The sequence below is a fragment of the Clostridium sp. UBA1056 genome, assembly GCA_002316385.1.
GTDB lineage: Bacteria > Bacillota > Clostridia > Clostridiales > Clostridiaceae > Clostridium_J.
The window spans coordinates 115,343-173,013 of the sequence record DCDL01000024.1 but is presented as its reverse complement, the minus strand read 5'-3'; the positions used below and the strand labels follow the sequence as shown (position 1 = coordinate 173,013).

Sequence of the window (57,671 nt, the reverse complement as noted above, 5' to 3'; positions counted from 1 at the left end):
CAGTGTGGTATTTAGGATTACTGCTTCTAATCCATTATCTTTTAGCATTTTAATATATTGAGATTGCTGCTTCTCATCGTTAACATAAATAACCTTCTTATCATGCTTTTCTTTGTTATTTTCTAGATATTGCTTTAAGGTTACATGTTCTCCATTAGTTGTTTTAAAAACTATTATGTCTTTAACCTTCTCATAGAACTTCTCATCTCTTAAGCAGCCATATTTAATGAAGATATTTATATCCTTCCAAAATCCATTGTACTCATCTCTATGATTTTTAAATAAAGATGTAAGCTTATCTGCAACTTTATTTACAATATGTCTAGAAACCTTAGCTACATTACTATCCTTTTGTAAAAAGCTTCTTGATACATTTAAAGGAATATCCTCACAATCAATAACACCTTTTAATAGTAGTAAAAATTCTGGAATAACTTCTTTAATATTATCTGCAACGAATACTTGCTTGTTATAAAGCTTTACTTCACCTTCTGCAGCTTCAAATTCGTGTTTTAATTTAGGAAAGTATAATATCCCTTTTAAGTTAAATGGATAATCTACATTCATATGAATCCAAAATAGTGGATCATTATATTCATTGAAGACTTTTCTATAGAATTCTTTATATTCTTCATCCGTACAATCCTTTGGAGCTTTCATCCATAGTGGCTTTGTATCATTTAAAGGAGATTTTTCTATATTCTCTTCTGCATCTTTCTCCTCTTTCTTTTCATTTTCATCTATTAGATAAATCTCTACAGGGAAGAAATTACAATGTTTCTTAATTATTTCTCTTAATTTATAATAATCCAAAAACTCATTACTATCTTCACTTATATGAAGAGTAACAGTAGTTCCTCTTGAACTTCTTTCAGAAGGTTCAATTTCATATTCTGTACCGCCATCACAAGTCCATTTAACGGCTTCTGCGCCCTCTTTATAGGATAGAGTATCAATTTCAACCTTTTCAGACACCATAAAGGCTGAATAAAACCCTAGGCCAAAATGACCAATTATTCCTTTACCCTCATCTATTTTATCTTTATATTTAGATAAAAACTCTTCTGCTCCTGAGAAAGCTACTTGATTAATATATTTTTTTACTTCCTCAGCAGTCATTCCTATACCATTATCAATAAATTTTATAGTTTTTTCATCTTTGTTTAAGGATACAGCGACTTCGTACTTATTCTCTTCTATATTAGCTTCTCCAAAGGTTACTAATCTCTCTAGCTTATTAATGGCATCACATCCATTACTGATAAGTTCCCTTACAAATATATCCTTATCTGAATATAGCCATTTTTTTATAATCGGCATTATGTTTTCAGTGTGAATTGAAATGTTTCCATTCTCCTTAAGCATATATATCTCCTCCAAATACAAAATGTTAAATATTAAAGTATTAATAATTTATTGTCATAGTTAAATTTAAATAGTTTTATTTTAATATAAAAATTATTATACTTGCCCGTACAAAATATTCTATACCCAAATCTATATAAAATAAAGGATATATTGTAAATTTTTTGTGAAATATTACTTTATTCTGCTTGAGTTAATAATCTTTTCATTAGATCTCTTAGTTTTCTTTCTTCTACTTCATCGTTACCAATTATAACAATTACCTTTATATCATTATCGGATTGATCCCATTTATATGCCTTTGCATCTATAATAGCTTCCTCTGGAATAAACTCCTCCATATCTAAAGCCATTTCTTCTGCTAAACTAAGATATTCATCAAAAAGGTCATCCTCTTCCATTTCACTTAGGTTAAAATCCTCATACTCCTCTTCTATAATCTCATTTAAAGTTGAAACTGGCACGCTTAAGCAAAAGGCATGAACATCTTCTCTTTTAGTTCCCTTTGTCATGTCTTTAATAACTTTAAAATCTGACTTACTTTCTATTATTTCTTTCATCTCATCATTATGAATTACATTATCACCAAATAGTACGTACATTTTTATCAGCTCCTGTTAATTTATTCTTAATTTTAATCCATACTAGCTTCATAACATTCCTATAGCTTATAAATAGAAATTATTAATATAACTAGTTGTGATATAAGTTAAATTAAACTTCAGAGATATCTATAAACATCTCTGAAGTTTAACAATTAATATTCAAATCATTATATCACATATATAAATTTAAATTAACAGTTAAGTAATAGTTCTATATAAAATTCTATAGTTTTTCTATATTCTCTAGATTAAAAAACTCTATTTTTTGTAGACATATATCAATTAAAATTTAAAACAATGCTTTATTTTATTCTTGGTAATATTTCTTTTTTGAAGAAACTCTTTGCTGTTAATCCTGATACACTATAGACTTCTCCATTATCAATTTTTACAGATACAGCATCAGAACAGTGACCTAAACAAAATACTGCCTTTAATTCTACTTTGTCAGATAGATCATATTCTTCAATACTCTGTTGAAATGCATTTATAACATTATAAGAACCCTTTACATGACAGGCACTACCTATACAAACACTCACGTTTATCACAGCTCTTACTCCCCTCTATTGTAATTCACATGTAATAACTTATGAACTTTTCCATTTAATAATCCTGAATAAAGTGATATCATTACTGGATTTTCTTCTGAGCGTTTAAGGCTACTCATCTTATCTGCTGCATATAATCCTGCTCCACGTTTTTGTTTTCCTTCTGACATGGTAAATGGTTGACCAGCTCCACCTACACATCCACCTGGGCAAGCCATTACTTCAATAAAGTCATAATGTACTTCTTTTGATTTTATCTTTTTTACAAGGTCATCAGCATTCTTAAGACCACTAACTATAGCAATCTTTAATTCCTTATCATTTACAGTTACACTAGTTTCCTTTACTCCTGACATTCCTCTTACTCCATTAAAAGCTATAGAACGCAATGTAGATACAGATTTGTCATCTAGAACTCTTCTTAAAACTGCCTCTGTAACTCCACCAGTAACACCAAATATAACTCCAGCACCACTGCTAACACCAAAAGGCATGTCTACAGCTTCTGGCTCTATCTCTGAAAATACAATTCCAGATTCTTTTATCATAGATATAAGCTCTTGAGTAGTTATAACATAGTCTACATCTTTTATTCCTTCAACTTCAAACTCATCCCTATTAGCTTCAAATTTCTTAGCTGTACAAGGCATTATAGCAACACTTACTATTCTTTTATTAGAATGTTTATAGTGCTCCTTTAAGACAGCACCAAACATCTGCATAGGAGATTTACATGAAGAAACATTACTCATTAGTTCTGGATAATTTCTTTCTACATAATTAACCCAAGCTGGACAGCATGAAGTAAATAGAGGGAGCTTTTCATTATTCTCTAATCTTGAAAGGAATTCCCCTGTCTCTTCTAATACTGTAAGATCGGCTCCAGTGGATGTGTCAAATACTTCGTCAAAGCCCATTCTCTTTAAAGCCCCAACAATTTTGCCCATTACATTTTCGCCATCTTTTTGTCCAAGCTCTTCACTAATTCCTACTCTTACAGCTGGAGCTATTTGAACCACTACTTTAGTGTTTTTATCACTTAATTCTTTCCATAACTTTTGTGTATCATTTTTTACTACTATGGCACCTGTAGGACATACTGCTGCACATTGACCACAACCTACACAGTTTGATTCTCCAATTGGTTTATCAAATACTGCGCCTACAGTCATTTCTGCTCCTCTTTTTAAGAAGTCAATAGCACCTACATTTTGAACTTCATTACACATTCTAACACAGTCACCACATAGGATACATTTACTCTTATCTCTTACTATGCATAAAGAGGATTTATCTAATTCACTTTTTTCTGCTGTATTATTAAATCTTATATCTTTAATTCCAAAACGTTGAGCTAGGTCCTGTAACTTACAGTGTGTATTTTTCTCACAGGTAGTACAATCTCTACAGTGATTTGAAAGTAATAATTCTAATATATTTTTTCTATATTTTCTTAATCTAGGAGTATTAGTGTATACTTCCATACCAGCCTTTGGTGGAGTAGAGCATGCAGCTTCAATACCTCCCCACTTATTTTCCACCATACACATACGGCAAGCTCCATATACAGAAAGCTCTGAGTAATAACAGAAAGTAGGTAAATCTATGCCTGCTTTTCTAATAAGCTCTAAAATATTTTTCTCTCCCTTTATTTCTACCGGGATATTATCTATAATCATAAATTGTTCATTCATTCTATTAATCCTCCTTTATAGCTTTAAAGGCACAAGCTTCAACACAGGCACCACATTTAATGCATTTGTTCTTATCAATTACAAAAGGCTCCTTTATCTTACCTGAAATTGCACCTACTGGACAAATTCTTGAACATTTTGAACAACCTTTGCAAAGATCTGCTTCTATAAAGATAGTTTTTAATTTTTGACATGTCTTCGTTGGACATTTTTTATCAATAATATGAGCTTCATACTCACTACGGAAATTATTAATAGTACTTACTACTGGGAAAGCTGCTGTCTTTCCTAATCCACATAAAGCAGTAGAAGATATAGTATCTGCAAGTTCTAGTAATAAATCAATATCTTCAATCTCACCTTTACCAGCCACAATTCTTTCTAAAATTTCAAGCATTCTCTTAGTACCTTCACGGCATGGTATACACTTACCACAAGACTCATTTTGAGTAAAGTTCATAAAGAATCTAGCCACTTCTACCATACAAGTATTTTCGTCCATAACAACAAGTCCACCAGAACCGATCATAGCTCCTGCCTTTTTTAAGGAATCAAAATCTAATGGTAAATCTAAATGCTCTTTTGTTAAACATCCACCTGAAGGACCTCCTATTTGAACAGCTTTAAATTCTCTTCTGTCTCTTATTCCTCCACCAATATCAAATATTATTTCTCTTAAAGTTGTACCCATTGGAACTTCTATAAGTCCTGTATTTTCAATATTTCCTGTTAAAGCAAAGGCTTTTGTTCCATTGTTCTTTTCTGGTCCAATTGCTTTATACCATTCAGAGCCCTTTTCAATTACTATAGGTACATTGGCAAAGGTCTCTACATTATTGAGTACTGTTGGTTTACCAAATAAACCTTGTTCTACAGTTCTAGGTGGCTTAACTCTAGGCATACCTCTTTTACCTTCAATAGAAGCAGTAAGGGCGCTTCCCTCTCCACATACAAAGGCTCCTGCTCCTTTATTGATTTTAATATTCATATTAAAGCCTGTACCAAGGATATTCTCACCTAGTATTCCATGCTTTTTAGCTTCTTCTATAGCATTTTTTAACCTACTTACAGCAAGAGGATATTCTGCACGCACATATATGTATCCTTCCTGTGCTCCACAAGCTACTGCTGCAATCATCATTCCTTCTATAACTCTATGTGGGTCTCCCTCCATTATACTTCTATCCATGAAAGCACCTGGGTCTCCCTCATCTCCATTACATACAATATACTTTTCACCTTCAGGTTGACGTTTTACTTGAGACCATTTACGCCCTGTTGGGAATCCACCGCCTCCACGACCTCTTAAGTTGGATTCATCAATTTCTTTTATAATTTCATCTGCTGTCATATCAAATAAGCTTTTTTCTAAAGCAGAATATCCACCTATAGCAAAGTATTCTTCTATAGATGTAGAATCAATATGACCACAATGCTCTAATGCTAATCTTGTTTGTTTTTTATAGAAAGGTATTTCCTCTTGGGTTTTATAAGCTTTATCATCCTTTTTATAAGCTAACCTTTCTACACATTCACCAGAAAGAATTGTTTTATTTATTATTTCTTCACAATCCTGCGGCTTAACCTTTATGTATAAGTATCCCCATGGTTCTATTCTTACAAGAGGCCCCATTTCACAGAATCCGTGACAACCACTTTTTTTAATTCCTACAGATTTATCATGAGGTTCTTTCTCTAATCTAACCTCACATTTTATATCCTTTTCCTTCATTATTCTTACAAACTCATCATATATATCTAATGCACCACCCGCTATGCAACCAGTACCTGAACATACAAGAATTTTTACTTTTTCATTTTGAAAACTCTCTTTATAGGTATTTCTTATATTAATTAAATCATGTCTATTAAGAAGCATACTATTTGTCCTCCTTAAGCATTTTTAGAAGTTCCACTGCCTTTTCCGGAGTCATAGCTCCATGAACCTTGTCATTAACTGTTATTGCTGGTGCTAACCCACAAGCCCCAAGACATGAAACCGTTTCCACTGTAAACATTAAATCATCTGTAGTAACCTTATTTTCTGAAAGATTTAATTGGCTTTGCAGCTTTTCTAATATTGGTATAGATTTTCTTACATGACATGCTGTTCCGTCACATATTTTTATTACATATTTTCCTTTTGGTTCCAAGGAAAAATTCTCATAAAATGTAGCTACACTATAAATCTTAGCTTCACTCACCTCTAACTTCTTAGCGAAATATGGAAATATTTCCTCTGGAAGGTATCTATAGATTTCTTGAGTATCTTGTAATATGGCAATTATATTAGTAGAACTATATCCATGATTTTCTAATATAGTATCTAACTGAGCATAATCAAATGATGTATTCATTATTTTCCCCCCTGTAACGGTTGTTAAATTATTATCACAAATACATTCTATACTGAATTTTCAAATATTTCAATATAAATTATTAATAATTTTTTATAATTTATTTCTATAAATCATATTACTTATATTAACTGTATTAGTTGTATAAAATATTATTCTAATTCTTTTCTATGCCTTGAACTCCATATATATTTCTATCCTTCAATCTTTTTAAAAAATTTATTACTTCATCATAATCTTTCTAAAAGGTAATAAAAAATAGATGTATTTAATATTATTTATACATTAAAAACATCTACTTTAAGAGTTTACATCTATATCAAGATAAAGTTTATGCAAAAAACTTTTTAGATTCTGTCAAAAATATAACTAGCGCCAATAGATCTGCTGAACCTCCAGGACTTATATTTTCACCTATGCATTGTTTTTCGAAGTCATAAGCTGCCTCAGTTCCTTCTTTTGTATTGAAGCCACCTAAATTTAAAATTTCATTAGCACATCTTTGAACTTCATGAAGTTTTTCTATGTTTTGTCTATGTACAACGGTACTATCTTCTACTTTACTTATTAACTTAAGCAATATTTGAGAATATAAATTATTACCTTTAAGCTTAGAATTATCATACTCGGGTAATATTTCATGGAAAATGTTTGAAAAACCTTCCTTAGCTTCTCCTCTAATTCCAATAAAACCATATTTCAAGTATAGCTTCTCTCCATGAGTTAATTCTTTCTTTTTATCTAAATCCTTAAAGTCATCTAATATATTTTCACACATATCCTTTAATATAATTTCAATTTTCTCAAAGGTTAGTTTTTCATAAAGTGCTTTACCTATGGCAGCAGCTACTACTCCTATTAAAAATATCATACCCTTATGGGTGTTTACTCTTTTAGTAACCTTAAACATCTCCTCTTCGCACTTTATTCCAATGACTCTTATGGCTTTAAAAATATTTTTAGGACTTTCATAACTGTATCCTGTAGATGCCATTTCCTTTATAAAAGGAGCTATGACAAAGCTACTATCTAAAAATGTATAATAATCCATATCTTTATGTGATCCCTGGGTAACAGGTGATACTAATCCAAAGGAAGGCATAGTAGATACCTCTGTAATCATTGCTTTAAGTGCCAGTTGAGATATTTCATAGGTTAATTTATTTCTCTTCTCTATATAACCTGTATATTCTTCATACTTTTTAGTAAAATATTCTTTTATATCCTCAATACTATGTTTTTGACTTCTAGAGCATATTCTAGCTTCTTCTTCACATAAAAAGCATTTTCTAGGCTTTAGACCTATATTATTTCTAGATACTCCATGTAATACTGGCATCATATCGTTGCTGTCATTCATGTAATATACATCTAAATCCACACATCTCCCTAATATATGGTTTTCTTCCATATATATAAGTTTCTTTTTTACTTCAATATGATTAATATCGAATATAAAATGTCCTATGACACCTTCTTTATTCTTATATACTTCTTTATAGATTATATTTTTATTGTAAAATAAATATATATCTTCACATATTATCTTAGCAATATTATCTGTAATATAATTTGACTTTTTTATACCTGGATAATTTACTCTTACAGTGGCAAGAGTAGTTCCTCCCTCAATATCTTTAAGAAGTTTTTCTTGATGAAGTACCCTTTTTTCTCTCTGATTCAAAAATTCATTTATTTCTATATCATTTATATCATTCATATTAATGTAAGGATAGGAACTATTATCCTATCACCTTCCCCTTCCTTACTAAGATAAATTTAATTTCATAAAGCTAACTTTATACCATTAAATTGTATTCTCACATTATAAACTATACTTAATATTTTACTTCTAATGAGGTAAGTCTCTAACTTTAAGTTTTTCTATAATCTCTTTTCCTGATCTAGTCTTTAGAAATTCATAAGTAGTTTCTGGTACTAATTCTCTTACTTCTTCTATTTTATCTTCTTTGAGTAATTCTCTTGCTCTAGATGCACTTATAGCTTTATTATCTATTTTACATCTTTCTATAACTTCAACTTCTACACCATATTTAGGCAATACCGCTTTTAAAGTTTCATTGTAAGTATTAGTAACATTACAATAAGGTTCGCTACCTACATATCTTTTAGTTATATTTAATATCCTACAAAAGTATTTTCCAAATATATTTCCATCGATTTTAGTATATTCCTTCAAAATATCATCATCTTTTCTTAAGAAATAATTTGGAAATGTAGCTGACGATATAATATAATCTCCACCCGGTATTACAGTTACATTTTCAAGATCTTTAACGCCTTCCTTTATAAGCTGAAATCTAACTTTGAATGGGAATGATGACTTATCCTCTTCTACTACAAATATTATTACATTATCATTTTCCTTAGCTGCTTTCTCAACTATGTATTTATGACCTAATGTAAATGGATTACAATTCATAATTAGAGCTGCATAATGCTCGTTTTTATTTATATTATAATTTTTCTTTACCTTATCCAGCTCACTATTAATATTTTTATTTCCTGTCTCAAGTAAACTTACCTTGTCTGTATCAACTATGACCTTATATCCAAGTCCTTCAAAGAGGAAATTATTGGATGGCTTAGTAAAAATAAAATTATGATATATTCCTTCTTCAAAAAGTTTATTAGTTATATCTGTAATAAGGATGTTAGATATTCCTTGACCTTGATAGTCTTCACTTACAGCAAAGCATTTAACTATATTATTCTTTTTAGAACAAGTAGCTATTATATCACCATTTTCCTCTATGATTAAAGTATAATCTACATCTTCATATTTAAGGTCAAATCTCTTTAAAAATTCCTTAACTCTATTTGCTTCTATTTTAGATTTAAGATTTATTTTCTGAGTACTATAATACATTTTTTCACCTCATTTTATAAATTATATATACTATTGACTTTATAGGTTAAAATATCTTCTTACAAAAGATATTATTAATAATGCAATAATTACTATGATTACTGATAATATAGTATCAAATCCACTTCTAAACTCATACTTCTTTTTACCTTTAGCCATTTCTTCAGCTTCAATAAACATTCCTTCTGCATGAGCTTCTTGTAGAATTTCTTTATTGGTTTTTCTATTTTTCTTTTTCCCCATATTTTTCACTCCATTATAAGTTAATGACCATTTTATTTAATGCCTAGTCCTATAGTAATTTCTTATATTTTAAGTTGAAGATAAACTAGTAACTTTATCCTACATAGTTTCAACTTAGTTTCATTAAAATATTAATCTTCGCTAAAGTTAAATTACATTTAATACTTACATTGTATCATAATATAAAAAGAGTGTTGACATCAACACTCCTTTTATATTTATTTTCAAAACTGATTTTAGAAGAATATTCCAAAGGCTATACTTGCTAATATCAACATTATTCCTCCACCAAGACGAGAAGAAATTTGTGCAAAGGACATCAAATCCATACGATTTGCTGCTGTAAGAACTGCAACGTCTCCTGATCCTCCACGATTTGCCATACATAATCCAGCTGTAATTGATGTTTCTATTGGATAGAATCCTACTAACCAACCTACAAGTGCTGATCCAAGGATTGCACCTAAAACTATTAAAGTTGCTATAATAACATTAGCAAAGCTAAATGCCGCTATAAGCTCTCCAAGATCTGTCATAGCTATACCAACTCCAACCATTACTACTAGTAGGAATTGTTTAGAGAAGAATCCTTGAAGCTTCTTAGCCCCTTCTTTTAATTCTAATGGAATTATATTAGCCACGTTAGTTATGGCTACCAAAATAACCATCCAAGCAAATCTATGAATATCAATTTTCACATTAATTCCCATTAACGTGAATTCTGGTATAACTAAAGTTTTTGATAAGATATTTCCAAATACATAGAATGTACATGCAAGAATTAATCCTGCTGCAACTTCTTTAGCTGTAACTTTTACTATTCTTGTTTCTTCTAATTTAGATATATCTTCTGCCTTTTTTATTAATTCACCATGTCCGTTAAATTTAGCTCCAGCTTTAGTTTCGCCAAATTTGTTTAATATAGAAGCAGCTATGATAGCTATGATATTAGCTATTGTAAGAATTGAAAGAGCAAATGATAACCATGCTCCCGGATCTCCCCCAGTAACACTTGAATAGATTTCACTCATAGGAATTGCTCCTGCTCCAGTACCACCACCCATTATTGGTAATACATACTTAGTAGCTATCTCTGATACTGGAATTCCAAATATAACTCCACCTAAAGCTCCGAGACAGAAAGCTGCAAGTACTCCTCCTAGTATCGCTGGAATGTACCCAAGGAAAGCTTTCATAAGTAATTTTCTATTAACTGATAATATTGATCCTGTTATAAGTACTGCTATAAATAAGTCTAAAAAGTCTGCTGTATCCATAAATATTTTTACAGTTTCAACGCTAGCTTCTGGTATTATTCCCCAGTAAACTAATGCTGCTGAGCCGAGGAAAGCAAGGATAGGACCTCCTCCAACATATTCTTTCCATATTGGAATTCTGTCTCCAATCATTGCAAACAGTATACCTACTGAGTATAATAATGCAAAGGCACCTACAGAGTTTTTAGGTAAGTATCCTTTAATTGCTGCAAAGAACACTATTACTGCAACTCCTGCAAAAATGTACCAGGGCATACCGTATACTTTAAACGGACCTTTTTTTTCTCCAATAAGATTTTCTGGCATAATTAATCCTCCTAAAATTAAATTTTATAATTTCATTACTAAGCTTCACTATATTTTAGTAAAGCTTAGTAGGGTTAATAAATTATGTGCTTAAAGATTTTCTCAAAGATAATATTTCAGCTTACTTTTTAAGCTTTTTAACTACATCTATAATACTTCCATCTCTATATTCTATTACTGCTACTACTTCATCTGTAAACTCTAGTTCTTTTGGAGTTCCTATTAGCTTAACAGCAATCCTTCTCAACTCTTCCATAGTTATTAATGGAAGACCTGTCTTTTTAAACTTTTCTATTAGATCTTGTCTTCTTGGATTTACAGTAATACCATGGTCTGTAACAACTACATCTACTGTACTTCCTGGAGTAACAACAGTAGTTACTTTATTAATTATAGTTGCAATTCTTCCTCTTGTAAGAGGTGCAACTATAATGGATATTTCTGCATTAGCTGCTGTATCACTATGTCCACCTGATGCAGCTCTAATAACACCATCAGAACCTGATATAACATTAACATTAAAATCAGTATCTATTTCTAAAGCACTTAGGATAACAAAGTCTAATTTGTTAACTGCTGCTGATTTATTAAATGGATTAGCATAAAAGTCAGCACTAACTTCTATGTGTTTCTCATTTTTTCCAATAGATTCTGCAGCTTTTAAGTCAAAGCATTGAACATCAAATAAAGTATCACAAAGTTCTTCTTCTAAAAGATCCACCATAGGTCCTGTAATTCCACCTAAAGCATAGCTTAATTTAATATCTCTCTTCTTTAATTCTTCTTTAACGAAACGTGTAACTGCTAAAGATGCTCCACCACTACCAGTTTGCATTGAGAATCCATCTACAAATCTTCCAGATGCAAGCATTACATCTAATACTCTTTTTGCCATTAAAAGCTCTTTTGGATTTGATGTAAATCTAGTTGCTCCAGACATTATTCCTTTTGGATCACCTATTTCATCAACTACAACTACATAGTCAACTTGAGTTTGAGGTATACTTTGTGGGAAGTTCGGATAATCAACTAAAGTATCTGTAACTACAACTACTTTATTAGCATAAGCAGCATCTACCTTTGCATAACCTAAAGATCCGCATATAGATTTTCCTTTTACTCCATTGGCATTACCCATACAGTCAGCAGATGGAGCTGCAATAAATGCTACATCTATTTTTAAATCTCCCTCTACAATTGCTCTAGCTCTCCCACCATGAGAACGAATAACCGCTGGATTATTTCCAAGTATTCCTTCTGATATTGCTGCAGCAAGTTTTCCTCTAAGTCCACTACTTTCAATTCTGCTTACAACACCATTTTCTATATGAGCTACAAGGTCATCATGAGCACTAGTTAAAGAACTTGATGCCACTCTTAAGTTTTTAACACCCATTTCTGCTAATGTATTTACTACCATCATTAAAAGCTTATCTCCAGCTCTAAAGTGATGATGGAAAGAGATTGTCATTCCATCTTTAATTTCACATTTTTCTATAGCAACTTTTAAAGATTCTACAACTTTAGTTCTTCTTACTTGCTCTTTTAAATTTTCACTGTCACTTTTAACCATAGTTCCCTCTGGCTGATTAGCAAATGGGGCTTCATAAACTTTCCTATTTTCATATCCTGGAATAGTACTTAATATTTCCTTACTTACTCTATTACTCATTATCTTCACCTCCAATTAAAACTCCTGCTGCTTTAGCAAGTTCTAGAACTCTCTGAGCTCTTTCTATAATTGGTTTATCTATCATTTTACCGTCTACAGTAAATACCCCTTTATTTTCTCTCAATGCTTCTGCTGTAGCATCTACTATCTTTTTAGCTTTAACAATTTCCTTTTCACTTGGAGTATAAACACTGTGTATAAGTTCAACTTGTCTTGGATGAATTAGTGATTTACCACCATATCCCATTCTCTTGATAAGATTTGCTTCTTTTAAGAATCCTTCATCGTTATTTACATCAGAATAAACTGTATCTAATACTTCAAGACCACACGCTCTACCGGCCATAGCAATTATTCCTCTTGCTACATAGAGCTCATCTCCCTCTGGAGTTCTTGTAGTTTTCATACTAGTTACAAAATCCTCACCACTTAAAGCCATACCTATTAATCTTTTAGTAGGAGATTTTGCTATATCAAAGGCATGCATAACCCCCAGAGCTGATTCAATAGCTACCATTATCTTAGTGGAGCCAACTTCTCTTCCACAGGCTTTTTCTATTTTTTCTACTTCTCTATCTACAGTCATAACATCATCGACAGTTTCTGTTTTAGGAATCCTAACAACCTCAACTCCACCTGTTACTACTGCTTTTAAATCTTCTTGCCAAAACTCTGTATCTAGGCCATTAATACGAACTACCGTCTCTATGCCTAACTCTTTATAATAATCTCCAAAACTTTCTAGCATATTGTGTACTAAAAATCTTGCAGCATCTTTTTCTGTTATTGCAATAGCATCTTCTAAATCAAACATTATTGAATCAGGTTTGTATATGTGTACATCTCTTATAATTCCTGGGTTGTTTCCAGGAACAAATAACATTGAACGTCTTAGCTCCATCTTAATCTCCCCTTACATCCATTTATATTCCTTATTTTCAGCTGCTCTATGAACTGCAGTCTGTACTCTACTTTTAATTACAGGGTTGATTGCACCTTTATCATTAGCAAATATCTTTGCATTTTTTACCCCTAAAGAGTTAAGAGTCTCATTAATAACTGCTTCTATTTCCTCTCCAAATTGTGCTTTAACAGTACTTTCTAGAGTAATTTCTATTCCAGCAGTTGAAGGTTCAATTATAATTTGAATATCACTGGACTCCAATGTACCAGCGCTAGCTACTGTTTTAAGTTCCATATTCACGCCTCCTGATTAAAAATATTAATGCATTTTGTATTCCTTTTCATATTATCAACACATTTTGTATACATCTTTATTATAGTGTATACAATTAATTTATGAAAATCAATAGAAATCTAAATATTTTTTTAATTTTTTCATAATTTTATGATCTAGATAATTTTTCTTATAAAATAAAAAGAATTATTAATACAACTTAGTATTAACAATTCTTTTTACTTTACATATTTTAATTATTTAGACATCTATCTAAATAATTTACTTAGCTACAGCACTTTGGAAGGATTTTTTAGCACACCTAACATGAGCTCTTGCTCTTTCTTCAGCAAGCTCCTCATTTCCTACTTCTATAGCATCTACAATTTCTATATGCTCCTTAAGTGCCTCTAGCTTTCTTTCCTTAGTCATTAAACTAACCTTTCTTAGGCTTTGTAAGTACTCATATATATATTCCATTTGTGCTATTAATCTTTTATTGTGGCAAGCATCTAAAATTATCCTATTAAATCTACTATGAACTTCTACATATTCTTTTTCTTCATTATTCTCAATAAGGCTTTTCATATCTTCTATTATTTCTTTCAACTCTCTTATCTCAATTCTAGAAATATGTAAGCATGCTCCTCTTACAACAAGGCCTTCTAATACTTCACGTATATCATAAATTTCTATGGCATCCTCAATACAAATCCCCTTAACCACAGTTCCTTTTCTAGGAATATTTATAGCTAATCCTTCACTTTCCAACTGTCTTAGTGCTTCTCTAACTGGAGTTCTACTGACTCCCATAGCTGTAGCTATATTATTCTCCACCAACCTATCACCTGGTTTTATATCTCCTGTGAATATAGCTGTTCTAAGTTCTTGAAGAACTACTTCTCTTATAGATTTACCTTTACCATCGTCTAAATTCTTTAAAACACTACTCATAAATATCTACATCCTTAATAAAATAATTTATCAGTTATAATTCCTACTCTTTATTTTAATATCATTAAAAATAAAGTAATTACATTTTAATTATGTAAAATAATAATTAAAATCATTAATCATATACATAAATATTGCACACCTTTAACTCTTTGTCAAATTTTATTATAACCCAAATAATTTTGTCTATAAAATTTAATTGTGATTATTACTTACGTAGAAAATAAACTAAATATCATAAGGATGGTTTATGTTAATTTGATATTTTTGAATTAAAGCAAATTGCGGCAGATGATAATTTTCATGTAAAAATTTAATGAATTTAATTTATTGAAGCTTACATATGATCATTTTTATAAACGGAAAGGGCTAAGTATATTATACTTAACCCTTCTTTTATACTTATGGTAATTATAATTATTTTATATCTGTGTAATTGTTCTTACACTTCATAAATACATAATTTATAGTACTTCTATCTTTATATATATGACCACATTCTTAACAAATTAATTTTCCTGTAACTATAACATATCTATATACTTTACCACATCTAGTATATATAAACAAACCTTCTTTATCAGAATTTATTTCATTAGATGGAGTCATAATACTCAAAGATACAAAAATCGTACATACTGAAATTAATATACTAGAATTATCTACTTTTTATCTTTCGAAACATTAGATTTAGGCTTATGATCATCCGTTTGCTTTTGTTGATTATATTTGTTTACTTGTCTTTGCTTTAAAAGATGATTTAATTCTTCCTCTGATATATCTCCAAAATTCTTAAATTCATAACCATTTTCTTTAAAGTATTTAATTATAGACGGTAATGCTTTAGGAGTAGTACAGTTTGAACTACCATCATGCATTAGCACTATAGCAGTATTAGGATCTATATACGTTTTTTTAAGCTCTTTTTGAAAGGTAGCTAGAAGTTTTTTTACAGGAACATTGGTTGACAAAGCATCCTCAATAGATATGTTCCAATCTACATAATATAATCCTTCATCACATAATTCATTTCTTATAGCTTTTATTGTGCCTTTATCAGCTACGGTAGTGCTAGAGCCTCCAGGCATTCTCATGAATTTTGAAGGTTCATGCCCAATAACATCAGTAATAGCCTTAAAAGCTTTGTTGTAGTCCGACAAATATTCATCCTTACTCGAATATATACATTTCTTATGGTTATAGGTATGTACGCATATTTCATGGCCTTGTTCTTGAACTTGCTTTAATATATCTGGATTTTGTTCAACTAGTTCACCTATAACAAAAAATGTAGCCTTAACATTTTCTTTTTCTAAAACCTTTAGTATTTCTATGGTATTATTAGTAGGACCATCATCGAAAGTTAAATAAACTACTTTTTTTACATCTTCCTTGGAATCAGCTTTCTTCTCATCTTCAGCTAAAGCTAGATTGAAGGTGCAAAATACAAAGATAAGTATAAGTACAACCATAGAAGAATATTTTAATTTCTTCATATTAATCCTCCTCAATATAAATCGTTAAATGCTTTTAATCATATTTTCTCATATTAGATAGAGATATATACTATTATTTTTTAGGCTAAATTAACAAAAACTACTTGTATATAAAATACAAGTAGTTTAAAAAAATTTTTTTAGCAATTTTTTATTTATCCCATTTTATGCATTGATATTGTTATATTTTCCTTCTTTATAAAGTTAGTATATAACTATTTTTATATAAATAGAGCTCTAATTTTCAGTTAGATATTAAACCTTATCTTAATTTAAGTTTACTTAATACAATTAGCTTTAGTAATAATCTTAATATTATCACACATTTCTTTTAGATAATCATAATTAGCTATATCATAGTCGATTTCTTTTGGATTCAATGGGCTACCAAAATAAACCTCTGGATGACATTGAGTTGAATAATCTTTTCTTTTAGTAAACGAAGCTACATGAAGTTGATTAAACTTCATATCTTCAATCATCCATTTTACATTATGTAGTCTTACCCCACCTGGAAGTATCTCTATTTTACCTTTAGCATATTCCATAAGTTGCATCAAAAGTTTAGCCCCATCTTCTATAGTATTTTTTTGTCCCTTAGTAAGGATTCTTCTTACACCTAAGTCAACTAAAATATCTAAAACTGCAAAAGGATCTTTAACTACATCAAAGGCACGATGGAATACTGCTTCTCTATCTCCAATAATATCCATAAATCTCTTACATAGTTCTATATCAATTGTGCCATCTTCTTTTAATGCTCCAAAAACTATCCCATCAGCACCGGCTTTTACAGCTGCTTTAATATCCCTTTCCATAGTTTTAATTTCATATTCAGAATAGCAGAATCCAGCACATCTTGGCCTAATCATTACCATGACAGGAATATCTACTAAAGCTTTAGCCTCCTCAATAGTTCCTATAGATGGTGTTATACCACCTAAAAACATATTAGAATTTAACTCTACTCTATGTGCTCCTACTTTTTTAGCTATTATAACGTCCTCTAAGGAACCACAACATACCTCTACTAACACCTTTTCTTTCATTATTAATTACCTCCTAATACCTTTTAATTTGTAATCTACTTATAAACCTAAATTTACATATTAAAATATATAACCTCCTTAGGTAAACTTAATATTAGAAATATGCTTATCTATTTTAGCTTAAACTTTACAATACTTTCTCCAACTATTTTGTTATTGTCATTAACTGTAGCAATTGGGAATATGTCCCTTATTCTATCTATTGTATCCTTATTTTTATAATCTATTTGTTCTAAAATTGATGCTACAATTAAAGGCCATTCATCCTCTGAACCATCAATTATCTTAATTGAAAAACCAAGTCTTTCTTCTTTTAAGCCAAAGCAATATACACCTTTAGCTCCACCCTTTGCCACAATATTATCATCCATTAAAAGTAGGGAACATATTAGATTAGTTCCTGAAACCATCTCATAATTTTCATTAATTAATTTAGTAATTTTTATAACAGCATTTCTTGTTAACTCATCTTCAATGGTGTCAGGACATGCCATAGTCATATACGCCTTAGCTAAATTTTTCATAGGCATACCAAATACAGGAACTCCACAACCATCTGTACCAATCTTTATATCTTCTCTTGGATATCCAGAAATCATTGAAATGTGAGAAAGTATTTCCTGTTGAGCTGGACTATTAATGTTCCAATAGTCTTTTTTATCACATTCCATGTCAGTACATAAAGTTAAAATTCCCATGTGTTTCCCTGAGCAGTTATGATAGATTCGTCTCTTTTCTCCACCTTGTCTTAATATTTCTTCTTTAGCACTCGTTGCTAATGGATATGTAGGTAGACATATTAACTCCTCTTCCTCTACCTTAACTTTTTTCATTATAGATTCTAGTACATTAACATGAAAAGGTTCTGCCCTATGAGATCCCGCCATAACTGTGATCTCCTTATTGCTAAGGTTATATTTTTTCTCGAGACCTCTCTTTATTAATGGAATCACTTGTATTGGTTTTGCTGATGACCTCATATAAGTTACAAAATTTGGATCACCTATAGAGTAAATAACTTGTCCGTATTCATCTACACAGCAAATATATCCTCTATGCACACATTCTAAAATATCTCCCCTATATTCTTCAACTAAAATATCGCCCATGATAACACCCCTTCTATTTATTATTCCTTATATTATAGTAAAAGTATAATATATATTTAAATTAAATACACATGAGATCAGTATTTGTCTCATGTGTATATTTTACAATTATTTCTGATTTTATGACATAGATTTCTTTTAATTTGCTTCTTTAATTTCTATACATTCCTTGCTATGAATAATATTTTTCTCCCATACACCCCTGCGATACATTATATATCCAAAGATACATATTATAAGATTACTAAAACTCATAGAAAACCATATACCTACTGATCCTACATTAGTAAAGTTTTTAAATATAAGTATCATTGGAAGTCTTACAAACCAAAGTCTTCCCACTTCCATCTCCATGGAATATCTAGTATGACCTGAACCTTGAAATATTCCCTGCAGTACGCTAAATATTCCCATAAGTGGCATAGACCATGCTATATATTGAAGATATGTTATTCCCTCTGAAATTACCATCATGTCATCCTTTGATTGCATAAAGAAGTTTATAATTTCTTTATCAAATACTAATAAAACAATCAAACCTAAAGCTGAGAAACCAATAGTAAGTTTTATGGCCTTCGAAAAAGCCTCCTTGGTCCTTTCAAGTTGGTTACATCCTAAATTTTGCCCTACAATAGATGTAAGGGCTGCTCCAATCCCCATGGCCGGTTGACTCACAAGAGAAGTAATTCTATTTACCATAGCAAAGGCTGCTAGGGTAGCTGTCCCATAGGATACTATAAAGCCATTTAGAACCATAAATCCTAAAGCAGAACCAGATTGACCAATAGATGATGGTAGCGCCACGGATACTACCTTTTTAATTATATCTCCATCAAATCTAAACTTTTTAAAGGAAGGTTTTACTTTAGATGATTTTCTCATTAACACATAAATTCCAGCTATAGCTAATACTGCCTTTGCCAATAAAGTTGCTATGGCAGCTCCTGCAATTCCCATATTAAATGTAAATATAAATAATGGATCTAAAACCATATTAAGCACTGCACTAATTGCACTAAGTATAGTTGGCAGTACCGTATTTCCTTCTGCATTCATTATAGAATTAAAGTTAAAAAATAAGAACATAAACGGCATGTCTAAGAAAGTAATCTTTAAATATATTACACTGTTTCTCGCTAGTTCCCCTGTTCCACCCATTAACCTTACAATAGAAGGAGATAATAGATACCCTACTATTGTAAAGACAATAGCCGATAAAAAGGATAACACTATGAGTTGACTTGCATATTTGTTAGCTTCCTCATATTTATCCGCTCCTATAAATTGAGAAATAATAGATGTACCTGCAATGGATAAGCCTGTTCCTATAGATATAAACAAAAAATTTACTGGCCAAACAAATCCTGTAGCTGCAAATTCTACAGATCCAATTTTACTTACCCATAATCCATCTACTAAATTATATAACGTCTGAATTAAATTGTTTATCATAATAGGAAATGCCAATACCCCTATTACCTTATATAAATTCCCATTTAAAATAAAATTTCTTCTATTTTTAATCATGTCTCCTCCTAAATTATCATAAAAATTTATTATTTTACCACAATATATATTATATACCATATATACTATAAATTTCTATACAAAATTTAGGATATCGAAATATATTTTTCTCGAAATAAAACAGTGTATATGATCTTAAAATTAATTATCATATACACTGTTTTATTTCAGATATTAAATTATACCAATTTAATAGATTAATTACATATTATAAAATAAATTTTGTGAAGGATACTCTGGATCGCAAGTAACATCGATTCCTAACTTTCTAAATATTTGTTCGTCCCCAGTACTAAGAATAGTAGTAGAATGAGCTTGACAGCCTTTAAGCTTTGTAAGCTTTTCTAAAGCTACTTGGGCCATTGGATTTGTAGCTGCACAAATACTAAGGGCAATTAATATTTCTTCTGAATTTAAAGAAGTATTATTGCTTCCTAGTGCATTGGTTTTTAAACTCTTAATAGGCTCTAGTACTACTGGTGATATTAAATGAATATCATCAGATATATTAGCTAAGTGCTTAACTGCGTTTAGAATAGCTGCTGAAGATGCATCCATAAGCTCTGAACTTCTTCCTGTTAAAATAGTCCCATTCTCAAGTTCTAGTGCCACTACAGGACAAGCGTCATTTTTATCTGCATCAAGCTTAAGCTTACTAGAATATTCTCTAGCAGGAATAACTACTTTTCTATCTTCAGGTTTAAGATTTAAGCTCTCCATAATTATTTTAATTCTTTGGAACACCTCTGCATCTACATATCCTTTTTTATATTCAACACTGGTTTTAAAGTATCTTCTAATTATCTCTTGTATAGAAGCTTCTTTAACAACTTCATCATCCGTAATTCCAAATCCAACTCTATTAACTCCCATATCTGTTGGTGATTTATATACAGATTCTTTTCCTGTTATCTTCTCAATAATTCTCTTTATAACTGGAAACATCTCAACATCTCTATTATAGTTTACAGCAACCTCATTATAGGCATCAAAATGGAAGGAATCTATCATATTTACATCTTTAAGATCTACTGTAGCTGCTTCATAGGCAATATTTAAAGGATGTTTTAAAGGTACATTCCATACAGGGAAGGTTTCAAATTTAGAATATCCAACGGCATTTCCCCTTTTATTTTCGTGATATAGCTGATTAAGACAAGTAGCTAACTTTCCACTTCCTGGGCCTGGTGCCGTAACTACTACTATAGGCTTAGTTGTCTCTATATATGGATTTTTCCCATATCCCTCATCACTTACAATGGTATCAACCTCTGTAGGATATCCTTTAATAGCTTCATGCTTGTAAACTTTAATTCCTCTACGCTCTAATTTATTTATAAAAATATTAGTAGCTGGTTGACCGCTATATCTGGTTATAACTACACTATTTACCTCTAAATCATATCCTCTAAGATCATCAATTAATCTTAGCACATCCATATCATATGTAATCCCAAAGTCGCCTCTTATTTTATTTCTTTCAATATCACCGGCATATACACAAATAATTATCTCTGCTTTTTCTCTAAGTTTATGAAGTAACTTTATTTTAGCATTCTCATCAAATCCTGGTAAAACCCTTTTAGCATGCATATCAAATAAAAGCTTTCCTCCAAATTCTAGATAAAGTTTATCATAATTATTAACTCTCTCTAAAATATATTTTGATTGTTCTTCAAGATATTTTTCATGATCAAATCCAATTTTCATCTTAACACCTCATCCTAATAATAAACATACATTTTATTATTACATATTTTCCTCTTTAGTAAAACCTCAATTAAAGATTTTTAATTTTTTTTGTTAATTCTAACTTTAATATTTGAATCTGTATATTGATTTTATATTTCAGTCTATGCCTTTAAAATTTCTTCCTCTAATTCTTTCATTAATTCATTCACTGTAACTATTTCTTTAATCCTATGAGCATTATCTCCACAGAATACTAAAGCCCTATCCATATTTCCCTTAACACCATTTATCAGTGCTTCACTAATGCAATACGGAGTTTCTTTTGGGTTACAATGAGATATGCACCTATAGCACTTTTCCACCTTTAATTTCCCCTTAAAGGTTTCCTCTACAAAAGAATTACATAGAGCTCTTCCTGGTAATCCAACAGGACTATCAACTATAACTATATCTTCTTCTTTTGAATTAACATAAGCCTCCTTAAAACTTTCTGATGCATCACATTCTGCTGTTGCCACAAATCTAGTAGCCATTTGAACTCCATCTGCACCTAACTCTAGGTATTTAGCTATATCTTTTCCATCAAATATTCCTCCAGCCACTACTACTGGAATATGCTTATTATATTTTTCCCCATAAACCTTAGCTTCATTAATTATATCTACTATTTCTTTATCAAAGTCTTCTTCACTAATATTTATATTTTCTTTTTTAAATCCTAAATGTCCTCCTGCTCTAGGCCCTTCTATTATAACCATATCAGGAGCAACTTTATCATGTCTATCCCAAAGCTTTAAAATTACTTTGGCTGATTTTAAAGAAGAAACTATAGGTGCAATCTTTACTGAAAACCCTTCAATCAATTTAGGTAAATCCTTTGGTATCCCAGCTCCGGAAATTATAAGATCTGCTCCACCTTCTATGGCAGCTTTAACATGCTCTTTATAGTTATTCATAGCAACCATTATATTAACACCAATAACTCCTCCTCTAGTTGATTCCTTAGCTAATGAAATTTGCTTTTTTAATGCTCTAATATTTGCTACTAAATTATTGCTTTCAAAATCATCTTCATCATATCCTACTTGAGCTGCTGATATAACTCCAATTCCCCCTGCATTAGTTACTGCAGATGCAAGTTTTGATCTAGAAACTCCTATCCCCATTCCACCTTGGATTATAGGCATAGGCACTACTATATTTCCTATTTTTAAGCCTTTTATATTCATAAAAACACTACCTTTCAAGTTCAATATACTTTGCTTTGATTTTCAAATATTTTGATTATCAAAATATATTTTTATTATAAGGCATTTTAATATTGTACGCAATAAATTTTCTTATTGAAATTTTATAATTAACTTATCATTCATAAATAATGACTTAAATGACTTATAAGTCTTAATAACTCTTATGCATTAAATTTATTTAAAATCCTAAATTGCACCAAGAAACGTTAATAAATTTTATTTATTAGAACTTATATTCTATGATAAAAACTATCAAATGCTTCACTTTGTCATACATAAAAGTTCCCTAAAAAACAGATTTTTAATCATCTATTTTCTAGGGTAATCTTTATTTTGCATATACTTTTATAACATATCACTTTAATTACATTTTAGCTTTTTTTCTAACTGAATAAGTATATCCCTATAAGTTTTTTCTATAAAATTATTCATTTCTTCTTCATTAAGATATATGAAATTCTCTTTAGTTTCTTCATTTTCACCTAAATAATATTCATTTATATAGGTGACTTGTTTCATTAAAGCTCCATCAGGAAAATACTCTAAATAATCAGGTACCTGGTTTATGTGTTTAAAAACAGTATGGAAAATAAAATTGGGATTCTTCTCTAAGTATAAAAAGTCTAATCCATACCAATCTTTTTTTATTGTCCAAATAAAGCTTGCATCTTCATTCAATTTCTTATTATACAAAGCATTTTTCTTTTTTTCACTAAAAAGCTTAGACCATTCTATATCTGTAAGTAAATGTACATAATATCCTAGTAAATAAGCGTATTTTGAATAATCCATTGATTTTATAACTGCTTTATTAAACTGTTCACTCCTCATTGAATTATTCTTTATATACTTATAAAAAAATTTCTCTGCATCTATGTTATTTTCTTTATCAAGCCAATGGGTAATTGTTTTTGGCGGATTAAAACTACTCCAATCATCATTAGGAACTCCTGAGTCTGGCCCCACATTACCCAGAATAAAGGCTGTAGAATCCAAACTATCCATATTCTTTAATATATTTTCTGCAATTCTAAGATGAGCTATCCAAGTTGCCATTGAAATCCTCCTTATAGTCATATACTAGCATTTATTGTTCTAATACCTCTTGCTGCTTTAATGTAGATCCTTGTGACTTTTTAGCTATAGCCATCATAAGACCTAATGCTATTGATAGGAAAGCTGATGCTATTACTCTATACTGTGGTGGCATTAAAAATACAATAGTATGACATGGTATCCAGAAAAATGGTATTGTTTTCAACATACTAAATCCTATAAGAGTATTAAAATCTACTTCCATAATTAAGTGATTTATAGTTACTTTTTTCACACCTTTGCATTTAGCATCAATATATACATCACTGAATTTATGGAATAAAAACATGAATGGTGCAAAGGTGATGTTCATTATTGCACTTGTTAAAAATGCATGTCCTAACTTCGAACCTTTAAAAGGTAGTCTACCTATACTCTGTGCAGCTAATACCCCCTCTGAATATAATGTAAATGCTAAAGTTATCATCATTCCAATGACTCCCCATATAGCTGCCTTAAAAACTAGCCCTTTATTTTTTTGCCACTGACCATTTAAAACTCTAGTTCCTAGCATATCTCCCATGGTAGCTAAAATAAAGAACTTAAGAAAGCCACTGATATAAGGATAAGCTTCAGTTATAGACATAAATACCTCTCTAGTGGCTGGCATAATTAAAACTGCAGCCCATAATAGCAATAATCCTCCCCATAAGTAATCCCCTAATTTCATTAAATCCTTCTCTCCCTTTCTACTATATCTTTTTTAATTTACTATTTCATAAACATTATAACGTTTTCATAGCCTTTTATCTATAGAAATTTTTCACTTTTCGGAATTTTTTCTCAATCTAAATCTAAAAATAAAACTCAAATTAGAATTGAAGAATGTTTCTACGATTACCAGGTTGTAGTAATAAATATTGACTATTTTTATTTATTAGAACTTATATAAAAAAGCAAATCTAGCTATATATAACTGGATTTGCTTTAAATTATTTTTTAAAATTATTTTATGTATTTGACAGGTTCATTATAGCTTACACCAAAAGTATCTACTGAAATGGATTTAATTTTTACATCCTTCTTCGGTTTATCTTTACTGTCAGTTTCCACTTGTGCTATAGAATCTACCACATCCATACCCTCTATAACCTTACCAAAGGCTGCATAATCTCCATCTAAATGAGGGGAATCTTCACGCATAATAAAAAACTGAGAACCAGCAGAGTTCTTATTATTACTTGATCTGGCCATTGATATTACTCCTTTAGTATGTAAAAGCGTATTTTCAAATCCATTATTTGTAAACTCGCCATATATAGAATAGTCAGGTCCTCCCATTCCAGTGCCTTCAGGATCTCCACCTTGAATCATAAAATCTGACATTACTCTATGAAAAATTAATCCATCATAAAATTTGCTATTTGCAAGACTAATAAAATTTCTAACGGTATTTGGAGCTATTTCAGGATAAAGTTCTAGCTTGATAATTTTACCATCATCCATTTCTATTGTAGCAACTGGATTTTTATCATCTGTCTTTTTTTCCGTTTCTTTCGAAAGATATATTTCTTTATTATTACTATTACCTTGAGGGTTAGTATCATCTTTCTTAGAAGCACTACATCCAATTAATGCCATGGAAGTTATGGCTATAATAAGTAAAGTTCCTATTATCCTTTTTCTCATGTAAATTATCTCCTTTTATACTTATATATTTCTACTAATTAAGTTTATCATTGTATGTTTAAAAATAAAACCTATAATTGGTTAATTTTTAATTAAAATTAGCTATTAAAATACAATAGCTCTAAGAATTTTACTCTTAGAGCTCCTTATCTTTATTCGCAAGTTTTTTTAGATATTCTTTAAATTGACTCCTCCAAGATTCATATAAGCTGTTATCTATTTTTTGTAGATAATAAAAAAATTCACCTATACTATTCCTCTTTAATATTCCTTTCATCAGGTGCCTTGGAAAAGGCATATACCTATCGAAATTATCCTTTGGGTCTATAACTTTAATAGAAAAGTCCTCTTGAACATAAAGATCCTTGCAGCGTATATCTAATTTCTTATATCCAAGTTCTTTAAAATTATTTATTAAATCTACTAGACTTATTACTAATTTTTGATTTAGAGGGTTATGATTTAGATATTTATCTAATCTTACACCATCTACAAACTCTCTTATAATAAAATAGTCTCCATAGTCAAAAACCTTAGGAAATGGAGCACAATGCATGGATGCTTTAAGAATTTCATACTCAGTTTTACATACTTCTTCATCATTAAATATTTTTATGATTTTATGAGTATCAATTCTATATACAACCCCATTATTACCTTTTCCTAAAAAATCAGAAGATCGTATAATATTCTCCACTTCATTACTTAAGTAAATTGCGTTTGTAAAATGTCTAGACATAAATCCTCCTAGATAGAACTTTATTAAATTATATGCATCAAATATACCTTATATTAACTTTATGCTCTACCTTTTATCTCTTTTAATCTTTTTATCACTATTCTTTCTAGATGAAAGTGATTTCTGAGCTGGTTTAGAGCTTTTTACTGAGGAGGTATTACTTTTTTTATAGCCTTTTACTACAGTAGCTACATCCTCTATATTTCCATGTGATAATGTCTTTTCAGTAAGTTTAAAGTTTAGTTTTTTGCTATAATTTTTTAACTGAGATATCTCATTTGGAGAAACTATAGATATAACTGTGCCACTTTTATCTCCACGAGCCGTTCTACCACTCCTATGAACATAGGTGTTTATATCTTCTGGTAAGTCTACATTGAATATATGAGTAACATCATCTATATCAAGTCCTCTTGCTGATAAATCAGAAGATATCAATAAATTTATACGTTGAGACTTAAAATCTAGCATGGTTTTTTGTCGCTGATTTTTAACAAAACTACCATGTATACCATCTACTTTTAATCCATGATATTTCAATTTTGAAGCTAATATCTCTATTTCATCAGTTTTATTAATAAAAGCGATAGCTTTTTTAGGTTTTATGCTTGCCATTAATTTTCTAAGAATAAGTACCTTATCTCTTTTATCACAAACTATATATAGATTATTTATATTAGTATTTATAGTTGAATCATTATTACACTTTACTATTTCAGGAGACTTCATTAAACTTTTTCCTATATTTAAAGCCTCCTCTGTTAAAGTAGCAGAAGTCATAACCAATTGTCTATCTCTAAGTGTAGTTCTTATAACATCATTAACCACAGCTAAATTATTTTTATCAAGAAGCTTATCACATTCATCAATGACTACGGTTTTAACTGTATGAGCACTTATCTTTTTCATTTTTATGAGCTCCAAAATTCTTCCAGGGGAACCTATTACAAATTGAGGTTTATCCTTTAATTTTTCAACTTGTCTCTTTATATTTACGTCTCCCATAATAACTGTAGATCTAATATTCAAGGTTGATTTATCTGCTAGAGTATTTAAAACTTCATTCACTTGAACAGCTAATTCATGGGTAGGAACTAATACTATAAATTGATTTTCTCTTTTGTCATAATTAATTCTTTGAATTAATGGTAGTAGATAAGCCAAGGTTTTGCCACTACCTGTTTCACTTTGCATTATTACATCTTTATTTTCTGCTATCTTAGAAATTGATAGTTCTTGTATTTTAGTTGGTCTAATTATCTTCAATGCGTCTAAAGCATTAATTATTTCTGTATTTATATTAAATTCTAAAAAATTTTCCATTCTTTCATCTCCTGTTTTTTATTTAAAGTTTCTAGAATAATTTTCCTTAACGAGAACAAAGGTTTGATATTCTTCATTCTTTATGGTATAATTATCTAGATTGAGAGGTGTTTTCATGATTGACATTAAAAGTAGTAAACAATTAGAAATTTATGAGTTTATTAAAAATCAAGTTAATGCTAAAGGCTATCCACCTTCAGTTAGAGAAATTTGTGAAGCTGTAAACTTAAGTTCAACATCTACAGTTCATGGACATCTTACTAGACTTGAGAAAAAAGGTTTAATAAGACGTGACCCAACTAAACCAAGAGCAATAGAATTATTACAGGAAAATCACAATAAAAAAGAGATGGTTGATATTCCTATTATAGGTAAAGTTACAGCTGGTATTCCTATACTTGCTCAAGAGAGTATAGAAGATTATCTAACTATTCCCCTTGATTTTGTAAATAGTACTAATGAATTATTCATACTAAAAGTTCAAGGTGATAGTATGATAGAAGCTGGAATACATGATAATGATTTAGCTATAATAGAAAAAACTTCCGTTGCAGCTAACGGCGACATTATAGTGGCTTTAATAGAAAATGAAGCTACTATAAAAAGATTTTTTAAAGAAAATGGTCATGTTAGACTACAACCAGAAAACTCTACTATGGAGCCAATAATTGTAGATAACTGCAAAATCTTAGGTAAACTTTCAGGAATCTATAGAAAATATTAAGAAGCTATAATAGCTTCTTAATTTTTTTGCATAATTAAACATATAATTAAGATAATATCCTAGATAAAGCCATCAAAACTCCGACCTTACCATGATCAAAAGTCAATCCACCTTGAAGATAAGCTATATAAGGTTCTCTTATTGGAGCATCAGCAGAAAGCTCTATGGATGAACCCTGTATAAATGCACCTGCAGCCATAATTACTTCATCCTCATAACCAGGCATAGCCCAAGGCTCACACTCTACAAAGGAATCTATTGGAGACCCTGCTTGAATTCCCTTACAAAATTGAATTAATTTATCCTTATCATTGAATTTAATAGCTTGTATAATATCGCTTCTCTTAGTATCATACTTAGGTAATACATCAAAACCTAAAAGTTCCATTACTCTTGAGCAAAATATAGCTGTCTTCACAGCTTCTATAGCTACATGAGGAGCTAAGAATAATCCTTGATATAAACTTCTCATTACACCAAAGGTAGAACCACACTCTCCACCGATTCCTGGAATGGTTAATCTATAGGCAGCTTGAGTTACAAAAGCTTCTTTTCCCGCTATATACCCTCCTGTTGGGGCAATTCCTCCACCAATGTTTTTAATTAGTGATCCCGCTATAAGATCAGCTCCAACATCTGTTGGCTCAATAGTATCTATGAACTCACCATAGCAGTTATCAACAAAACAAACTACCTCTGGCTTAATTTCTTTCGCTGCTTTTATTATTTCACCTATTTCATCTACTAGCAATGCATTTCTCCATCCATAGCCTGTAGATCTTTGAATATGTACCATTTTTATACTTGTATCTTCTTTTAAAAGCTTTTGCATCTCTTCAACATTAACTTTACCTGCATCAGTTAATTCTAGTTGTTTATAGTTTACCCCATATTCCTTTAAAGATCCTATATTCACATCCTTAGTTATTCCTATAATATTATGTAATGTATCATAAGGAGAACCACATACGCTAAGCATTGTATTACCTGGACGTAAGTTTCCAAATAAAGCACATCCAATAGCATGAGTTCCATTTACAAAGTGTGGACGTACTAATGCAGCTTCCGTATTAAACACCCTAGCAAAAACTTTATCTAAAGTATCTCTACCAACATCTCCGTATCCATATCCACTAGAATTAGTAAAATGCATATCACTAACTCTCTCATCCTGTAGCGCATTTAATACTTTTAGTTGATTATATTCACGAATATCGTCCATAATTGAAAATTGCTCTTGAATATCCTTTAATGCTTGCTCAGATACCTTAAAAACCTCTTCATTTATTTTAAAATTATTTATTAAAAACTCTTTAGTTTTTTCTATCATAAAAATCGCTCCTTAAACATAAAATGACATTCTAATACTAACATAGCTATGAATATTAAGCAAATAAATCCTTAACATTCATAGCTATTATAATGCTTTATATAATATTTAAAATTCCTTTAGCCTTTATACTTTTTCTCTTTAAAGTCATTAATAATAAACTTTGCAACTTCATCATCATTAGAGAAATTATCTTTATCTATCCACTTAACTCTTGGGTCTTTTCTAAACCATGTAAGTTGACGCTTAGCATAATTCCTACTAAACTGTTTTATGTTTTCTATAGCTTTTTCTTTAGAAACCTCACCATGAAGATATTGTAATAATTCTTTATAACCTATCCCCTTCATAGATTGCATTTCTGTAGTATAGCCTTCTTTTTCTAATTCTTCCACTTCTTCTAAAAGCCCAGATTCTATCATCAAGTCAACACGATGATTAATTCTCTCATAAAGCTTTTCCCTATTCATATTTAATACATAGTAATAAACATTATATGGTATATTAAAAATCTCATCATTTTTCGCCGCATCAGATATAGGAACTCCTGTTACCTTATATACCTCTAAAGCTCTAATCACTCTTTTAAGATCATTAGGGTATAGCTTCTTATAGCTTATCTCATCAACATCTTTTAGCATATTATGAACATAATCTACACCTTTTTTTAAAGCCAACTCCTCTAATTCTTTGCGGTAATTTTCATCTTTATCGGTTTCTGCAAAGCTATAATTATAAATAAGAGAATTAATATAAAGGCCAGTTCCACCTACTAACATTGGAAGATGATTTGCATTACTTATTTCTTCAATGCTTTTCTTTGCTAAGTTACTAAATTCAGCTACACTAAAGCTTTCACTAGGATCTAAAAAGTCTATTAGATGATGCTTAACACCATCCATATCCTCTGATGATATTTTAGCAGACCCAATATCCATCTTTTTATATATTTGCATTGAATCAGCAGATATTATCTCACCATTAAGCTCTTTGGCAATGCCAATTGAAATCTTTGTTTTACCAATGCCTGTAGGTCCTGCTAATATAAATAAATCTTTCATAGCTTTAACCCCTTTATACTAAATTCTTTTGAAACTTTTCTCTATTTCCTTTAATGAGTATTTAATTATAGTAGGTCTACCATGAGGACAAGTAAATGGCTCATCTATATATCTTAACTCTTCAAGGAGTGATAAAATCTCTAAATCGGATAACTTATCATTAGCTTTTACAGCTGCTTTGCAAGCAATGGATGCTATTTTATCATATTTTACATCTATAGCTAAACCACTACCCATAGATTTTATATTATCTATCATATCATGGAATAAATTATTTATATGAGGTTTACCTAAAAATAAAGGAACTTCCCTTACCAATACGTCATTTTCTCCAAAACTTTCAACTGCAAATCCAGCCTTTATAAATATATCCTCATTATCCTTATAAATAGCATATTCATCAAAGGTTAATGGAATAATTGCGGGCACAGCTAAAATCTGACTTACAACATTAAGATTACCTATATTCTTTCTATACTTTTCAAATAATATTTTTTCATGAGCTGCATGCTGATCAATCAAATATAGTTCATCTAAATACTCACCAATTACATAACTATTAAAACACTGTCCTATAAGTTTAATTTGAGGAAATTTAGGTAAATTTAATATTTCCTTACTAGAGTAACTATTGGAATCCTTAGGCTCAACTTCATTTTCTATGGAAATTTCTCTTATATATGAAGAAGAACTCTCAGTATAATTTGGATCTCTATTAAAAATAAAATCATTATTACATTTTGAATTATTATCTTTATTTATATAATTGTTCTCATTTAAATATCCCATTTGAGTTACTTCTGAAGAATCATAGTTTTTATATGATTTATTCTCATGGACTGTAGAAATATCTTCTATTTCTTCTGGTATAATAAAACTCTTTTTTAAGCTTTCTTTTAATGCATTATGAACTCCATCAAATATAGTCTTAAATAGAACTCTTTCCTCTAAAAATTTAACTTCGTTCTTTGTAGGATGCACATTTGGATCTATAAACTCTGGGAATATATCAATATATATAACAAAGAAAGGGAATTTATTTACCATTATAAATGATTTAAATGCATTCTCTACTGCTGCGGTTATCAGAGAGCTTTTAATAAGTCTTTTATTCACAAATATACTTTGCCTATTTCTACTACCTCTACTAATGCTTTCTTTGCCAATGAATCCATATACAGATAAAATATCACTATGATTTTCTATCGGTATTACATTTTCATATACATCTTTTCCATATAATATTCTAAGAGTCTTATCGAGTTCATCTTCATTGAATGTTCTAAGAGTTTGCTTTCCATCGTTAATTAATGTTATTGAAGTTTTGTAATTTCCTAGAGCTAGTTTTAATACCAAATCATTTATTATGGATTTTTCTCTTTGAGGTGACTTTAAGAATTTTTGTCTTGCTGGAGTGTTGAAAAATAAATCTCTTACTTCAATTTCTGTTCCTAAATTACATCCTATATCCTTTTCATAGATGACCTTTCCACCTTCAATATATATCTCTCTACCATAATCAAAATCCTGCATTCTTGACTTTAGTCTAACTTTTGAAACAGCAGCTATACTAGGAAGAGCTTCTCCTCGAAATCCAAAGGATTGAATATCATAAATATCTTCTAATGAACTTATCTTACTAGTACCATGAGGCAGAAAAGCTTTTTCTATGTCTTCCGGATGAATACCATTTCCGTCATCTGTAATTCTTATAAGTTTATTACCACTATCTTCTATTTCTATGGTTATGTTTTTACTATTAGCATCAAGACTATTTTCCACTAGTTCCTTAACTACTGAACTAGCTCTTTCAACAACCTCTCCTGCTGCAATTTTATTGGCAGTGTTCTCAGATAATAAATCGATTCTTCTCATAATACACCTACCTTAAATAATTATTTTATCTGGTGTCTAGCCACTGTAACACTCTCATTCACTATAAAAGTGAGAGATAACAGTGGCATGATCCTAGATAAGTTTAACTTTATATATTCTTAGCTTTCTTTATAATATCATATAGTTTATTAAATCCATCCATTGGTGTAAGATTAAGTACATCTATGGATTTAATTTCTTCAATTAAATTTTGCATAGTAATATCTTCAAAATTCATTTGATGAGTTATACAAACTTCTTTTTCTATTTCTTCTATCTTCTCTATAGGTAAAACTACCTTTTTCTCTTCCTCTTTAATTATATCTTTGGGTGCTCCATCTTCTAAAGTCTCTAAAATCTCCCTTGCTCTAGAGATTACTTCTGAAGGAAGACCTGCTAATTTAGCAACCTCTATTCCATAAGATTCATCTGCTCCACCCTTTATAATCTTACGCAAAAATATAATATTATTATCCACTTTTTTTGCTGAAATAGAGTAATTTCTTACTCCTGGAATTTCACCTTCTAGTTTAGTTAATTCATGATAGTGAGTAGCAAATAAAGTTTTACATTTTATATTTGAATTTTCACATATATATTCAATAACTGCCCAGGCAATGCTAAGACCATCGTAGGTACTAGTACCTCTTCCAACTTCATCAAGAAGTACTAAACTTTTATTAGTAGCATTATTAAGGATGTTTGACACTTCCCACATTTCTACCATAAAGGTACTCTTACCACCAGCTAAGTCGTCAGAAGCCCCTATTCTAGTAAATATTTTATCACAAATAGAAATATTGGCTTCCTTAGCAGGGACAAAGCTGCCCATTTGTGCTAATAGAGTAATCAAAGCAACCTGTCTCATATATGTGGACTTACCAGCCATATTAGGACCAGTAATTAACATAAGTCTATTATCTTGGAGATCAAGGGTAGTATCATTAGATATAAAGCTATTTGCTTTTGTAATAACTTCTACAACCGGATGTCTCCCATCTTCGATTTTTATTACACCCTCAGTATTAATTGTTGGCTTAATATAATTATTTTCTCTGGCTATCATGGCTAAAGCCCAGATACAATCAATTTCTGATATGAGTTTAGCTGTATTTTTCATTCTGTCTATATTCTCTTCTAACTTAACTCTAATCTCTGTAAATATAGAATATTCGAGAGCTATTAATTTTTCTTCTGCTCCTAAAATTTTATCCTCCATCTCCTTAAGTTCAGGAGTTATATATCTTTCAGCATTAGATAAAGTTTGTTTACGAATGTATCTTCCTTCTGGTACTGAAGAAAGATTAGACTTTGTAACTTCTATGTAATATCCAAAAACCTTATTATATGAAATTTTAAGAGATTTTATTCCAGTAGCTGTTCTTTCTTCATTTTCTAAATTAGCAAGCCAAAGTTTACCATTAGTTTTACTTTCCCTTAATTCATCCACTAAGGAATTATATCCAGTTTTAATAATATTTCCTTCTTTAACAGATAAAGATGGCTCATCCATAATAGAGCTTTCCAGGAAACTCCAAATATCTCTCAACTCATCTAGATTGAAATAAATATCTTTCATTAAATTACTAGTAAGATTAGATATAAGCTCTTTAATCCTTGGAATTTTAGTAAGAGAATGCTTTAAAGATATAAGCTCCTTAGCATTTATTGCAGTAGAACTTATTTTACCTACTAATCTTTCAATATCATAAATACTATTTAAAGCTTCCTTTAAATCTTCCATTAATATTATATCCTTAGTAAACTCTTCAATAGCATCTTGCCTATTTAAAATATCTTCCTTAATAATTAAAGGCTCCTCTAACCATTTTCTAATTCTTCTTCCACCCATAGATGTGTTTGTTTTATCAATAACCCATAGAAGGGTTCCGGTTTTGCCCTTATCTCGTAGATTTTCTACAAGTTCTAGATTTCTTCTTGAGTTGATATCAATAGTCATGTATGTGCATATATCATAAATTTCTATGTTGTTTATATGAGTCAAAGAAACCTTTTGAGTTTCCTTTATATATCTAATTAGCCCATTACAAGCTCTAATGCCTATTTCTGATAACCTATCTATTTCTAAGTTTGTAAACTGTTCTTTTAATTCCTGCTCTTCTATATTAAAATTATCATCTTGAAAATGCGATATATAAAAAGAAGTCCCATTAGTAATTTCATCTATAATATCTTTTTTAAATGTTTCTCTAATAATTATTTCTCGAGGGTTAAATTTACATAATTCATCTATAAGTACATTAATATTATATTTAAACTCAGTAATATAGAAATCTCCAGTAGATACATCACAAAATGCTAGAGCACTTTTATTACCGTCTATACATAAACTAGCAGTATAGCTATTTTCACTATCATCTAGATATGAACCTTCTGTATAGGTACCTGGTGTATAGATTTTAACTACATCACGCTTTACAATTCCTTTAGCTATTGCTGGATCTTCTACCTGCTCACATATAGCTACTTTAAATCCCTTTGATATTAGTGCTCCAATGTAGTTTTTAGCTGCATGAAAAGGAATTCCACACATGGGAGCTCTTTCTTCAAGACCACAATCTCTTCCTGTTAGTGTTAATTCTAACTCCTTGGATGCAATCTTAGCATCATCAAAGAACATTTCATAGAAATCACCTAACCTGAAGAATAAGATACATTCTTTATATTTATCTTTAATTTGAAAATATTGTTGCATCATTGGAGTTAATGCCATCTATATCTCTCCTTCATAATTATTTGATAAAAAAAGCGACAAAGTCGCTTTTATACTTCTTCTCCTACAAGTGAGAAGGAATTTGCTTTTGTAATTTTAACATTTACTAGCTTACCTATATTTTCTTTATTCCCAGTAAAGTTAACTAGCTTACTAGTTCTTGTTCTACCTGTTAGTTTTGTGTCATCACTCTTACTTTCACCTTCTACAAGAACTTCTACTACTTTTCCTTCATAAAACTTATTCTTCTTAGCAGAAATTTCATTTATTGCTTCAACCAGTCTGTTAAATCTTTCCTTTTTGACTTTTTCATCAATTTGATCAAACATTAAATCTGCAGGAGTACCACTTCTCTTAGAATATAAGAAGGTAAAGGCAGAATCATATTCTACTTCTTTTACTAAACTTAAAGTATCTTCAAAATCTTCCTCAGTTTCTCCAGGGAATCCTACAATTATATCTGTTGTTAAAGCTACATTAGGAATTCTTTCCTTAATTTTCTTAATTGATTCCAGGTATTGATCTCTAGTATAGTGTCTATTCATCTTTTTTAATACTCTTGAGGATCCAGATTGCACTGGAAGATGAATAGATTCACATAACTTATCTCCAGCTGCAATTACATCAATTACTTCATCACTTAAGTCCTTTGGATGGGAAGTCATAAATCTAACTCTTTCAATTCCTTCTATCCTATTTATTCTTCTTAGAAGTTCTGCAAAGTTAATGTTTTCTTCTAACCCCTTACCATAGGAATTTACATTTTGACCAAGAAGAGTGATTTCTTTATAGCCTTCTTTAATCATACCCTCTATTTCTTTTATTATTTCCTCAGAATTTCTACTTCTTTCACGCCCTCTTACATGCGGAACTATGCAATAAGTACAGAAGTTATTACAGCCATACATTATTGTAACAAAACCTTTTATAGTACTTGCTCTATCTATAGGAGCTCCCTCTATTATATCCGCTTCTTTATCCCAAATTTCTATTATAGGCCTTTCTCCGCCTAAAACTCGTCCAAGATATTCAGTAAATTTATATGCGTTATGAGTTCCTATAATTATATCTGTATAAGGGAATTTATTTATTATTTTATCTGCCATACCTTCTTGTTGCATCATGCATCCTGTAATAGCGATAACCTTATTAGGATTTTCTTTTTTTAACTTCTTTAAAGCTCCAAGATTTCCATCTACCTTTTGTTCAGCATTTTCTCTAACACAACAAGTATTAAATATTATTATATCTGCTTCTTCTTTGGAGTTAGTTCTAATGTGTCCTAATGGTTTTAATCCACCAGATAATTTTTCAGAGTCTTCCTCATTCATCTGACAACCCCATGTACAAATCCAGAAGGTTTTAGGTTTCTTTAGTTCATCTATATTATCATTTACTTTATCATCATTCATATTCTATTTCCTCCAATTATAGTTATTAAATTTCTATAGTATTATAGCATATAGAATACAGAAAAAGAAAGACTAAGGATTATTCCTCAGTCTTTTTCTCTTCTTCAGAAATAATTTTTAATAATAACTTATAAAATTCTTTTTCGTTATCATTCATATCTTTAGTCCTCCCCCAATGTAGATACCTATGTATTCCAACTTTTGCACTAATCAATTAATTACGCAAATATTGTTCCTATTTCTATTTCGGTATAATAGATTTATTATTTTCCCTAAATATCAATTTAATACCACATTACTATATAAATATACATTTTATATAATATAAGTATATAATTTATATCATATAAGTATACAATTTATATTCCATAAAGGTGAAATAAATAACTCTTCGTAAAATCTATCTAGTCTTTTCTATTTATACACTTGTTATATTTATTGCCCATATTGATAAATTAAAAAAGAGCCTAGATTAACTCTAGGCTCTTTAATAGTTCTCTTCTTTCAGCTGTTAGCTTTTCTATTTCTTCTAGGTCTTCTAATGTAGCTTTATTTCTTATAAAACTCTTAGCACTAGATCGGCTTTTTAAATAAGAGGAATATTCTTTATTATTTTCAGCCCACTTCTTATTTGCCTTCGTTTGTGCTTCACTTGTCTTTTTATCCATATTCATTGCTCCTTATCTCATTATTAATAATATAAGAGTTACTATGCTTATACCTAATGCCAATAAGCTTATAGCTAAAGTTACCTTTTCTATTTTTTTCATTTTTTATTTACCTCCTTAACTAATATGATATAATATAGTTAAGAAGAAGATTTAAGGAACGGAAGGGCTGTTAACCCTTCCTTGATTTACTTGTTAAGTACAAGTATCAGATTTATTATAGCTGTTATCATCGCCGCAATCGCTGTTACTAGCTGTTACTAGCTGTATTAAATCTTTAGTCTCTATCCCTTTTTTCTTCTTCTTTTTATTTGCCACTTTTATCACCTCCCTACAATTATATTATATTATACTACACGTACTATATGATTGTCAACCTTTTATATGCTTTTTTTCTATAAATATCAAAATAAATGTTTAAAATATTATATTTTTGTCTATAATCTAGTTACACTAATTCTCCAAATATGTGTTACAAAAGAAAAAAGGCTAGTAGGGATTCTACTTCCTTCTAGCCACTATGTTTACTCAATATTTTAACAATTAGTATAATGATATTATGTTAATTAAATATGGGAGGTGTTTCTTAATGGAAGCAATTAATATATTTATTATGCTGCTTATTCTATACAGAGCTGTAGGTAAGTAGTGTTCAATCTATCTCATTTTTGATAGTTCCGCAGTAAACTTTGTATATTGCGGGCCATGGTAATATAAAGCAGACCATGGTTGAAAATTAATAATAAATATATTAAAACTCTCTATGTGAAACAGGTAAAAAGCTAGTAAGGATTTTATTCCCTACTAGCTTTTATAATTTCTGAATATTTATATTGAAAGTTGAAAATACTAACTTCGTAATAAAATATATGGTTACTGGAATACCTAATTTTATTATTTAATTAACTGTTCCTTCCAATAGTAAATGCTAATGTAACATTTAACTTATTAATTTACATCCTCTTAAATCAAAATATAAAGAGTAGTAACTTCAATTGAAAGATTACTACTCTTTATGTTATATTAGTATTTTTGTATTTATTACTAATATCATATAATTATATACGTATCTTATATGATATTACCATAAATTAATATTCACTCTTAGTCTTTCATTATATACTGGCAAAAGAAAAAGAGTATCAAATAGTCTTATATAGTTGATGCTCTTTTTGATTAGTAGCTATCTAACAGCTCAATTTTTTACAAATCACCAGGAATGTAATTGATTCACTATAGTTTGTTTCTATATTATCAATATATTAGACTTTACTAAATATGTTCTACATTCTAATGTATAAAATATAATTTTAGCATCACAATATAAACGTGTCATATAACCCCTTATTAATTGAGTTTATAAACAAAATAAGAGCTAGTAAGGATTTATTCCCTACTAGCTTTTTGAATTATTTAACGTTTTTATTAAAAATAACAGCGTAATTACTTTCAATGTATTATATAGTTAATTATCTTTATTCTTAAAATAAGACCTTTCTACACTTTTATATTTTTCTGGATAAAATGTTTCTTGTAACAATTCATTTATTAAAGCTACAAGCATGCAACTATCCTTCAAAAATAAATTCAATAAATTAATTAAAAGATATAATAAAAATACTCTAATATAAGTTATTCCAAAATCTAATTTTAAATAAAGTACTGAACTAACTAATATTGTCAATACGCCACTACATATAGATACTTTTATAGAACTAATTACTAAATTTACTCTATTAAATCTTTTTAGTAATATCATTATTCTTTTATCGCACATAGACAGAAGAAGTGTTCCTATAGTTATAACCATACTAAGCAATATTGACATAACTGTTATAAGCGTTGATAATAAATCATTAAATTCACCAATTATATTTTTACTATTTAAAATATAATCTTTAATAGTATTTATAACATCAGGAGAAGTAAAATATATAATAATAAATACAATAATAAATACAATATTAAATTTCAATATACTTGATAAATATCTTTTCATTATAATCTCCTCCCTTTTTCTTATAAATATTATTCAGTTATATTACATGCAATTTCTTTTATAGTATCATCTAATGAAAAATCAAATTTTGCGTTCATTTGTGTAAGTATTTTATCAAAAGTTTTAGGGTCTTCCTTAGTTACATTTATTTTTATTTCATCATTAACTTTATAATTAATCAAATCAATAACTCGTATGACATCACCATCTACCATCTTTATTTTTAAACTCTTTGTTATATTAAGATGTTGTTTAAAAAATTCTACTATTGACTTTAAAGTTTTCTTTTGAAGGAATTTACTTTGATATCTTCCTACACCTAATTCAATTTTTCCATTAAGCGCATTAAGATTATTCGCCAACTGTGAAATAACCTTTATATCTGATAACTCCTCGCTATCTTGATCATTCAATAACGTTATCATTTTATCTATATCAGTAAAACCAACTATTATACTTTTATAATTTATTAGCATTTCATCTGAAATCTCAGTATACCTTTTAGGATACGTTATCGGTGATAACGTAAATTTCCCTACTTTATTCATATCCATATACTGTCTAAAAAATTCTCCAATACTATTAAATGAAACACTATAAATATTATTTTGCAGCGCTATTATTTTCGTGCCTTCATCATAAATTAAACACACTTCTTCACCAACAAATTCATTAGGATCTAAACTTATAGCTTCGCCTTCATCTTCAAGTTTAGATATAAAGGGTGCATCATTTCTATTTCTAAGAAAACATAAACTCCATCTATGACTATTTTCATCATAGTTTATTCTTTTGAGTTGGACATTTTCTTCTCCTATTTTAAGTATCCTTTCCTCTATATTTATATTTCTGAGTCCATTAAATAATGTTGTTAATTCTAATATTTTAGTTTTTTTATTTTTTTCACACATAGGAAAATAATAATGTATTTTTATATTTTTTGTAGCCACTTCTATTCCTCCATTAATTCTTGCACTCATAACTTTACTAATGTATAATGAAGGTAATAAAGTTACAAATACGTATTCGTTTTAAACCACTGTTGATTTAGCCGTCATAGTGGTTTATTTTTATTTTATCACATATTATCATATTTTGGTATCTTGTACATATTTTCTACATACTCTTTAATTATGGAAATACTTTAATAACATAAAAAAATAAGGGTAGCAAGGAATTAACCTCACTACCCTTAAATCTTATCTCTTAATAATCTCCACTTGTATTTCTTCTATTGCCTGTCCATATAGTCCAGCATAGTCCTCTAAATCTAATACCCATGGCAACCATCTACCATCTACATAGGTTCTATAATTAACACTATATCCTGGTAAATCTACTAGTTCCATTTGTAACCCATCTATATTAGTTCCTAGAATACCAGCATAGTCTTGTCTATCAGTTACCCATGGAAGCCAATTACCCCAAAGAGTATGGACTCTATATTTTATATGTCCTTCGCTAACATTAGCATATACACCCTGTACAGGTTGACTCCATAAACCTGCGTAGTCCTCTAAATTCTTTACATTAGGCAACCATCTACCACCAGTATACACTTGATAGATAACGTCTATGTTTTCTTCAACTATTGGAGCTACAGGATTGTCAGCATTGCTTTCACTTCCAGTTAGTTTATTTTTAAACTCATACCACTTTGACCAGCCATTACTACTCCATGGACTAGGACAAATCTTTCTACTTGCATCATAATGTCTTACTACATTGTCTATAGATACATTATATTTATCCATTAGATACTTAACTAGCTCTAAAGTATTGTTTTCTGTAGCAGCTGATATATCTCTATTAGTGCCACACATCTCTATAGCTATACTATTTTGATTAGTTATGCCATATGCGCCATTACCATCACCACAATTCCAACTAGCGTTAATATCTTCTACAACTTGAACTATGTTATTATCATCAATAAAATAGTGTGCTGAAGCATTTCTATTACCTCCACCAAAATAATTGGCATTGTTTAGAGCTGTGTCATCTGTATTCCCTGTAAAGTGCATTACTATATATTTAATACTATTTCCATTTCTACTTGAAAAATTATAACCTGATATTTTTCTTATTATTGATTTCATTACTATTCCCCCTTAAGTGTTTGCTTAATAAGCTGATTAGAAAGTACTGCTACTCCTGTACAAATAATACCTTGAAGTATAGATGTTGCCGATATACCATTGATAGTTATTGAAAATCCTATTGATACAACTAAAAGTATCCATGGTATAAGATAATCTTTAATTTTCTTTGAGTCTTTTAAAAATACTCCTATAATATAAAGAGCAGCTACTAATATAAGTAACTGCTCTGGTACAAAGTTTATTAGATCCATAATATACACCTTCCTTATTTGAAAATATTGTTTTGAACTGCATAAAAAAAGAACCCTAGCAAACCACTTGCCATAAGTCCTATTAACCAATTTATACTCTTTGTTTGTGCCCCTAATTTCTCACATAGATTATCCATTCTAACATCCGTAGTAGCTCTACCTCTTTCAAGTTCGTCTATACGTTCACCATGGTTATTAAGTCTTTCATCGTGTACCTTAAGTTGATGTTCTACTAATTCATTATTCATTTTACACCTTCCTTATTATTAATAAATATAAAAAGCACCTAATTTATAAGTGCTTCTAACTTCTCTATTCTTTTTTGTTGATCCTGGCATACTTTCCATAAAACACTACACATACTATACTGGTCAATCCCATCGGTATTGTAAGGATTTAATATACTTTGTGCATCTTCTGTAAGTTCATCTAGTACAAGTCCTATTTTAGTATCTGCCTCTATGCCATGCCCGTTTGCATCTATTACCGTAGGAATTTTATCTACAAACTCTACTTCTGTTTTTAGATTATATTTTTTAATCTCGCTATTCATTAGTATATCCAAGAAGTTTATATCGTTAGGCTCCGTTATATTAGTTTTAAACTCTGCTTTTGAACTAACTACAAAGGCACTTGCTTGCAATCTGCTATAAGCATTATCAAAGGAATTTCTTGCCTGGATGTCTCCACCACCACCATTGAGCAACTTTAGAATCCCTGTATCCCTATTGCCTAGCAATTTAAAATGTTTTTCTGGCGTATACACAAAAGAAGTTTTATTTTCGTTATTATAGAAATCCATACCCCAAGGGGCAACACTAGCATAATTGTTATTATCGTACTGTAGCCTAAGGATTCCGTTCCTATTATCTATTCTACTCGAACCTATAGATGGGTTAAGTCTAAGGACTCCATCTGAACAACTTAAACTACCTTCCATAATAAGATTCCCACTAGCATCTGCTTTTAACACAGATGCGCCAGCTCTATTTTTAATATTTATTGCTCCGTTATATATAGTAACTCCGCCAGAATCTATACTAGTGTTTCCTTCATAGATTTCGTTTGGGTGTGGACTCCACGGGACAGCAATTGAACCCTCTGTGAGTGATATCCAATTTATCTTACTTGCTCCGGTCCTATCTCCACTTTGTGGGTAATGATATGCAGCAAATGCAAGCCCATTTATGTCTATTCCATTTGGGACAGTAAATGTAATACTTCTTGTTGTGTCTGTTGTTTCTTTTATTGCTATTCCTTGTGAAAAAGTCCAATTGGTATTATAAATAAAACCCATAAGATACTTTCCACCAGCGCCATTAACAACTCTTCCATTTATAGTAAATGTAAATTTCTTGCCAGCTATAAAACCATCTTTATCTACACTTCTTATACCAAAGCCATAAGCATTAGATGTCTCATTTATCTTAGAGTTATAAAATTTATTAACTCCACCACTTGAACTAAAATCTAACCTCAATTGATTTTCTGTTAAGGCCATATTAGCTTTTGTAGAGTAAGTTACTTCTGCATCTGCTTTACTTATAAATGTTTTACTTACAGTAGAAATAATAGCACTATCTGTTATCTTTTGTTCTGCATTAGCAATTCTAGTAGTTAAATTAGTTACTTTTCCATCTACTGTATTTAATTGTGATTTAGTACTATAAGTTGAACTCACAGCAGTTTTAAACCCATTAAGATTTTGTTCTAAAGATGCCTGCTTACTTTCAACTGTGGTAACTTTTCCTTCTACTGCATTTGCTTTACTATCATCAGTATATTTAGAAGCCCTTTCCCAATCTGCAGCTACATAAGCTCCACTTACTCTTGCAACTTTGCATTTCATAATGTCACCAGATGGTCCACTAGTCCAAATATCTCCCACTTTATATGGAGTAGTTGGAGTGGCTGTGAATACTTTAGCTTTACTATCTGCTAAGTTATTAGCATTAGTTATATTGGTGCCTAGCGTGGTTATAGAAGTTTTATGACTTGCTACTGTAGAACTTACCCCATCCAAATCCCTTTCAACTTTATTGACTCTTGTATCTACTCCAGTTATCTGTCCTGAGAGAGCATCTATAGTACTTGTATGTTTGCCTATTGTACTATTAATACTATCTACAGTAGCCACAGTAGAGTTATAAGAATCCTTAAGTTGTATAGTCTTGCCATCTTTAACTATTGTAGTGTTCGAGATAAGAGTATCTATTTTACCCTGTTGGATATTTAATGCAGTTGTATTACTTTCTATTTTTTGTTCTGCATCCTCTGGAGCAGGAGTCCAATCCGTTGCTTTATTACCAGTCTCAATTTTGGGGAATTCTATAATTCTTCTATCTCCATTACATAAATTAGAATACAAACCCATTCCTGAAAAGCTTTTTATTGGTTTATCTGCTATTTTGAAAGTTCCTGATTTTCTACCTTTAAACGTAACGCCCTCTGAAACCTTATGCCATACTCCATAATAACCATTAGTTCCATCTTCATAGGATATAGAAAATTCACAACCTAATCTATCCTGAGAACCCTTAGAAATATTTGCACAGTCTATATCTATTGAAATAGTTATTGTTTTCCCCCTTAAAAACTGTGGATCACTAAAAACCCAATTACAGGGTACAGCACCTGTTGTACTCCCTTTTACTTTTGCTGTGTCCCTTAATAAATTCCTACCACCAATCTCCATGTTATCCATGTTACTTTTTAAACTGTTAAAAGATACTTCTAAAGATTGTCCAGTTAAATCTATTGCAACTTTACTAGCTTTAATTAACTGTGTATTGGTATCCTTATTAAGTCCTGTTATTAAACTAGAATAATTAATCTGCTTTTCTCCAATAGCATCTGCTGCAACCATATTCTCTTTTATTAAATCATTAGCTATAGCCTTCTCTTTTATTCCGTAACCATCTATTAATGTAGTTGTTCCATCTGCTGCTCTAAGAATGAAATTAAAATTACCTTGAGTATCTTGTCCTAGTTGTAGCCTTATTTTGTTGCTCTTATCCTTAAACTGCATCGTTGGGCCTACTATGCTTAATCCTCCATCTGCACTAGATAAAGTAATTTTATTTGTATCTATACTTCCTGCCTTAATTTTAGATGTACTTATGTTTTCTATCATTGTATCTTTTATAATAGCATTATCTATAACAACATTTTTAGAAGTAAGATGTATTGTTTGTGTAGATCCAGCACTAATATTCCCAGCTAATAAATTGTTTATATTTGCAGCTTCCACCTCTAATATATGAATTTTTGCAGTTTCAGCCTTTAAATTAACTATATCTGCATCATTTATATGTGCATAGTCAACAAAAGCCTTATTAACTAAAGCCAAATCTGTTACTACTCTATTTACTTTATTAGCTGTACTTCCACTACTAGAAAAGCTATTTTTATTCTTAGATTCTCCTTTTGCTGCTATTTCACTTGTAAGACCACCAGTATAAGTTAGTTTTTGGCTTAGTATAGGTAACTTTCTTACTACCCCTTTTTTATCTGTACAGGTTATAATATCCCCTACATCTAAACTTAAGTCTCCTTGCCACTTCATGCTATAGCCTAAATATTCGAATCCGTTTAATCTATTATAAATATCTTGCAAAATACTATCTGTTACCCAAGGATTTTCAAATAATAACTCCATTGAGTCAGTACCTAGAGAACCTTTAGAGATAGTTTCTTTCTCTTTTATTTGGCAAGTAACTTTCCCTATTTTATATTTAACTTCTTCTCTTTTATAATCAAAATAATTATCTGCAGTAATAGAATAGTTAATGTCTTTTGGATAAACTATAGTAAACTTTCCATCTCTAGTTATAACAGCATTTCCACCACATACAGAAGCTACATAAGATAACATTTCCCTACACGTAAAGCCTTCCAATTTCTTAACCGTATAAGATGGAAGGCTTCCAGTAAATTGTACTCCTGTTTTACTAGCTAACTCATTTACTACTTGTTGTAATGTAGATGTATCCCCTAAACTAGAAAAATAAGCAGTTTCAAATTTTATCATATTATCAAATGCAGTAAATTTAGTTGTATAGTCAGTCTTTTCTATATCATCTATATTAAATAGTCCAATTAATATATATTCTATTGTATTGCCTATTTTTAAACCTATTTCAACCTTAATTTGATTAGTAGAGTAAATAGTATCTCCGTTATTTAATAGTGTTAAATCAAGTGTAGTAGATACTGTATTACCTATACTAAACCCCTCTTGTGGTTGTATATTCCCCTCTATAATAATATCTACTATATCCTCATTTTTAAATATTCTATCGCCTATTGTTATCCTGCATTCAAAGGATCTACTAGGCTTTTTTATTTCTGTTTTATATTGTGTACTTGTATTATACATAGTCTTACACCTCCTACGCTAGGTCTATTGTAAGACCTCCATCAGCTAATTTAATAATATTAATAGAACTATTAGCAATAGCTGTTTTCTTAATTACATTCCCTTCACTAATTACTTCTATAATATAATTACCTTTATCCATTGTTGGTTTATTTTCTTCTACAACTTGTGTAGAATCTGCATCTATAATCTTTTCATCTTCCATAGTTATTTCCTCCTATTTTTCTATAAAATTCATTTTAAGATCTTGCCACTTTACTTGTCCATTAATATAACTATATGCTGGTGCTGTTCTATCTCCAACATACATTGTCTTAGTTATTAATCCTAGTTGTGGATCTGGAAAAGTAACAGTAAAAAAAACACTACTTACTGCATTTAGTAGTGTTGATATTTGTCCTTGTGTCAATGGTGGCCATTCTAAATTAATTTTTCTTTTTACTGTTATTCTATCCCTAACTAAATCCCCATTAGCATTTCTATTAGATTCTCCGTCTAGATCTTGGATTGTTATTTCAAATGTTTTAGGAGTAGCAATATCTACTCCTCCAATCTTAAGCATATCACCACTCCTATCCTGGTATTAATGTTATATTTCCCTGTCGTTGCATTTTCCTTAATTGCTTTAATGCTACTTTGCCTATTACACTTCCATCTATAAATAAGTTTAAATCTCCATCCATAGAATTACTTGAATTACTATTATTTGTTTGCATTGCTTGTATAAAAGCTGCTCCCATTATGCCTTTTAATGTATCCATCCACTCTGTATTATTCTGTAATGGTACTATAGCTTCTTTACCCTCTTCACCGAATATACCTAATGTAGCTCTATCAACTACTCCACCTTTAGCAAAATAATTAACTCCTACCTTTGGCACTTCTTTAGTCTCTGCATTGAAATTCCCAGTCATATAGAAGTGTGGTATCTTAACTTTAAGAGTTGCATCAAAATTGTTAAACATATAAGCAATGCTATTCAGATGATTAGATATATTGTAACGAGCTATTTCTATATTTCTACTCATATTGTCTCTTATTCTTTCAAATGTACTACTAGCTATACTATTTATAGTATTAAATTTATTAGCCATGTTACTTCCTAAATTACTTGTTATGTTATTAATATTAATGGCTGCTGAATTATAGATCAATACCATGTTTCTCAATGTACTACTAGTAGTTTGATTTATTCCATTTAAGGAATCTCTAACCATACTAGACATATTAGAAAAAGATGATCTAATAATATTACTACATTGATTCATATTGCTAGAGATAATTGAAGATATATTAGAAAATGCACTAGCTATTGAACTCCTTATATCTGATGTTGTACTTTCTACTATACTTCTTATTTTATTGAGAGTAGCAGATATACTAGAACTAGCCATAGTAAATTCACTACTTATTTTTGCTCCAACTCCATTAAAGCTATTTTTTAATTGAGTTGCTAATGTAGTTGCCTCACTGGTAAATGTCTGTATATTCTCTCTAGCTCCATCTATGCTTTTATTTACTGTAGCCATAGACTCTTCAGCTGTAGTAGCTACATTTTTATATGCATCTTCCTGTGCAGTAGCTGTATCAGCATTTGCTTGTGCCATTGCATCTGTAGCACCTTCTACAGTGGTAACCTGTGCATCATAAGAAGATTGAGTTATTTCCTCTATATGTGCTCTATCTCCATCAATGGCATCTCTTAACTCTTGCTCATAAATCTTTCCTTGTCCTGTTGTATTTCCATGAGTAGCTAATAATTCATCTAAAGCTTTTTGTTTAGATTCTATACTTTCTTGATACTTCTGTACCTCACTATCAATACCCGCTTGAAAATCTGCATTCGCTTGGTCCATTTTAGTTTTTTTATCTTGATAAGATAAGCTTTCATCATTTTCTATAGTAGATAAATAAGCTGCATGTCTAGCAACTCTATCATCATACTTTAATCCTTCATAATTAAGCATATCTTCATTGATACCTTGGATAATTCCATATTTTTTCATGAATTCATTTTTTTCTGCTTCTGTTAAATCAGCATACATGGCTTTAACTTCTTCATTGTAAATTGATTGATTATCACCCATTTCATTAAGTTTATCTTGATTATGAGTAGCTACAGCATCTAAATAATCTTGTGCACTTTGAGATAACATACTAAACTTTTCAGTAGCAGTTTTAGTAGCTTCATCTACTTCCTGGGCAAGTCTAGTAGCATTAAAATGGATATCATCTAAATATTTATTTACATTTGATGTAGCTGTTCCAAATGCATCATCTGTGGTTTTTGCAGTCTCTTCTGCAGTAGTCCCAATTTCTTCAATATTTTCTTTAACTTCTGGCTCTGTATCCCAACCAAAGAATCCAGCTATTTTATCCCATAGCCAACCTACTTTTTCTTTAACCCAGTCAATCACTGGAGCCAATGCCTCCATAATAGACTTCCACCAACCGCATTTATCTCCTATTTTCTTTACGGCTACAACTAATCCTGAAATTGCTGCTATTATTAATCCAATTCCTAATGCATCTAACGCTAATCCTAAAGCAACTGCTCCTGTGGTGGCTGTTCCTTCTGCTGTAGTCAAACCTATCAACCCAGCAGTACTTGTTCCTATACTTACTAAAAATTTTTTCAAAGATGCTATTGCTTTCACGCCCATTTCTACTGTCCAATCTTTTAAATATAATAGTCCCAAATAAATATTTTCTCCAAAAGATTTTAATGCCTTTATAGCATTTTTACCTATAGCAACAATCCAATCTTTTAAATACAATAGACTTAAGTAAATAGTTTCTCCAAAGGATTTTAATGTTTTAATAGGAGATAATAATGCTATACCTAAATTTCTACATGCTAATACAGCTTTATCTATTCCTTCCTGGATCCATTTAATAAACATTCTGTTATTGTGATCTACATTTGCAACTACCCCTAATAGACTATATGCAAGACTTCCTAACTTAGTAGTTACATCGCCTATTCCCGCTATTACACTGCTGAACTTCCATGCTGCCCACAAAACCAAGAAAACCTCTAATACTTTATGGCATTTTTCTATAACTATTAACACTGCTTTAATTGCTCCAGCAACTATATCTAGTGTCATAGCTACAGTACCAATAATAACGCTTCCTGCCCAACTGTTCATAAAAGCTGTTATAAAATTAATTGCGTCTGCCATAACCTCTGCTAGTATTGTACCAACTAACATAACAATATCACCTATGACATTAATAAATGCCTGTCCCCCTAAATCTAAGAACTTACCAAACCAATTACCTGCAGATATAATAAAATCCCTTACAGCTATAGCTAAGCTATTCATGGCATCAATAAACTTTCTAGTGTATGGATTATTATCTGGATTAAGATGTCTCCATAAGTTGCCTAAAGCTACTAATATATCTCCGCCTATCTGAAGAGCTACACCAGCTATTACAATCCCTATTTCAGCCATGTGTTGAACAAATTCCTTTCCTCCATGGTTCCATACAGATACCAAGAAGTTTTTCAATTCGTCACAACTATACCCAAATGCTCTCTTAAAGTAATCCCATTTGCTAAGAAACCATTCTCCGTAGTTATCCCATGCTTTCTTTAATGGGCTTAATAATTCAGCTAAGATTTTATTTACTTTATCGTTTAAGGCTGATAACGAATCCTCTGTAGCACTTGTGTCAATTGCAGGTGATGCAATACTTCCTATTCCTCCACCTCCACTAGAGCCACCTCCAGAACCTCCGTCAGAATCATCATCATTAGATTTCATCTTATTGATTTCATCTATGCCCATCAATGCTTCAAGTTTTTTCTTAGCCTTATCAGCTGATTTACCTACTCCATCTGTGGCACCACCTAAATTACTCATAGAATCAGTGGCATTATCAATACCGCTTGTAGCTCCTCCAAAATCAATTGCACCTGCTGCTCCACCACCGGAACCTCCAGAGCCACCGCTAATAGTAAATCCTATTGCACTAAGCACAGAGTTAAATGTATTGGCCATTGCTACTAATTTACCCATAATAATATTAATTACATTAATAACTGGTGTTAATACTGCAATCAATCCTTGTCCTATACTTGCTTTAAGAGATTGATATTGTAAACTTAATAACCTTACTTGGTTGGCCCATGAATTAGATGTTCTTGCAAAATCTCCATTGGCTGCACTCAATGTTTGTGTAACATATGCAAGTCTTAAAGCAACTTTTTCTTGTTGATTCATTGCGTCTGTAGTTTTACCATATCCATTAGCTAAAGCATATTGATTAAGATTTTCTTGTGTCATTACAACACCAAGTTCTTTTAAACTTTCAGTCTCACCAGTAAATACACTCTTTAATTTTGTATAAGCCTCATTTTGACTTATATTATAGAAAGAAGCTACATCACCAGAAAGATTAGTAAGGGTTTCAGACATTTTCTCGGCTTCGTCAACTGTAAATCCCATTGATTTACTCATAGCTCCAAAGTTACCCATATATTGTTTAGCCATAGTTTCAGAAAGTCCTACTGTTTTCCATGCGTTCTTTGCAAATTCATTTACTTTACTGCTCATGTTTCCATACGTAACGTCAACTACGTTTTGTACTTCTGCAAGATTAGAGCCTAAATCCAAACATGATTTTGTAAACTTAGTTATTGCTCCAATCGCAAAAACGCTTGCTAACATTTTACCAAGTCTGTCAAAGGTTCCACTCATTCTATTTACACTATTATTAACATGGTTAGCCATGCTATTAACCTGGTTTTGTACCTGTGCTACTTGGGTGTTAAACTGCCTAGCATTAGCATTAATGACAACCTCTAATTGTTCTAATGTCACTTATTCTCACCCCCAGCCTGTAGCCTTTCTCTATTTACCCTTTGTGCAAATTCCTTCATGTGTTGTTTATTTATTTCCATTTGCACATTTATTTTATTTTCTTCATTAAACTTACTCTCTTCTTCAAATAAATCTGCAAACATATCTAAGAACTCAATTGGTTTATTATCTTTACTCATTATGCAAGCTGTACCATTGGTAATAAGAACTGATAATCTATAAATCATATCTGCAGAATCCTTTCTTTTAATCTCTCTTCTTCTTAGGAAAGAGTCTCTGCAATTTGTTATTTCACTTATGGTCATGTCATAAAATTCACTTATACTAATCCCACAATCTAGAGCATCATGTAGTAAATATTCCTCAATAAACTCTGTATATGTTTCAGGTGCTTTATTTAAAAATGGGGAAGTGGTATTCTCACCATCTTCCCCTACTTTAAATTTTCTTTTTCTTCTGGATTTCCTAATACTCCACCCTCAGTTAATAGCTCCATTACTTCACTAAATAAATCCATTTGTGACTTTCCATTTTCAATATACTCATCTACTAGGTCACAAACCTTATCAAATGTCATACCATGTTGATATTTTTGAAGCGAACCCCAAAGAACTGTTACAAGATATTTTAATGATGGTAAAGGCATTTTATTCATCTTCTTCATGTTAATATTACCTTTGCCATCTACTGGTGCTGTTGCACTCATTTCCATTATTGGGTCTAATATATTTCCACCCAGTTTATCCTCTATAAGTATAGTTGAACTAGTTGTTAATTTTAATTTATATTCCTTTTCACCTACTGTTAATATTTTATATAATGCCATGTAAATCTCTCCTTACTTTCTTAAAATAATAAAGGACATACACTTAAGTATGCCCCCTGAATTATGGTGTTACTGTTGGATCTGTTACTGCAATTCCACTTTGTAATGCTAGAGATAATGTAAAGTCCATTGCACTATTAACTCCACCACCGCCAAGCTTAACAGAACATTGAGCCTTAAATACAAACTTTGTACCATCTGGATAAGCTTGTTCAAAATCTACAACTGTTTTATTATCTGCCAATGCTCTCAATACCCTGTATGGACTATCTGCTGCATTGTTAACATACTTAAACTTATATGCTAAGTCCCCATAATCTCCTATCCCATATTCATATTGCTTTGTTGTATCCTCTAAAGTTGTATTTTCTACCTTCTCTGGATCATTTCCCATTTCTGGTACTTCCTTTAATCCAGCTAATTTTATATATGTGTTTCCTGTAGTTTTATAACTTAATGTAATTCCATTTGCTAACATTAATTATCATCCTTTCTTATTTAAACTTGATTGTTATAAACAAACTCTGTTGAGGTATCTATTACCCCCTCATATCTCATTACCTTATGTTTTAACCCGCTGGTATCTGCAACATCTTGGCAAAATGTACGCTGTAGTCCTAGCTTTGATAATTTTCTATCTACCTCTAGTGCTGAACTTGATGTGCTTCTATTGTGCCAGATATCAACCCTATATCTCAGATATGACTTTGACTCTTCCCCATCTACCCATTCAGCTACTTTATTATCTTCCTCTGTATATTGAATAGCGGGGAACGTTGCCCAATCCGCTGGATAGCTATCACTTACATTAGAGGATATATCTTTGATAGCTGAATACACTTGATCCTTTACATTAATCATCTTCTAGCTAACTCCCTTATCTCTTTTTTTATATCTTTTTTTATATTTTCTAGTATTCTTTCTTCATTATTCTTTAAGGCTGGATACATAAACGGTTGCGCTGGTTGTCCCTCAATCCATCTTGGACCCACATCCGGAATATTAACTAACCATTTATCTTGTTTATAAGATATTGGGCCAGGATACTTATCTCCACCAGAAGCTTCTCCTTTTTTGCCAGTTCCAAATTCAACATATGGCCCATGGTCTGAATTAGTAAATATACTACCTACTATCTTATCTCCCTTAATTTTTGTTTCTGTTTTGATGCTATTTCTTAAATCTCCAGTATCAACATCACATAAGTCTTTTGCATCACCCTGCACTAATTTGGATTGCCTATCTATGCTCTTATATAATGTTTCTTCTACATTCCCACCTAGTTTGGATAACTTTTTAAGAAGGCTATCTAATCCTTCAATACTCCCGCCCATTTCTATATCTTCTCCAATTCAATAAACAAGTGGCTATACCTTTTAATAGATATAACCTTATAGTCTGGCTCCATATCCTTAGAAACATAGACGCAAATTCCATCATCTTCATTTATAGTTTGTGGTCCATCATATAGCATATTTAAGATGTAATTCAGCCTCTGTCCATAAATTTCAGCTTGTAATCTTCCAGATGCAGGGCTTATATTGGCCTTTATTTCTATTGGATTAGAGTATCCTGGATACTTACCACCTTCACCGTCTTCTATAAGCGTTTTCCTTTTAAGATAATAAATCTTTTTATTTTTTATTTTCATTTGCAGATACCCACCGCCTTAAGCCTTCTAAAAGCTTTAAGCCTATTCTTAATTCCTTCAGGCATTTCATAGCTAACAGATATACCACCCTCGCTTCTGGAAGCTTCTCCTTCACTCCCCATACGATTATAGTAAACAATGGCTAATTCTCTTTGTAATCCTTTCATTTTAGGCAATAGTACATTTCTATTAGTGTAGTCCAATATATCAGCTTCACTATCTTCAAGAAGTTGATTGAGTAAATCATCATTTGCATCAGGTATTCTTATTTTTATTTTTTCTAGCTGTGTCATACTAGCACCTCAATTCACAATATAGAGGATGGTATCCCTTCCTCTACTTAACAACTATTTGTATTGCATCTACTCTTTTATTTAAAATAAATACATCCTCAAAAGACTCCTCAAAATACACATACTTACCTTGAGACATAGCGCTTGGTGATTCTAACTGTGCAAATTCATATGATACTATAGGTAATATTGATGATGGATGTACTAGTAACATCTTAATATCTAATGCACCTACTGCTGGTGAATATCCTGTTGCAAATGTATATTTAGTTTTTAATAGGTTAGTTGGAACAGAAGTAATAGTAACTTCTTCTAATCTTTCTACGTCTCTTACTAACTTCTTATCTCCATTGCCTCTTACTATAGCAATAGCTTTAGTTATTAATGTCTTAGTAAAAGTATCACAATATAAAATCCTTCCAGCTGCAGGAACCCTAGCCTCATCCATTTCATCCATCATTTCATCAAACTTATCTAGTACATCATTAACTGTTAAGTCAGCTGAAAGTGGAGTTATAGCCTTTTGTGCATTTCTTAATTGATAAATAGTGGAAAAAATATAACAATCCATTTCTGGAAACTTCTCTTCTTCATTCATTACTTTTGTAATATTTGCTATAGACACTACCTGGTTAGTATCATTAATATCCTTAGGGTGTGCTAACGTACTCCATTGTCTATGGTTTTTTAATGTTTTAGTTTCCCATGCATTATCAAAGTTTCTTGAAAATCCTCCTATGGTATCTCTATTACCATTAGTTCTGCCACCTACGCTAATAGATGGAATTTGTATAGTCTTTGCATCTACCACTCTATACTTAGTAGAATTTTCAGTATTCCATAGTGCTCCACTATAAAGCACATATGGGTAAGCCTGAGCTAGTTCCTTTGAATATTGTTCTGCATAATTTAATGCTGCCATTTAACATTCCTTCTTTCTTTTTATTATTTTTTCCCTCTTACACCTGTAAAATTAAATCCAAATGTTGATTGATTATTATTTCCTTGTCCACTTTTAGGAGGTAACCCTCCTCTTAACTTTTCATTTACTCCTCTTTCTATTCCAGAGTTTATTGCTTTTACTATTGCATCTATAGACTTACTGCAAGTTTCTGCATCATTGTAATTAAGTACCTCTGTAATTTCCTTAGCAGTGTCTCCTAAGATACCTTTCTCTGCTAGAGTTTCATAGGCTTGAGTCTTTAATTCTCTAGTGGTTATGTCTTTTTCTCTCTTTACTAGTTCTGCAATTCTTTTTTCCTCTGCATACTTTGCCTTTTCATCAGCATTCATCTTAGCTAACTTCTCTGCCTCTGTTTTAGCAGTTTCTAGCTTACTGTTATAGTCTGCTTCCCACTTAGACTTTGCAGTTTCCAGAGCTTTAGATATTCTCTTATCAAATTCGCTTTGATAAGACTTATCTTTTAAGACATCATCAAAACTCTTTGTCCCATTTTGTTCATCTCCACTTGCTTCGGTTCCCTCTGTACCAATAGTATCTGTTCCAGTATCACCATTTCCAGTAGAGCCACCTGCATCCGGTGCCATAAACATAACTCCTCTACCACATAGACCTAAGTTTATTAATAGTTTTTTATTCATATTATCCTCCTTGCCCGATACATTGCTATTGCCCCATATCGTTCAAATATTTTATTCTAGCCTTTTAAAGCCTTGCTAAGGGCATAATAAAAAGGCTATACTAGCCTTAATTAATCACTTCATGTAGGACAGTAACCACATCTAGGGCAACGTGGTCCATTAAATGTTGTTCCACAAACAGGACAAATTTTCATTTTATCACCTCATTTAAGCATAATAAAAAGCCTTAGTTTCCCAAGGCTTAATTACTTTTCATTCCTTCCTAGAACATTTCTTTTTATCCTATCTTCAACTCTAGCATTCATACAATATAATGCTTCTTCTATATGCTTTAATGCATGCTCATTATATTCGCTTGCAAATGGTCCAGCTTGAAAAGCCTTTAGCCTATCTCTTACTATTTCCAGTAAATCACTATCAATTAGACCATGTTTACTGTTTTCTTCTTTTCTTGGTCCACACTGAAATTGAATATCTTCATATACTCCTTCTGAGTTATTTCCATTACACCATGAAGTTTCTTCGTGTTTACATACTATATATCTATGATTAGCACCTCCTGGACCAACCTCATCAACTGCAAATACTTTGTTTAATTTTTCTTTCTTTTGAATTGTATTTAATTCTCTCATTTTTAATATTCCTCCTTAATTTTAAACATAATAAAAGCACCCACATAAGTAAGTGCTTAATAACTTTTATATTTTATTTACCTGGCTTCCATTGCTTTCCACAATTTAAGCAGGTTACAAGAACTTTATTTTTTCCATGCCCTGCTGCAACTGCTCCATATGGTCCTGCAAGAAATACTCCTGCCGCTCCTTTAGCTAAGCTAAATCCTTTCTTATCAGCTGAAAGAGATGTACTTCCACACTTAGGACAACGAACTGTATTATCAATAGTACTTGATTGTGTTACTGTACTAACTGTCGGATTTGAGACCATTATTCTCTTATACTCCAACTCTTTCTGTGCACTAGTCTTTGTATTTGTTTTAGTATTAACTTTTATAGTTACTTCTGGATTTGAAGCCATTATTCTTTCATATTCTTTTCTTTTTCGTTCCTTCTCTTCTTCTTTAAGTTTTTTCTTTCTTGCTCTTTCTTCTGCAGAATCAAATAATCCCATTTGTACCCCTCCATATATTACTACTAATATAATAATATACTAAAAACAGGGATTATAAAAGCACCTACCTTTAAACCTTAAGTAAGTGCTTTTACTGGCTATTAGTCTGATTGTATATTATATCATATATCATTTGGAGCTTCTTACCGTCTTCATTTAGGTAATCTTCATTAACAAATCCAATTTCTAATTGCTTATCCTCTACATATTCCATTATATCCAGCTTTGTATCAACATCTATATTTAAATAAACAACATCATCTTTATATTCAATATTTTCTATTTTATTTTTTAATTCGTCAGTTAGAATATTTATCATATAGCTATATAATTCTTGTTTAAACCTAATTCTATACATTTTTCAATCTCCTTACTAAATCACTATCTGTTGGATTACATTGAATCAAGTTCCCAGTGTCTGGATTAACAGTAATTGTAACTTTTTCTCCAATATACTTAAAACTATTCTTGTGGCGCTCTTCTTTTACTTTTAATGGATTAATCAATGTATCTTTTATAATTTCCACTTCAACACCATCTCTTGGTCTCTCCTTATCTGGATCGTAAGATGTTCCAAGTACTCTTTCTACAAAATGCTTGCTTTGTGACTTTATTTTAATTCCATCTGAGGTTGTTACACCTATAATTTCTACATCAATAATATTTTTATATTTTTTGAAGTCTCTAAAAGAGCTAAATACAGAGATCATATTACTTTCTCTTGATTTTACATAATCCTTAATTAATTCCCATTCCTTAATATCATTATACTTCAAGTCCTGGAAGTCCTTCAATATCTTTGGAG

At 30.7% G+C, this 57,671-nt stretch carries 55 protein-coding genes (2 of these 55 running past the window's edge); 1 reads left to right on the top strand and 54 read right to left on the bottom strand.

The annotated features are described in order from the left end of the window. From htpG to B3W71_RS07720, 25 genes are all read right to left on the bottom strand, one after another. On the bottom strand, positions 1-1,365 hold the 5' portion of the coding sequence (gene htpG / locus B3W71_RS07840; RefSeq protein ID WP_346888384.1) for a molecular chaperone HtpG. It extends 501 nt beyond the left edge of the window; only the first 1,365 of its 1,866 coding nucleotides appear in the window; it begins with the start codon at positions 1,363-1,365; its stop codon lies beyond the left edge, outside the window. 179 nt (positions 1,366-1,544) lie between these two features. Beyond that, complete coding sequence (locus B3W71_RS07835; protein ID WP_346888383.1) at positions 1,545-1,967, bottom strand: hypothetical protein; 423 nt, start codon at positions 1,965-1,967, stop codon at positions 1,545-1,547. A gap of 305 nt (positions 1,968-2,272) precedes the next feature. After that, positions 2,273-2,521, bottom strand: a complete 249-nt coding sequence (locus tag B3W71_RS07830; RefSeq protein ID WP_346888382.1) for a (2Fe-2S) ferredoxin domain-containing protein — start codon at positions 2,519-2,521, stop codon at positions 2,273-2,275. Between the two features lie 5 nt (positions 2,522-2,526). Then, on the bottom strand, positions 2,527-4,215 hold the full coding sequence (locus B3W71_RS07825; protein WP_346888381.1) for a [FeFe] hydrogenase, group A: 1,689 nt from the start codon (positions 4,213-4,215) through the stop codon (positions 2,527-2,529). 4 nt (positions 4,216-4,219) lie between these two features. Further along, a complete protein-coding gene (nuoF, locus tag B3W71_RS07820) occupies positions 4,220-6,094 on the bottom strand; it encodes an NADH-quinone oxidoreductase subunit NuoF (protein WP_346888380.1) in 1,875 nt (624 codons plus the stop codon). A 1-nt stretch (position 6,095) separates the two neighbouring features. Beyond that, positions 6,096-6,572, bottom strand: a complete 477-nt coding sequence (locus tag B3W71_RS07815) for an NAD(P)H-dependent oxidoreductase subunit E (RefSeq protein ID WP_346888379.1) — start codon at positions 6,570-6,572, stop codon at positions 6,096-6,098. Between the two features lie 331 nt (positions 6,573-6,903). Beyond that, complete coding sequence (citG, locus tag B3W71_RS07810) at positions 6,904-8,292, bottom strand: triphosphoribosyl-dephospho-CoA synthase CitG (RefSeq protein WP_346888378.1); 1,389 nt, start codon at positions 8,290-8,292, stop codon at positions 6,904-6,906. Between the two features lie 132 nt (positions 8,293-8,424). Continuing rightward, positions 8,425-9,462 carry a [citrate (pro-3S)-lyase] ligase gene (gene citC, locus B3W71_RS07805; RefSeq protein WP_346888377.1) on the bottom strand — a complete coding sequence of 346 codons (1,038 nt, stop codon included), beginning with the start codon at positions 9,460-9,462 and terminating at the stop codon, positions 8,425-8,427. 39 nt (positions 9,463-9,501) lie between these two features. Then, on the bottom strand, positions 9,502-9,705 hold the full coding sequence (locus B3W71_RS07800; RefSeq protein WP_346888376.1) for a hypothetical protein: 204 nt from the start codon (positions 9,703-9,705) through the stop codon (positions 9,502-9,504). Positions 9,706-9,941: 236 nt separating this feature from the next. Next, the gene (citS, locus tag B3W71_RS07795; protein ID WP_346888375.1) at positions 9,942-11,288 is read right to left on the bottom strand and encodes a citrate/sodium symporter CitS; all 1,347 of its coding nucleotides are present in this window, start codon (positions 11,286-11,288) and stop codon (positions 9,942-9,944) included. 121 nt (positions 11,289-11,409) lie between these two features. Then, on the bottom strand, positions 11,410-12,960 hold the full coding sequence (citF, locus tag B3W71_RS07790) for a citrate lyase subunit alpha (RefSeq protein ID WP_346888374.1): 1,551 nt from the start codon (positions 12,958-12,960) through the stop codon (positions 11,410-11,412). Next, positions 12,953-13,861, bottom strand: a complete 909-nt coding sequence (locus tag B3W71_RS07785; RefSeq protein WP_346888373.1) for an aldolase/citrate lyase family protein — start codon at positions 13,859-13,861, stop codon at positions 12,953-12,955. Before B3W71_RS07785 ends, citF begins: the two co-directional genes overlap by 8 nt. 12 nt (positions 13,862-13,873) lie before the next feature. After that, positions 13,874-14,158 (bottom strand): citrate lyase acyl carrier protein, encoded by a 285-nt coding sequence (citD, locus tag B3W71_RS07780; RefSeq protein ID WP_346888372.1) that lies wholly within the window; start codon positions 14,156-14,158, stop codon positions 13,874-13,876. Positions 14,159-14,419: 261 nt separating this feature from the next. Beyond that, positions 14,420-15,091 carry a GntR family transcriptional regulator gene (locus B3W71_RS07775; protein WP_346888371.1) on the bottom strand — a complete coding sequence of 224 codons (672 nt, stop codon included), beginning with the start codon at positions 15,089-15,091 and terminating at the stop codon, positions 14,420-14,422. Positions 15,092-15,753: 662 nt separating this feature from the next. Further along, positions 15,754-16,587: a polysaccharide deacetylase family protein gene (locus tag B3W71_RS07770; protein WP_346888370.1), complete on the bottom strand. Its 834-nt coding sequence runs from the start codon at positions 16,585-16,587 to the stop codon at positions 15,754-15,756. A 278-nt stretch (positions 16,588-16,865) separates the two neighbouring features. Continuing rightward, on the bottom strand, positions 16,866-17,636 hold the full coding sequence (locus B3W71_RS07765) for a copper homeostasis protein CutC (protein ID WP_346888369.1): 771 nt from the start codon (positions 17,634-17,636) through the stop codon (positions 16,866-16,868). Between the two features lie 110 nt (positions 17,637-17,746). Next, positions 17,747-18,745 carry an asparaginase gene (locus B3W71_RS07760; protein WP_346888368.1) on the bottom strand — a complete coding sequence of 333 codons (999 nt, stop codon included), beginning with the start codon at positions 18,743-18,745 and terminating at the stop codon, positions 17,747-17,749. 138 nt (positions 18,746-18,883) lie between these two features. Next, entirely contained in the window at positions 18,884-20,272 is a 1,389-nt protein-coding gene (locus tag B3W71_RS07755) for an MATE family efflux transporter (protein WP_346888367.1), read from the bottom strand. A 201-nt stretch (positions 20,273-20,473) separates the two neighbouring features. Then, positions 20,474-21,982: a DUF1846 domain-containing protein gene (locus B3W71_RS07750; RefSeq protein ID WP_346888366.1), complete on the bottom strand. Its 1,509-nt coding sequence runs from the start codon at positions 21,980-21,982 to the stop codon at positions 20,474-20,476. 143 nt (positions 21,983-22,125) lie between these two features. After that, a complete protein-coding gene (locus tag B3W71_RS07745; RefSeq protein WP_346888365.1) occupies positions 22,126-23,193 on the bottom strand; it encodes a nitronate monooxygenase in 1,068 nt (355 codons plus the stop codon). A gap of 381 nt (positions 23,194-23,574) precedes the next feature. Then, positions 23,575-24,270, bottom strand: coding sequence for a zinc dependent phospholipase C family protein (locus B3W71_RS07740; protein WP_346888364.1), 696 nt, complete (start codon positions 24,268-24,270; stop codon positions 23,575-23,577). 31 nt (positions 24,271-24,301) lie between these two features. Beyond that, a complete protein-coding gene (locus tag B3W71_RS07735) occupies positions 24,302-24,979 on the bottom strand; it encodes a hypothetical protein (RefSeq protein WP_346888363.1) in 678 nt (225 codons plus the stop codon). 275 nt (positions 24,980-25,254) lie between these two features. Then, the gene (locus B3W71_RS07730; protein WP_346888362.1) at positions 25,255-25,938 is read right to left on the bottom strand and encodes a peptidylprolyl isomerase; all 684 of its coding nucleotides are present in this window, start codon (positions 25,936-25,938) and stop codon (positions 25,255-25,257) included. Positions 25,939-26,074: 136 nt separating this feature from the next. Then, a complete protein-coding gene (locus tag B3W71_RS07725) occupies positions 26,075-26,677 on the bottom strand; it encodes a protein kinase (RefSeq protein WP_346888361.1) in 603 nt (200 codons plus the stop codon). Between the two features lie 66 nt (positions 26,678-26,743). Continuing rightward, on the bottom strand, positions 26,744-28,000 hold the full coding sequence (locus tag B3W71_RS07720) for a DEAD/DEAH box helicase (RefSeq protein WP_346888360.1): 1,257 nt from the start codon (positions 27,998-28,000) through the stop codon (positions 26,744-26,746). 115 nt (positions 28,001-28,115) lie between these two features. Between B3W71_RS07720 and lexA the strand changes: the two genes are divergently transcribed. Next, positions 28,116-28,724: a transcriptional repressor LexA gene (gene lexA, locus B3W71_RS07715; protein ID WP_346888359.1), complete on the top strand. Its 609-nt coding sequence runs from the start codon at positions 28,116-28,118 to the stop codon at positions 28,722-28,724. A gap of 46 nt (positions 28,725-28,770) precedes the next feature. On the opposite strand, the gene B3W71_RS07710 is transcribed toward lexA, so the two are convergent. The 29 genes from B3W71_RS07710 to B3W71_RS07570 all read right to left on the bottom strand — a co-directional run. Then, the gene (locus tag B3W71_RS07710; protein WP_346888358.1) at positions 28,771-30,054 is read right to left on the bottom strand and encodes a methionine gamma-lyase family protein; all 1,284 of its coding nucleotides are present in this window, start codon (positions 30,052-30,054) and stop codon (positions 28,771-28,773) included. A 119-nt stretch (positions 30,055-30,173) separates the two neighbouring features. Then, positions 30,174-31,115 carry a tRNA (adenosine(37)-N6)-dimethylallyltransferase MiaA gene (miaA, locus tag B3W71_RS07705; protein WP_346888357.1) on the bottom strand — a complete coding sequence of 314 codons (942 nt, stop codon included), beginning with the start codon at positions 31,113-31,115 and terminating at the stop codon, positions 30,174-30,176. 18 nt (positions 31,116-31,133) lie between these two features. Beyond that, entirely contained in the window at positions 31,134-32,990 is a 1,857-nt protein-coding gene (gene mutL, locus B3W71_RS07700; protein ID WP_346888356.1) for a DNA mismatch repair endonuclease MutL, read from the bottom strand. 109 nt (positions 32,991-33,099) lie between these two features. Further along, complete coding sequence (gene mutS / locus B3W71_RS07695) at positions 33,100-35,724, bottom strand: DNA mismatch repair protein MutS (protein ID WP_346888355.1); 2,625 nt, start codon at positions 35,722-35,724, stop codon at positions 33,100-33,102. 50 nt (positions 35,725-35,774) lie between these two features. Then, positions 35,775-37,136 (bottom strand): tRNA (N6-isopentenyl adenosine(37)-C2)-methylthiotransferase MiaB, encoded by a 1,362-nt coding sequence (miaB, locus tag B3W71_RS07690; RefSeq protein WP_346888354.1) that lies wholly within the window; start codon positions 37,134-37,136, stop codon positions 35,775-35,777. A gap of 467 nt (positions 37,137-37,603) precedes the next feature. Next, positions 37,604-37,804 carry a hypothetical protein gene (locus tag B3W71_RS07685; RefSeq protein ID WP_346888353.1) on the bottom strand — a complete coding sequence of 67 codons (201 nt, stop codon included), beginning with the start codon at positions 37,802-37,804 and terminating at the stop codon, positions 37,604-37,606. Positions 37,805-37,999: 195 nt separating this feature from the next. After that, positions 38,000-38,122 carry a hypothetical protein gene (locus B3W71_RS07680; protein ID WP_346888352.1) on the bottom strand — a complete coding sequence of 41 codons (123 nt, stop codon included), beginning with the start codon at positions 38,120-38,122 and terminating at the stop codon, positions 38,000-38,002. A gap of 1,147 nt (positions 38,123-39,269) precedes the next feature. Beyond that, positions 39,270-39,803, bottom strand: coding sequence for a hypothetical protein (locus B3W71_RS07675; protein ID WP_346888351.1), 534 nt, complete (start codon positions 39,801-39,803; stop codon positions 39,270-39,272). A 29-nt stretch (positions 39,804-39,832) separates the two neighbouring features. Continuing rightward, entirely contained in the window at positions 39,833-40,753 is a 921-nt protein-coding gene (locus B3W71_RS07670; protein WP_346888350.1) for a DUF6731 family protein, read from the bottom strand. Positions 40,754-41,002: 249 nt separating this feature from the next. Beyond that, entirely contained in the window at positions 41,003-41,902 is a 900-nt protein-coding gene (locus tag B3W71_RS07665) for a peptidoglycan recognition protein family protein (protein WP_346888349.1), read from the bottom strand. Positions 41,903-41,904: 2 nt separating this feature from the next. After that, positions 41,905-42,156 carry a phage holin family protein gene (locus tag B3W71_RS07660; protein WP_346888348.1) on the bottom strand — a complete coding sequence of 84 codons (252 nt, stop codon included), beginning with the start codon at positions 42,154-42,156 and terminating at the stop codon, positions 41,905-41,907. Positions 42,157-42,170: 14 nt separating this feature from the next. Next, positions 42,171-42,404: a hemolysin XhlA family protein gene (locus B3W71_RS07655; protein WP_346888347.1), complete on the bottom strand. Its 234-nt coding sequence runs from the start codon at positions 42,402-42,404 to the stop codon at positions 42,171-42,173. 38 nt (positions 42,405-42,442) lie between these two features. Further along, on the bottom strand, positions 42,443-46,534 hold the full coding sequence (locus B3W71_RS07650; RefSeq protein WP_346888346.1) for a hypothetical protein: 4,092 nt from the start codon (positions 46,532-46,534) through the stop codon (positions 42,443-42,445). Positions 46,535-46,547: 13 nt separating this feature from the next. After that, complete coding sequence (locus B3W71_RS07645) at positions 46,548-46,739, bottom strand: hypothetical protein (RefSeq protein WP_346888345.1); 192 nt, start codon at positions 46,737-46,739, stop codon at positions 46,548-46,550. A gap of 12 nt (positions 46,740-46,751) precedes the next feature. After that, positions 46,752-47,096 carry a DUF6711 family protein gene (locus B3W71_RS07640; RefSeq protein WP_346888344.1) on the bottom strand — a complete coding sequence of 115 codons (345 nt, stop codon included), beginning with the start codon at positions 47,094-47,096 and terminating at the stop codon, positions 46,752-46,754. 10 nt (positions 47,097-47,106) lie between these two features. After that, a complete protein-coding gene (locus tag B3W71_RS07635) occupies positions 47,107-51,366 on the bottom strand; it encodes a hypothetical protein (RefSeq protein WP_346888343.1) in 4,260 nt (1,419 codons plus the stop codon). Next, positions 51,363-51,671: a hypothetical protein gene (locus B3W71_RS07630; protein ID WP_346888342.1), complete on the bottom strand. Its 309-nt coding sequence runs from the start codon at positions 51,669-51,671 to the stop codon at positions 51,363-51,365. Before B3W71_RS07630 ends, B3W71_RS07635 begins: the two co-directional genes overlap by 4 nt. Positions 51,672-51,799: 128 nt before the next feature. Beyond that, positions 51,800-52,192 carry a DUF6096 family protein gene (locus tag B3W71_RS07625; RefSeq protein WP_346888341.1) on the bottom strand — a complete coding sequence of 131 codons (393 nt, stop codon included), beginning with the start codon at positions 52,190-52,192 and terminating at the stop codon, positions 51,800-51,802. Positions 52,193-52,253: 61 nt separating this feature from the next. After that, complete coding sequence (locus B3W71_RS07620) at positions 52,254-52,670, bottom strand: phage tail tube protein (protein ID WP_346888340.1); 417 nt, start codon at positions 52,668-52,670, stop codon at positions 52,254-52,256. Between the two features lie 20 nt (positions 52,671-52,690). Beyond that, positions 52,691-53,053, bottom strand: a complete 363-nt coding sequence (locus tag B3W71_RS07615; protein WP_346888339.1) for a hypothetical protein — start codon at positions 53,051-53,053, stop codon at positions 52,691-52,693. Next, the gene (locus B3W71_RS07610; RefSeq protein WP_346888338.1) at positions 53,050-53,526 is read right to left on the bottom strand and encodes an HK97-gp10 family putative phage morphogenesis protein; all 477 of its coding nucleotides are present in this window, start codon (positions 53,524-53,526) and stop codon (positions 53,050-53,052) included. The genes B3W71_RS07615 and B3W71_RS07610 overlap by 4 nt, the downstream gene beginning before the upstream one ends. 2 nt (positions 53,527-53,528) lie before the next feature. Next, complete coding sequence (locus tag B3W71_RS07605; protein ID WP_346888337.1) at positions 53,529-53,843, bottom strand: hypothetical protein; 315 nt, start codon at positions 53,841-53,843, stop codon at positions 53,529-53,531. After that, positions 53,840-54,136: a phage head-tail connector protein gene (locus tag B3W71_RS07600; RefSeq protein ID WP_346888336.1), complete on the bottom strand. Its 297-nt coding sequence runs from the start codon at positions 54,134-54,136 to the stop codon at positions 53,840-53,842. The genes B3W71_RS07605 and B3W71_RS07600 overlap by 4 nt, the downstream gene beginning before the upstream one ends. A 43-nt stretch (positions 54,137-54,179) precedes the next feature. Continuing rightward, positions 54,180-55,058, bottom strand: a complete 879-nt coding sequence (locus tag B3W71_RS07595; RefSeq protein WP_346888335.1) for a capsid protein — start codon at positions 55,056-55,058, stop codon at positions 54,180-54,182. A gap of 23 nt (positions 55,059-55,081) precedes the next feature. After that, entirely contained in the window at positions 55,082-55,738 is a 657-nt protein-coding gene (locus tag B3W71_RS07590; RefSeq protein WP_346888334.1) for a DUF4355 domain-containing protein, read from the bottom strand. A gap of 245 nt (positions 55,739-55,983) precedes the next feature. Continuing rightward, positions 55,984-56,370, bottom strand: a complete 387-nt coding sequence (locus tag B3W71_RS07585; RefSeq protein WP_346888333.1) for an ABC transporter ATPase — start codon at positions 56,368-56,370, stop codon at positions 55,984-55,986. Between the two features lie 73 nt (positions 56,371-56,443). Continuing rightward, positions 56,444-56,866 carry a hypothetical protein gene (locus tag B3W71_RS07580; protein WP_346888332.1) on the bottom strand — a complete coding sequence of 141 codons (423 nt, stop codon included), beginning with the start codon at positions 56,864-56,866 and terminating at the stop codon, positions 56,444-56,446. A 91-nt stretch (positions 56,867-56,957) separates the two neighbouring features. Next, on the bottom strand, positions 56,958-57,224 hold the full coding sequence (locus B3W71_RS07575; RefSeq protein ID WP_346888331.1) for a hypothetical protein: 267 nt from the start codon (positions 57,222-57,224) through the stop codon (positions 56,958-56,960). Next, on the bottom strand, positions 57,217-57,671 hold the 3' portion of the coding sequence (locus tag B3W71_RS07570; RefSeq protein WP_346888330.1) for a minor capsid protein. The gene runs 1,138 nt beyond the window's last position; the window shows 455 of its 1,593 coding nt (coding positions 1,139-1,593); its start codon lies beyond the right edge, outside the window; its stop codon occupies positions 57,217-57,219. The genes B3W71_RS07575 and B3W71_RS07570 overlap by 8 nt, the downstream gene beginning before the upstream one ends.

Excerpts from the sequence above, each read along its gene's own strand:
- B3W71_RS07735 (WP_346888363.1), bottom strand. The coding sequence starts at position 24,979 with ATGAAATTAGGGGATTACTTATGGGGAGGATTATTGCTATTATGGGCT.
- B3W71_RS07650 (WP_346888346.1), bottom strand. The coding sequence starts at position 46,534 with ATGTATAATACAAGTACACAATATAAAACAGAAATAAAAAAGCCTAGT.
- mutL (WP_346888356.1), bottom strand. The coding sequence starts at position 32,990 with ATGAGAAGAATCGATTTATTATCTGAGAACACTGCCAATAAAATTGCA.
- citC (WP_346888377.1), bottom strand. The coding sequence starts at position 9,462 with ATGTATTATAGTACTCAGAAAATAAATCTTAAATCTAAAATAGAAGCA.
- B3W71_RS07685 (WP_346888353.1), bottom strand. The coding sequence starts at position 37,804 with ATGGATAAAAAGACAAGTGAAGCACAAACGAAGGCAAATAAGAAGTGG.
- B3W71_RS07800 (WP_346888376.1), bottom strand. The coding sequence starts at position 9,705 with ATGGGGAAAAAGAAAAATAGAAAAACCAATAAAGAAATTCTACAAGAA.
- B3W71_RS07675 (WP_346888351.1), bottom strand. The coding sequence starts at position 39,803 with ATGAAAAGATATTTATCAAGTATATTGAAATTTAATATTGTATTTATT.
- B3W71_RS07580 (WP_346888332.1), bottom strand. The coding sequence starts at position 56,866 with ATGGGATTATTTGATTCTGCAGAAGAAAGAGCAAGAAAGAAAAAACTT.
- B3W71_RS07660 (WP_346888348.1), bottom strand. The coding sequence starts at position 42,156 with ATGGATCTAATAAACTTTGTACCAGAGCAGTTACTTATATTAGTAGCT.
- B3W71_RS07710 (WP_346888358.1), bottom strand. The coding sequence starts at position 30,054 with ATGATAGAAAAAACTAAAGAGTTTTTAATAAATAATTTTAAAATAAAT.
- B3W71_RS07585 (WP_346888333.1), bottom strand. The coding sequence starts at position 56,370 with ATGAGAGAATTAAATACAATTCAAAAGAAAGAAAAATTAAACAAAGTA.
- mutS (WP_346888355.1), bottom strand. The coding sequence starts at position 35,724 with ATGGCATTAACTCCAATGATGCAACAATATTTTCAAATTAAAGATAAA.
- citS (WP_346888375.1), bottom strand. The coding sequence starts at position 11,288 with ATGCCAGAAAATCTTATTGGAGAAAAAAAAGGTCCGTTTAAAGTATAC.
- B3W71_RS07655 (WP_346888347.1), bottom strand. The coding sequence starts at position 42,404 with ATGAATAATGAATTAGTAGAACATCAACTTAAGGTACACGATGAAAGA.
- B3W71_RS07595 (WP_346888335.1), bottom strand. The coding sequence starts at position 55,058 with ATGGCAGCATTAAATTATGCAGAACAATATTCAAAGGAACTAGCTCAG.
- lexA (WP_346888359.1), top strand. The coding sequence starts at position 28,116 with ATGATTGACATTAAAAGTAGTAAACAATTAGAAATTTATGAGTTTATT.
- miaA (WP_346888357.1), bottom strand. The coding sequence starts at position 31,115 with ATGAAAGATTTATTTATATTAGCAGGACCTACAGGCATTGGTAAAACA.
- B3W71_RS07615 (WP_346888339.1), bottom strand. The coding sequence starts at position 53,053 with ATGATTAATGTAAAGGATCAAGTGTATTCAGCTATCAAAGATATATCC.
- B3W71_RS07610 (WP_346888338.1), bottom strand. The coding sequence starts at position 53,526 with ATGGGCGGGAGTATTGAAGGATTAGATAGCCTTCTTAAAAAGTTATCC.
- B3W71_RS07770 (WP_346888370.1), bottom strand. The coding sequence starts at position 16,587 with ATGAAGAAATTAAAATATTCTTCTATGGTTGTACTTATACTTATCTTT.
- B3W71_RS07620 (WP_346888340.1), bottom strand. The coding sequence starts at position 52,670 with ATGTTAGCAAATGGAATTACATTAAGTTATAAAACTACAGGAAACACA.
- B3W71_RS07750 (WP_346888366.1), bottom strand. The coding sequence starts at position 21,982 with ATGAAAATTGGATTTGATCATGAAAAATATCTTGAAGAACAATCAAAA.
- B3W71_RS07760 (WP_346888368.1), bottom strand. The coding sequence starts at position 18,745 with ATGGGCGATATTTTAGTTGAAGAATATAGGGGAGATATTTTAGAATGT.
- citD (WP_346888372.1), bottom strand. The coding sequence starts at position 14,158 with ATGGAACTTAAAACAGTAGCTAGCGCTGGTACATTGGAGTCCAGTGAT.
- B3W71_RS07600 (WP_346888336.1), bottom strand. The coding sequence starts at position 54,136 with ATGACACAGCTAGAAAAAATAAAAATAAGAATACCTGATGCAAATGAT.
- B3W71_RS07630 (WP_346888342.1), bottom strand. The coding sequence starts at position 51,671 with ATGACCATAAGTGAAATAACAAATTGCAGAGACTCTTTCCTAAGAAGA.
- B3W71_RS07720 (WP_346888360.1), bottom strand. The coding sequence starts at position 28,000 with ATGGAAAATTTTTTAGAATTTAATATAAATACAGAAATAATTAATGCT.
- citG (WP_346888378.1), bottom strand. The coding sequence starts at position 8,292 with ATGAATGATATAAATGATATAGAAATAAATGAATTTTTGAATCAGAGA.
- B3W71_RS07590 (WP_346888334.1), bottom strand. The coding sequence starts at position 55,738 with ATGAATAAAAAACTATTAATAAACTTAGGTCTATGTGGTAGAGGAGTT.
- citF (WP_346888374.1), bottom strand. The coding sequence starts at position 12,960 with ATGAGTAATAGAGTAAGTAAGGAAATATTAAGTACTATTCCAGGATAT.
- B3W71_RS07575 (WP_346888331.1), bottom strand. The coding sequence starts at position 57,224 with ATGTATAGAATTAGGTTTAAACAAGAATTATATAGCTATATGATAAAT.
- B3W71_RS07645 (WP_346888345.1), bottom strand. The coding sequence starts at position 46,739 with ATGGAAGATGAAAAGATTATAGATGCAGATTCTACACAAGTTGTAGAA.
- B3W71_RS07725 (WP_346888361.1), bottom strand. The coding sequence starts at position 26,677 with ATGTCTAGACATTTTACAAACGCAATTTACTTAAGTAATGAAGTGGAG.
- B3W71_RS07765 (WP_346888369.1), bottom strand. The coding sequence starts at position 17,636 with ATGAAAGAAAAGGTGTTAGTAGAGGTATGTTGTGGTTCCTTAGAGGAC.
- B3W71_RS07815 (WP_346888379.1), bottom strand. The coding sequence starts at position 6,572 with ATGAATACATCATTTGATTATGCTCAGTTAGATACTATATTAGAAAAT.
- miaB (WP_346888354.1), bottom strand. The coding sequence starts at position 37,136 with ATGAATGATGATAAAGTAAATGATAATATAGATGAACTAAAGAAACCT.
- B3W71_RS07825 (WP_346888381.1), bottom strand. The coding sequence starts at position 4,215 with ATGAATGAACAATTTATGATTATAGATAATATCCCGGTAGAAATAAAG.
- B3W71_RS07740 (WP_346888364.1), bottom strand. The coding sequence starts at position 24,270 with ATGGCAACTTGGATAGCTCATCTTAGAATTGCAGAAAATATATTAAAG.
- B3W71_RS07730 (WP_346888362.1), bottom strand. The coding sequence starts at position 25,938 with ATGAGAAAAAGGATAATAGGAACTTTACTTATTATAGCCATAACTTCC.
- B3W71_RS07665 (WP_346888349.1), bottom strand. The coding sequence starts at position 41,902 with ATGAAATCAATAATAAGAAAAATATCAGGTTATAATTTTTCAAGTAGA.
- B3W71_RS07835 (WP_346888383.1), bottom strand. The coding sequence starts at position 1,967 with ATGTACGTACTATTTGGTGATAATGTAATTCATAATGATGAGATGAAA.
- B3W71_RS07640 (WP_346888344.1), bottom strand. The coding sequence starts at position 47,096 with ATGCTTAAGATTGGAGGAGTAGATATTGCTACTCCTAAAACATTTGAA.
- B3W71_RS07755 (WP_346888367.1), bottom strand. The coding sequence starts at position 20,272 with ATGATTAAAAATAGAAGAAATTTTATTTTAAATGGGAATTTATATAAG.
- B3W71_RS07605 (WP_346888337.1), bottom strand. The coding sequence starts at position 53,843 with ATGAAAATAAAAAATAAAAAGATTTATTATCTTAAAAGGAAAACGCTT.
- B3W71_RS07785 (WP_346888373.1), bottom strand. The coding sequence starts at position 13,861 with ATGGAGCTAAGACGTTCAATGTTATTTGTTCCTGGAAACAACCCAGGA.
- nuoF (WP_346888380.1), bottom strand. The coding sequence starts at position 6,094 with ATGCTTCTTAATAGACATGATTTAATTAATATAAGAAATACCTATAAA.
- B3W71_RS07625 (WP_346888341.1), bottom strand. The coding sequence starts at position 52,192 with ATGGCATTATATAAAATATTAACAGTAGGTGAAAAGGAATATAAATTA.
- B3W71_RS07745 (WP_346888365.1), bottom strand. The coding sequence starts at position 23,193 with ATGAATATAAAAGGCTTAAAAATAGGAAATATAGTAGTGCCTATGCCT.
- B3W71_RS07775 (WP_346888371.1), bottom strand. The coding sequence starts at position 15,091 with ATGAGTAGTGTTTTAAAGAATTTAGACGATGGTAAAGGTAAATCTATA.